Source organism: Maricaulis parjimensis (genome assembly GCF_016817355.1).
Classification (GTDB): Bacteria; Pseudomonadota; Alphaproteobacteria; order Caulobacterales; family Maricaulaceae; genus Maricaulis; species Maricaulis parjimensis.
In genome coordinates this window covers 222196-277585 of record NZ_JADOTT010000005.1, presented here as the reverse complement: position 1 = coordinate 277585, position 55390 = coordinate 222196, and the positions used below count along the sequence as shown (strand labels likewise).

Sequence of the window (55390 nt, the reverse complement as noted above, 5' to 3'; positions counted from 1 at the left end):
CTCCTGCCGCTTTGGATCGGATTTGCCGGTTGGGAATGGGCCTTCGCCCCGCTCGCCATCGGCCCCCTTCTCGGCGTTTGGGCCATGGCCCGGCTACGGGCCCAGCCCGAAGCGGTCAAACTGGCGGGCGGGCGCCGCTAGTCCTCATCCTCTTCGCCGGCCCACTCCACGATATGGTCTTCCCAGTCGACATCCTGGAATTCGGTTTCTGGGCGAACCATGCCGGCCACACTCATGCCCGCCTTGCGCGTGCTGTCCGGATCACCGGTGATCAAAGGGTGCCAGTCGTACAAATCCCGCCCTTCCGCGATCAGCCGATAGGCACATGTCCTCGGAATCCAAGGCAGCTTGTCCACAGTCTCAGGCGTCAGCACCACACAATCGGGAACATGCTTTTTCCGCTGGATGTAATCCCGGCATCCGCCCCTGTCGCAATCATATAATTTGCAAGCAATATCAGTATTTAACAGGGTGCCCGTGTCTTCATCTTCGAGCTTTATCAAACAGCACTTTCCGCAATGATCGCAGAGGGATTCCCATTCCCGCCGCGTCATTTCCGACAAAGATTTCACCTTCCAGAAAGCCGCTGACATGTATTTCTCGCCTGAATTCCGCCGTTATTGAGAGGCTTTACACTCGGGATAGGCCGGTGGAGCCATTGAGGGTGGCTATAGCATGTATCAGGAGCCGTTTCGCGCGGATCACATGATGGAACGTGACCGCCGTGAGCGACGGAACCGGATCATATTCGGATCCGGCGCTGGCGGCCTGCTTCTACTTGCCCTGATCGCAGTGGTGACAGGCTGGTATTGGGCCTTCCATGACATTCCCCCGGCACCTCAAAGCGCTGCGGAGCTTTGGTCTGTCCGGCGCGAACCGTCCGTGACCCTGCTGGACCGGGAAGGCCATGTCCTGGCCGTGCGCGGCCCCCTCTATGCCCGCGCCGTAGCCCTGGATGCCTTGCCGGACTATGTGCCCCAGGCCTTCCTCGCCATCGAGGACCAGCGCTTTTACGAGCACAGCGGCGTGGACATGCGCGGCCTTGTCCGCGCCAGCTGGCGCAATCTGGCGGCTGGCGAACTTGTCCAGGGCGGTTCCACCATCACCATGCAGCTGGTGAAGAACCTCATCCTCTCCCCCGACCGCCATCTGCGCCGCAAGCTCCAGGAAATGCGCCTCGCCCTGGCTCTGGAGAACAATCTCACCAAGACCGAGATCCTCGAACTCTATCTCAACCGCATCTATCTGGGCGCCCGTGCCTACGGGATCGAGGCGGCAGCCCGGCGCTATTTCGACAAGTCGGCCACCGAGCTGACCCTGGCTGAAGCGGCTCTCCTCGCCGCCCTGCCCAAAGCCCCCAGCCGGCTGGACCCGACCCAGAATCTCGAGGCGGCCCGTGCCCGCGCCGCCCAGGTGCTCGCGGCCATGGAAGCGGCGGGCTACATCTCCGCAGAAGCCGCCGCCGAGGCCCTCGCCAATCCGGCGGAGCCCGTGGCAGATACCAGCGACCCCAATGCCACCTCCAACTGGGGCCATGCCTTCGACTATGCCATGGTGGAGACCGAACGCCTTCTCGACGCGGACGTGCCGGATCTGGTCATCCAGACCACGCTGGACCCCCAACTCACCCGCGCAGCCCAGGAGACGGTGACCCGTGTACTGGACGAACAGGGGGCGGCGCTCAATGCCGGTGAGGCGGCGATCATGCTGCTGGCGCCGGACGGGGCGATCCGCGCCTTTGCCGGCGGGCGGGATTACGAGGCCAGCCAGTTCAACCGGGCCATCCAGGCACAGCGCCAGCCCGGCTCGGCCTTCAAACCCATCGTCTTCGCGGCAGCGCTTGAGGCCGGCTATGACCCCTCGTCTGCCGTGTGGGATGAACCGGTCGACCTGGAAGGCTGGACGCCGGAGAATTTCGGCGGGAATTACAGGGGTTTGGTGACTCTTCAGGATGCGCTGAAACGGTCGATCAATACGGTCGCCGCCCAGGTCGCCAATGAGGTCGGCATCAACCGGATCGTGGAAATGGGCCACCGGCTCGGCATCCGGTCCAACCTGCCCGAATTGCCGGCCATCGCCTTGGGCGCTGCCGAGGTCAATCTGCTGGAACTGACGGCCGCCTATTCCGTTTTCAACAATGACGGGGCCTATCGCGAACCCTATTTCATTACATCCATTACCAATTCACGCGGTGACAGCCTCTACGAGCATGATGAGATCGGGGCCCAGCGTGTGCTCAATGCGACCCAGGCCCAAGCCATGTCCACCATGCTCCAAGATGTGATCCTGACCGGGACGGGCCGCCGAGCAGCGCTGCCGGGCCGCGCAGCCGCGGGCAAGACCGGCACCAGCCAGTCCTTCCGCGACGCCTGGTTTGTGGGATACACGGCCGACTTCACCGCCGGAGTCTGGGTCGGAAATGATGATGACAGTCCGATGCAGGATGTCACCGGCGGCGGCCTGCCTGCCGAGATCTGGCGCAGCTTCATGCAATCCGCCCACCAGAATCTCCCCCCCCGCAACCTCTCCGCCCCCGCCCCGCGCACGCGGTCGGAACGGGAAGAGCGCCTGGCGGCCTTCTATTCGGACTTGTCGTCCGCCTTCGAGTCCGTGCTGGAAGTCTCTGACAGTGAACGCTGAACGAGCTCCTTGAGCTCGATGATTTGCAACTTCATGTCTGCGACTTCCGCATGCAGCAGATCGCGGTCCGCATCCGCTTCCGCGTCGCGCGCTTCCTCATCATCGAAATGCTTGGCCTGCAGACTGTCCACAATGATGGCGATGAACAGGTTCAGGACGGCAAAGCTGGTCAGCACGATGAAGACGACAAAGAATATCCACGCCCACGGATGATCTTCCATCACCGGCAGGGCCACGTCCGAAGCCCAGCCTTCCAGCGTCATGACCTGGAACAGGGCAAAGGCGCTGTCACCCAGCGTCCCGAAACGGTCGGGGGCTTCGGCCCCGAACAGCTTGGTCGCCATCACGGCAGACACGTAGAACATCAAGCCCAGAACCGCGATCACGGCCCCCATGCCCGGGATTGCCCGCAGCAGGGCTTCCACGACCTTGCGAAGGTCCGGCATGACCGAGAAGAGGCGGAAGGCCCGAATGATGCGCAGGGCCCGCAGGACCGAGAATCCACCGGCTGACGGCATCACGGAAATGATGATCACGGCGAGATCAAACCAGTTCCAGCCATTGAGAAAGAAGCGGTGCCGGTAAGCGATCAGCTTCATCACGATTTCGATCACGAATACGCTGACAATGATCCGGTCCAGCAAGGGCATCCAGTTGGTAAACCAGACCCCGTCATAGGGGTAGGTTTCCAGCCCCAATGTCACCGCATTGATCACGATCAGCGTCATGATGAAATTGCGGAACAGCGCGCTTTCGACAATTGCGGTCAACATTACCCCCTGCACAGTCGGCGCCCGGGCTGATCAGCCAAGCGTGACAGGCCTGCTCCTAACCTTGCCCGCCGAGGATTTCAATCGGCCCTTGCCACTGTTCCGGAAAGAAAATCGGACGATCGATCAAATTTTATAAGAACACTTATCCGCGATTTAACAAGGCCAGCCGCATAACGCCCTCATCAAGGGTGGCCCAACACATGCGTTTGATGCAGCAGAACAATCATCCGGAACCGGACGCGCGCGCGGCAGCAGACGCTGATACGCGCCAGGACGAGGTGATGATCGCCTACCTGCCGATTGTGCGCGGCGCCGCAATCGCGGTCCTGGGCTATTTCCTGTTTGACCTCGTCTCGCGCATTTTCTTCCCCGGTGATGCCTATCACGGCGTGATGCTGGCAGCCGTCGCCACCGGCGCCCTATGCTCAGTGGGCATGATCTACGCACTGCGCACGACGAAGGATGTCTGGCATCTGGAAGTGGTCGCCTCGGTGATCTGCCTCTCGCTGTTCATCAATTCCAACCTGCAGCAGAGCTTGTATTTCGAGGTCGAAAACCTGCTCTACTCGGTCCTGATGATGCCGATATTCGCCGCGATCCTTCCCACGCGCCGCACCATCCTGACCGGGATCGTACTGAGTTTCGCGAGCCTCGTCTGGCTCGTCCAGACCAATATGCCGGAACAGGTTGCCGACTATTTCTGGGTCGGTGTTTCCGGTGTCGCTGCTGGCGTTGCGATTTCCGAGATCATCCGTACCGCCGTGCTCAATTCGGTCAAGGCGCGGCTGGCCGCGGTGCGCGATCGGGAAAAGGCCGAAGATCTGGCTCGTGAAACGCGCCACCTGGCCGAATGTGATGCCCTGACCGGCCTTCCCAATCGGCGCAGCTTCTTCCTGGCCCTGAACCATCATGTCGAACACTTGCGCAAGACCGGTGATGCCTTCTTTCTGGGCCTGGTCGACCTGGACGGATTCAAGCCGGTGAATGATACCTATGGCCATGCCGCCGGCGACGAAATGTTGCGCGCCGTTGCCCGCAGGCTGGAGGATGCTGGCGGCGCGACCGCTTTCCCGGCCCGCCTGGGCGGAGATGAGTTCGCGATCCTGGCCCCCGCCAAACCCAAGTCCGCCGAGGCGATCCTGACTCTGGGGCACCGCATTGAAGCCCGCCTCTCCGAGCCCTACGACCTGGGCGACTATACCTGTGAGGGCTCCGGTTCGGTGGGCCTGCTGATCTGCGACAATCCGGAACTCTCCGCGCACGACCTGATGGAACGCGCGGACCACGCCCTTTATTTCGCCAAGCGCTCATTGCAGGGCCGCGCAGTCCTGTTCAACGCTGCGCTTGAACGCGAGATGATGACGTCGAGCCAGGTCGACAAGGCCCTGCGCAAGAGTGACCATGACAAGGAATTCTCCCTTGTTTTCCAGCCCCAGTTCGACCTGACCAAATCGCGTATCACAGGGTTTGAAGCGCTGGCCCGCTGGGAGTCTCCGGAGCTGGGTCCGGTCGCACCGGATGTCTTCATCTCGGCCGCGGAGCGCGCCGGCCTGATCCGGCCTCTGACGCGCGTTCTGCTGACCAAAGCACTGACAGCCATGGCGGAATGGCCGTCCGGCACGAAGCTTTCATTCAACCTGTCGACCCACGACCTGATGTCGCCAAACGCCATCGAAGCCATTCTGGCGACCGTTCGCGACAGTGGGATACCGGCCAGCCGGATAGAGTTCGAGATCACCGAAACCGCCATGATGAGCGATTTCAACCAGGCGCGCCGGGCCATCGACCAGATCAACAGGGCGGGCCATTCTGTGGCCCTCGACGATTTCGGGATCGGCTATTCCTCGTTGCAATACTTGCAGCAATTGCCCGTTTCCAAGCTGAAGATCGACCACTCCTTCGTGTCGAGCATTCTGGAGGACAGCTCGTCCTACAAGATCGTCCGCACCCTCTTGTCCCTGTCCCAGACACTGGATCTGGGCTGCGTGATCGAAGGCGTCGAGACCGAAGCCCAATTGCACATCCTGCGCACAATGGGGGCCCGCCACATCCAGGGCTATCTGATCGGCCAGCCCATGCCGGAAGACCAGATACGCGACGTGCTGCAGCGGCGTTTCGACTTCTCGCCGCGCGCGCTCAGCCGCCCGCAGGACAATTCCGCCCGGGCTGCCCGTTCGTGACCGCCATGCTGCGCATTCTCGGCCTCACGGCCCTCGCTTGCGCGACCAGCGCGCCTGCCCTTGCCGATGATGTTCTCGATGGCTGGGCGCGACGCGGTGCCATCTATCAGCGCATCGACATGGATGCCGGGACACCGCAGGCTTGCGCAGCCCTGTGTGCGGGTGAGCGGCAATGCGAAGCCTGGGTCTGGACGCGCGCCGAACTGACGGGAAGCTATGAAACCTGTTCCCTGCTGAGTGCAGCCCTGCCGCCCTACAGGGCGCCCGGCCAGGTCACAGGACTTTCGCCGATCCTGTCCGACCGCTTGGATGCGGCCATGGAGCGGGCACCCAGCGCGCGCGAGACCCGCGCGCTGCAGGATGCCGTCGATGGCCCGCACTAGCTGCGATTTGAACTAAAACTTCGATCCCTGCGCGTACGCTTTCTTTACGCGTTTGCGGCAGGATGATGAACCGAGCATGGTGCGGAGTCCGGCAATGGCCGTCATCAGTAAGCTGAACAACCTTGTGGATCTGGCGAAGGAAAAGTCCTCCGAACGCCGGCGTACGCTCTTGCGCGAAGTGACGGACCTCTTCTTCGAAGAACCCCCTGCCCGCGACACCGCCATGTCCCAGGAATTTGACAAAGTCCTTTCGTCGCTCGCTGCGCAAACAGCCCAGGAAGCCCGGGAAGAGTTGGCAGAACGCTTTGCCGACTCGCCGATGGCACCGTCGGGCCTTGTCCTTCAGCTCGCCCAGGATGCAATTGAGGTCGCAGCCCCGATCCTCAGCCGGTCCAGCGTGCTTTCGGATGACGACCTGGTCTCGATTGCCGAACAAGGTGGCCAACAACAACTCCGCGCCATCAGTCAGCGCGCCGAAGTCTCCGAGCGTGTCTCCGATACGATCGTGCAGCACGGCGATGACGACACGGTCGCCAGCCTGATCGAGAATGATGGCGCCCGCCTGTCGCGAGAAGCTTTCGAGGCCGTGACCGAGCGCGCTGAAACCTCCACCCGCCTCCAGGCCCCTCTCGTGGATCGCGCCGACACGCCGAATGACCTTCTCGCAGACCTGATGGTCACGGTCGGCAATCACCTGCGCGACCGGATCATGGAACGTTTCGACAATGTGGATCCGGCCGTCCTGGAACAGGCCATGGCCGCATCCCGCGCCCGGATCACGGCCCGAATGGCGGAAGACAAGGCGATTGCCGAAGCCGAGAAATTCGTGCGGGCCATGGCCGTCCGCAAGAAACTCGACGGCAGCCTGCTCGCCCGCCTTCTGCGCGAACGCGAGTTCACCAAGTTCAATGTCGCTTTTGCCGAACTGGCCGGGGTCGACTTCCCGACAGCCAAACGCGCCATCGAACAAGCCTGCATCGATCCGCTGGCGCTGATCTGCAAATCCGCCGGCTTCGACAAGGCGCTGTTCGTCACCCTGGCTGTCCTGCGCGGTTCTGCCGACAGTGAAGCCTTCCGCGACGCCAAGGAATTGGGCCAGCTCTATGACCGCATCACGCCGAATGATGCGGAACGGGCCATGCGGTTCTGGCGCATGCGCCGGGATATCGCGGCCTGATCATTCCCTGGCACGCCGGGCGCGGTTAGACTGCGGCCCTGATGACAGACCCCGCGCTCACAGAACTCGACGACTTCCTGATTAATCATGCCCTTGTACTGGCTGTCCGTCCGACCGACACCGGTCTGGCCAGGCAGGATGCTGTCGACATTCTGATCTCCGATGCGCGCGGCGATGTCCGCCTGACAGTCTTCGACGAGTATGACGACGCGGCCACCGGCGATCCGCGCCTGCTTTGCGTCCTGTGCGCCCAGGAATTGGGAGAGCTGGACGATGCAGACGATTACCGGGCCTGGCACCGTGCACACTGCTTGCCGGATACGCCGCAAGCCCAGGCGGCCTACATCCGCAACATGGCCACACGCACGCGGCTGATGGACGCGTTGGATGACTGGCCCGATGTCATTCCGGACCTGGAGTGGCAACTGAATTCCGGATTGGCCTACCAGCTCAGGCAGAGCGCCCGAAAACCGGCCTAGTCTGCTTGGCCGGCCGCGAGAACAGCGCTGGCCGATGCGTCGGCAGGAGGCTGGAAGACATCTGCGCCCGGCTCCAGATAGACGGAGCTCGACGGGAAGGCGAATTCCGCACCGGCACCCTCGACTGTTTCCTTGAGGAAAATCGCCAGCTCTTCCTTCAAGCTCAGCCATTCGCCCCAATTGGTCGTCTTGGTGAAGCAATAGAGCAGGAAGTCTATCGATGACGGCCCGAAGGCGTCGACCCGCATGAAGGTCGAAACTTCAGGCGGATTGGCGAAGGCTTCATGGCTGTCCAGATAGGCCAGAACCTTGTCCCGGATCTCGCGCAATTGGTCCGACGTCGTGTCATAGCGCACACCAATGGCCCATTTGATACGGCGGTGTGTCATCCGCGAGAAATTCGTCACGGCATTGTCGGACAGTTTCGAGTTCGGCACATAGACCGGCCCCTTGTCGAAACGGCGCACGACCGTCGAACGGAAATTGATTTCCTCCACGGTACCTTCGACAACACCATCCACCCGGATCCAGTCACCCGGCAGGAAGCGCTTCTCGGTCAGGATGAGAATGCCGGAGATCAAATTCTTGAACAGATCCTGCGCGCCGAGGCCGATCGCCACGCCGAACAGGCCCAGACCGGCCACGATCCCGGCAACGGGAATGTCCCAGACCTGCAGGACGGCCGCAGCCCCCACAATGATGAACACGATCCGCAGGGATTTGGTGAGCCAGTCGATCATGACCGGCGTCAACGCGCCGCGCAGCGCTTCCAGAGCATGAGCCAGTGGGCCAACCGCGTTGTGAAGCGCCCAGAAGAGCACGATCACCACGAGGGACTGGACCAGTTGATGGCCGCGTAGTTCGCCATCCCCGCCCAGATTGAGAATATTGATCGCAAAGAAGAGCGCGATGACCGTGGGCACCATTTTCATGGGCCCTTCCAGCGCCGCGATCACGGCATCGTCCAGCTTGGTCTCGGATCGACCGGCGATGCGGCGCAGCGTGCCCATCAGCCATTTGGCAATCAGGCCGCGGACCAGGACGCCCAGCACCAGGACAGCCAGGGCGGCGACGCCCTGTCCGACATTGATACCGAGAAAGGAGGTCTGCCAGACCTCCATCACGATGCCCCAGAGCTCCTGAACCTGTTCAGGCATGCTGTCGGTGACAGAACTGGCAGAACTCATGCCGATCTTTCCTTGGCGCGATGGAATTTCACGTCCGGGAATTTCTCCTCGGAATAGGAGACTTCCCAGGCACTCTTGGCGAGGAAGACGGGGTCGCCATTGATGTCTTCGGCCATGGCTGATTTATGCCGATCAGCGAAGGCTTCCAGCTTGTCCCGGTCGCCGGTGATCCAGCGCGCGGTTTCGTAGGGCGCGGCCTCAAAATCCACTTCCAGCCCGTATTCCGCGGCAACCCGTTCGCGCATCACATCGATCTGCAGGGCACCGACGGCCCCGACGATAAAGTCACCGCCCATGATCGGCCGGAAGAGCTGGGTTACGCCTTCCTCAGCCAGGCTTTCCAGGGCCTTTTTGAGATGCTTCGCCTTCAGCGGGTCCGCGAGGCGGGCACGGCGCAGGATTTCAGGGGCAAAGTTCGGGATGCCGGAGAAGCGCAGCTTGCCGCTTTCCGACAGGCTGTCTCCGACCCTCAGCGTGCCGTGATTGGGAACTCCCATCACATCACCAGCCCAGGCCTCGTCGGCGATCTCGCGATCCTGCGCGAAGAACAGAATGGGCGAAGACACAGTCAGCTGTTTGCCGGCCTCGGTCTTCAGCTTCATGCCACGGCGGAACTTGCCCGAGCACAGGCGCACAAAGGCCACCCGGTCGCGGTGATTGGGGTCCATGTTGGCCTGGACCTTGAAGACGAAGCCGGCGACTTCCTTGCCGCTGGGCTCGACTTCGATCGTCTGATTGTTGGCGATCGCCTCGATCGGAGCCGGTCCGGGGATCTTGTCGGCCAGGCCTTCCAGCAATTCGCGGACACCGAAATGCCGCAGGGCCGAGCCGAAGAAGACCGGTGTGAGATGGCCTTCCAGGAAGCTCTGCGCGTTGAAGGGTGGGCAAAGCTCCTGGGCCACTTCCGCGCCTTCCTGCAGTTCGGCGACTTCCTCTTCCGACAGGACCTGGGAGATCGAGTTTCCATCCAGAGCGATGCGCGGATTGGGTTCGGACGGATCCGTTTCGCCCGTCTTCTGATAGGGCAGGAAATCATTGGTCGCGATATCCAGTACACCCTTGAACCGGTTGCCGGACCCGCAGGGCCATTGCATGGGCGCCGTGTCCAGCGCCAGCTTTTCCTGGATGTCTTCCAGCAGATCGACCGGATCGAGCGCCTCACGGTCCATCTTGTTGATGAAGGTGACAATCGGGATATCGCGGAGACGGCAGACCTCGACCAGTTTCAGCGTCCGCGGCTCGACCCCCTTGGCGGCGTCCAGAACCATGATCGCGCTGTCGGCGGCCGTCAGCGTACGATATGTGTCTTCGGAGAAGTCCTCGTGGCCCGGCGTATCGAGCAGGTTGAAGAGCAGTCCGCGATGCTCAAACGTCATCACGGAGGCAGAAACCGAAATCCCGCGTTCCTGCTCGATCTTCATCCAGTCCGACTGCGTACGCCGGTTCTCGCCCCGCGCACGCACCTGGCCGGCCAAGCGAATGGCCCCGGCCGACAGGAGCAGTGTCTCGGTCAGCGTGGTCTTACCGGCGTCCGGGTGGGAGATGATGGCGAAGGAGCGGCGGCGCGCCCATTCCGGGGCAGCAGGGTCGATGGCGGTCATTTTGGCTCACGGTCAGTGCAAGCCGCGGGGTTACCCCGTTCCAGTAGCGGGTGGCAAGGGCCCACTGCTCCGCATCCAGACAGCGGAATTCACGTCCGCCGCCGTCAATGGGCGTGCGTCCTGCTGCCGCCACAGAAAGGCCAGTGTCTCAATCGGGATCTGGGCATGGCGCAAACCGACCTCGACCCAGGACTTCGCCTCATCAGGACGAACGGCCAGAATGCCATTGGTACCGGGGATGACGTAGGAGACCAGCGCCACCAGGCCCCGGATATTCTTGGGCCGGTTGTGCGCGACATTCGGGTCTGCAAACACGGCTTCGCGAACCAGCGTGGTCAACTGGCCGGGCGTGAGCGCTTCGATCTGGGCTGAACTCAGCGGAATATCCCCGCCCCGAAGAACACTCTTCAGGTCACCCAGGTCAAAAACGACATCGTTGAACAAAAACAACATCGGACTGATCGATACAGGCTGGAACCGTTGATGCCGCGCAGAATAGGCCGACGCCGTTAAAGCTTTTCTACCGGCTCGGTCAGGAAGTGCCGCCCTTCGCGGTCCTCGATCTCCACGATCCAGATATCGGGATCGTCATCGCTTCGGCGCGCGCAATAGGCATCGGCCTCCGATTCCGGCACGGCGTCCTTTCGGAACAGCTGCCAGACCCGTTCACCCTGTTCGTCCCGCGCCGGGACAAAAAGCCGTGCCAACCTGTCCGCCGCCACCACTTTGACGAGAACAGCGCCTGCATCTTCGTCTCCCCGGCGAATCACATAGGCAGAGGCGAACCCCGTTTCAGCCCGCCTGACAAGGGCATCCACCCATATTTTTGTCTTCAGCACACTCATTCCCGTTGATGGCCGCTCAATTGCTTAATAATCTGTAAACGGGTGAGGGAGCGTTCCATGTTCGTACGGGTGATGTCGTTTGTGATTGCCATTCTGTCTGGCGGAATGGCACTGGGGTCCACTGCGGTCGCACAATCCGCTGCAGCGCCGGAAAGCGGCGAAGCGGCTGTGGCCACTATTTCTACCAATACCGAGGAACGCGCACTCGCGGACCTGGAAGGCAGTGGCGACGCATTCGTCCTCTCCACCTCCCAGCCCCGAACCCGCATTCATTTCACACTTCCGCCCAATGTCCAGACGGCTGAGGCTTGGCTGCGCCTGGCGGCCCGCCCGGCCAGCGATACGACAGCCGGTGTGATCGAAGTCAGCGTCAATGGCGGAGAGGCCATTCTCATCCGTCCGCAGCCGCGCGCCATGGAAGCCCGCTTCTCGCTCTTCTCTGCAGATATCCGCCCTGGCGACAACACGCTCGAGATTGCCTACTCCACGCAGACCCCGGCCCCCGGCTGGATTGTCGACGCCCGCCGTTCCCAGCTTCGCCTGACGCTGGAGCCGGTTCGTCCCCTGGAGACACTGGGTGAGCTGGAACACGCTCTGGGTTCCGACTTTGCCGCACCGCGCCGTATCGCACTGATCACCGATCCGGGCCGTGAACGCATTACGCTGGAAGCCCTCACCGCCCAGGGCATTGCCCTTCGCGCCGGAGAAGTCCCGCTGTTCACGGGCGAAGCCGAGCAGGCCGACCTGGTGGTCCGCATCGCCGAGACCGCTCGTCTGAGCGAGGAAGACCGCGCCGCCCTGCGCCGTGGCGACAGTCAGGGTCCTGAAGTGGCCTTCCGTCATGCCGACGTCCCGCACCTGATTGTAACGGGACGCAATCTGGACGAAGCCACGGCTGCCGCCCGCCTGATGGGTGCCCGCTCCTTTGAAGGCTATGGCCGTAATTTCATTGCCGCCGACGCGATCAGCGCCCGCCGCCTTGGCAGCGAGCAAGTCCGCGATGCACGCCAGTTCTCGGCCAATGCCGACCTTCGCACCTTTGCCGCGTCCGGCCTGCCTTTCTCGGCCGACCAGGGCGCCCGTACGGCTGTCCAGTTCTCAACCCAATATGATGCAGACCGTTATGGCGCGCTGTCGGTCCTGGCCCGCGCCGCCCTGATCGGCGACCAAGCCTGGCTCTATGCCTGGTATGGCGACAGCAGCGAAACGGCACCGGCAGACCATAACCTTCTCATCATCGGTCCGAATTCGACCCAGATTGCCGATGTCGATCGTAGCGCGCCTGAAGAGCTGCGCGCCGCCCTGCGTGCGGCCGAACGCTCCCGCGGACAGCGCGGCCTCATGCGCCTCGCCGCTGCCGCCTATGCCGACGCCGGTGACCAGGCGGCCGCGGCACCGGGCAGCAATACCCGCGAAACCGGCGTGGGCGTGGCCTCGCTCTTCCGTGACCGTCAGAACAATCAGCGCTGGATTGGCACGCTGACCGCTCCGGATGTCGCCTCCTTCGCCGATGCCGGCCGCAGCCTGGCCCGCTCCGATCTGTGGCAGGCCCTGGAAGGCCGCGCCGCGGTCTGGAGCTCGCGCGGTGTTACGCCGCTGGACTTCTCCGTGGAAGCGCCGACGCTGACGGACCGTGCCCGCGAGTTCGCCATCGACCATACGCGCGATGCCGCCTTCATTCTGTTCGGGGCGGCCCTGCTGATGCTGCTGCGCGGTTTCGCACGGCGTCGCCGGGTTCAAGCCTGATTTTAATCAGTCTGTTAGCCCAGGATTAACCCTGCTTCTTCACGCGGCATAAAAGCGGAATGTGTAGGGTCCTGATCATCGGATCGGGATCACACATGCCAGTTCAAACGAAGCATTTCCTGTCGGCCGCACTGGCCGCGCTCGCCCTGACGGGCGCAGGCCAAGCCAGCACGGCCGGGGAAATCTATGGCGAGCGCGCTCTCGCCCTGGCCATTGATGATCGCTGCCAGCTTTTCACGGACCGCGAGCGCATGGCGCTGAATGCCGCCCGCCTTCAGGCCCGCGGCACACTACTGCGGGAAGGTGTCTCCACGGCCGCGCTGGACGACTACACCGAGGACCTGCACGCCCAGGCAGCCCGGACGGCCTGCGACCTGCCCGAAGTGGCTGATCTGCGCCAACGCGTGGGTGAAGCCTTCCTAGCCTGGCAGACCATTCGCGACATGGACTTCCCCGGCGGTCAGTATGACTGGCACGCAACGCGATCAATCATGCCGGGCGCGCCGCACTGGGCTGTTCGGCAAACAGCGGGGGCGATGACCCTCGGCTTGAGCCGTGACAATGGTGACTACCGCTTCTCTGCCGCCCTGCCCGCCATCCCCGGTGCCGCAAGTGCCGTTTTGGTCACGCGCGATACCGGTCAGGCTCCGGACCTCTATGACCCGACCATGGACGGGCATTTTCCCGCACCGGAAGGTGCGGAATGGGCCGACTGGACCCCGCCCGGCTTTGCCCGTTCGGTCGTCTGGACCTCTGGCCAAGGCGACCAAGCGGAACGTGAAGGTCTGGGTGGTGAGGAAAACAGTCTTGTCTTCCACTTCTCAAACCGGGCCAGCGACCAGTTGTCGACTCTGGATCCGCGCGAAGCCGCATTGATTGAGGTGCTTGGACGCGATGGCGCTGTGCTCGCCCGCTTCTTTTTCGAAGTTGGGGACTTTGCCGCGGCCCGCGCCTTCATTGATGGCGGTGTTCCGCTGATGCCTCGCAGCTAGACCTCAGGCCTAGGCAGCGCCGGACTTGGCCTGGCTGATATCTTCAGAGGCTGCCCGCGCCCGCTCGATCTGACCGCGCACATCCAGTTCCGACGACGCCGCTTCCGGAGCCATCGGCTCGACCTGGCCTTCATCCTTGGCAAGGATCGGCAGGGAGACGGTCACCGTGGTGCCGACACCCTTGCTGGACGCAATATTCATCTGACCGCCATGCAGCTCGGCCAGAGCCCGCACCAGGGACAGGCCCAGACCCGTACCGCGCTTGTCGATATCGCGGGCATTGGCGGCCTGGCTGTAGGGCTGGCCCAGCCGGCGGGCGTCTTCCGGATCAATACCGACACCGCTATCGCCAACAGCCAGCACCAATTGGCCGCCCGACGGACGGGCCATCACGACAATGGCGCCACCTTTCGGTGTGAATTTCACAGCATTGGAAAGCAGGTTCAGCAGAATTTGGCGCAGGGCCTTGCGGTCACCTTTCACCGGAACCGGCGTGTCATTGCGCTTCACCGACAGGGTGATGCCGGCCTCTTCGGCCTGCAGACGCATCATCTTCACGGCGAGACCAACAGCTTCGTCAATGTCGAAGCGCTCCAGCACGAGCTCGTAACGATCCGCCTCGATCTTCGACATGTCGAGCACATCGCCGATCAGCTCCATCAGGTGTTGGCCGCTCTCATGAATCAGGTCGGCATACTCGGCATAACGCGCCGGCAGCGGCCCGAACAGACGCGCCTTCATGACGTCGGAGAAACCGACGATCGCGTTCAGCGGTGTCCGCAGCTCATGGCTCACCGAGGCGAGGAATTGGGATTTTGCGCGGGATTCTTCTTCGGCCAGTTCGCGGGCAGCTTCAGCTTCGCGGACACGATGTTCCAGCGCCGGACCGGCATCATGCGACAGGATGGCCACAGAGCCACCATGCATCGGACGGGCAATCAGGCGCACATCCTCTTCCCGGCCCCGTTCACCGCGCAGGGTCAGCGTCTGGTCCAGCGGACGGATCGCAGCGCGTCGCGCGGCAGACGCCAGATCGGCGCGGTCATCATCATCAAAGCCCAGATCGGCAATCGGCAGACCGGTCAGATCACGCGGCAGTCCCGGCGAGATTTCACGCAGGCCCTGCGATACGGCCAGCATGTTTCCGTCTTGGTCACAGGCCAGCAGCGGGGCCGGCGCCGCATCAAAAGCCCGAACGCGAACGCGGCCGCGTTCAGCCTCTTCGCGGATGACATCGCTTTCCTTCACCGCGCGCAGAGCGCCCAGGCCAAAGCCGGCCGCCATCATGAGGGCGCAGCCGGTCACGAAGGGCAGATAGATTTCAACAGCCATCGGGGCCGGTGCGATGAAACCACCGGCCTGCAGGATGGCAATGGCCACTGCCGCGAAACCGGACAGGGCCGCCGCCTTGACGACACCGTCGCGCTCCCCGCTCGCCGCGGCCACAGCCGGCGCCAGCAGAAAAGCCAGAACACCGATACCGGTGATCCCGCCGCCCAGAATGGCGACAACCGAGGCGAAACCGGTCCAGACAATCGCGAGCGCGAAACGCTCAAACGGCCGGTCCATGCGCGGCATCAGCACGAAACCGATCAGAGCCGGGGCGGCAACAGCGAGAAGGCCGAGCACCCGCATCCAGTCCGGCCCATTAAGAAACGGCCAGATCTGGGGCGCAGCCGCACCCAGCGTGCCCAACCAGACGAGGTTGACCAGCGCGCCTCCGCGGCGGGCGATCATGCCAGTTATGTCACGCTTTTTCGGCTTCATCTTGGTGTCTTGCGACTCGCTCAGCTTGCTTACCGGAATCTTCGCTCACGGCGTTAACAAATGCTGAATCTTAAACTTTGTTCATTTACCGATGGTTCTCGGAAAGCCTGCGAATAATTCATCGCATCTGAGTACTTGGAGCTGTTCGCCCGACAAGGCAATATGACTCCTATCGGGGAAGGAGTTCACGATGTTCACCAGTTGGCTTGCTGCGCTTGTTGTTACAACGGCGCTGGTTCAGGATCCCGTCGCTCAGGACACTGTGGTGCCGGACGCCGCCCCTGAAACTGCACCCCAGCTTCAGCTGGATGCAGCCCCCGTGGAAGACGAGGATATCGTCCGCTCCTCCGCCCGGGATTATGCGGCGTTCCACCACACGGTTTCCGATCTCCACACCGCCCCGATCGGTTCGGCAGAAGATCTCGACTACGCCATGGACCAGTTGTCGCGCTTTTATGGCGAAGAGCGGCTTGTCCGGGCCTGGATTGCCTATGCGGCCATCGTCGCCGCCCGGCATCCGGAATACATCGATGAAGTGCGCGAGCTCGCCGATTATTACGGTCCGCAAGCAGCGATTTCCGGCCTGATGAATGACCCGGCCTTCGCAACCAGCTTCCGCTCGGCCGATGGCGCACAGGATTCCGTGGTCGACGCGATCGAACAGGACAATTCCGAAATCGTCCAGTTGTCCGAGCGCTATCGCACCGCAGCCTATGAGCTCCAGTCCGAGCGCTGGGCCAATCGGGTCTATCGCGACCGTGAGGAACGCCTGGCGCGCCTGAGCGCCATCGATGACAGCCCGATCGAGCTGCCGGACAATGTCCGCATGTCGCTGGACACAGGTTTCGCCGAAGGCATTCCAGCCTCGGCACTCTTCCATCAGTCCGATGCTGCGGGCATCAATGACGCAATGAGCCCGGATCTGACCCTGAATGTTGGCCATGCTGCCGTCGATGCCGACCGGGACCGGGTTGGACGCATTCTGTCGGTCGCCGCCCTGCAATCCCTGGACGGCATGACCGACACCGAAGCGGCAATCGACTACCTTCTGGCCGATCCTGCAGTGGAAAGATGCCTCGCCTGGGTGCGCTTGGACCTGTCGCAGTGCGTGGCAGCCGGGCACTTCAAATATGAAGACAGTTTCTGCATCGCGGAACATGCGCTTCTGGACGTATCCCGTTGCCTGGATACCCATAGCGGATCGGAATAGCCGCGGGCTTTCGGGGCCTGATTTCTTAACAAGACGTGTCCCGCTCTGGGACTCCATAAAATTGCGCGCAAATTTTACGAAAAAATCCTGCGTCAATTTTGGACGTTGTTGGCTGTAAACCCAGCTATAGCGTGCAATTCCATCATTTCTGACCTAGCCTCTATCCTGCAAAGAAGCTCCGTAACCGGTCCTTCTGCGCCAATAAGAAGTGGAGGCTAAAAATGATGTTTCTCATCCGTGCCGCGTTCTGGCTTGGAGTGGTGAGTGTATTTGTGCCGAGCAATTTTGCCGGTGATGCCTTCGACCTGCCGATCTCACTCGCAGACACGCATATCGACGCCGAAAAACCGGTGAGCCAGTTCTGCGAAGACAATTCCGCTCTCTGCGATGCCGGCCGCGAAGCCATGCGCTTTGGTGGCTTCCTCACTGAAATGGCTGCCGACCGCATCGAGACTGCGCTCGTCGAACACGAGCAAACCGCTTCCAAGTCCTGATCCAGTCAGGCGCTCCGATCCGGCAAGGGCAGTATCGGGGCTTGCCTCGCCGACGTGCGGGCACTAATTCGGCGCTGATATGACAGCGACCTCCATCCAATCGGAAATCGACGAAATCGTCGACGAGTTCGACTTCCTGGGCGACTGGGAAGAGCGCTACCGCTATCTCATCGACATGGGCAAGGCCCTGCCCGGCCTGCCGGACGACGACCGTACCGATATCCACAAGGTGAAAGGCTGTGTCAGCCAGGTTTGGCTGATCACGGAGACCGATGGCGACCGTCTGGTCTTCCGGGCCGACAGCGATGCGCACATCGTCCGGGGACTGGCCGCCCTCCTCTTGCGCATATATTCCGGGCGTACGCGCGATGAAATCCTGTCCGTTGATGCCCGTGAGGTTCTCAAGCGCATCGGTCTGGCCGAGCATTTGTCGCCGCAGCGTTCCAATGGCCTGGCGTCCATGATCACCCGGATCCGTAATTCTGCCAGCGCCTAGCGGTGAACCATCCCATAGACCTGGGCCAGCCGGTTAAGCGCCAGCACGACACCGGTCCGTCCGGAACGTCGCGCCCAGCCAAACCGGCGTTCAATCGCGGCCAGGCTTTCCTCGCGGATCAGCACCGCCTCAACAATACGCGCAAACTCGGGTCCCAGCTCGTCGAGCGCATTCATCACCCTGTCCTTGGCTGCCAATGCCGTCAGGGCCGCATCCTCCGGGCCCCTCACCGGCGTCTCCCCCCTGCGCGGCGCTGTTGGCGACCAGTTGCGGGTGACGGACTGGCGCAGCGTGGAGCGGACATAATCAGACAGGAAGCGCTCAGCGGCAGTCTGGGCTTCCACGGACAGAAATCCTCGCCATTTGGCCAAGGGGCCCTCATCCGGGTTCACCGAAACCCGGCGAAGCCCGCCGGCGCCATCAGCGATCAGACGTTCAACCCTTTCCTGTCCCGGAGGCGTGGTGTCCTGTCGCACGCTGTCCTGCCCGGCTGACGTCAGCCGATAGTCCGGCCCGATCATCTCCAGCCAGCCGGCCTTCAGGGCAGCTTCAACCTGCCCCATTGAAATCCGGGCCCGTGCGCGGCGACGGCGATCCCCTCCGGCATAAATCGCGAAGCGATCTTGGGGTGGCGCGAGAGGGACCAGGCTATGATCGGGCCGCGCCAGCAGGCGGATCCAGCGGGGCGGGGTCATGAGCGGCTGGCCGCGAGAAGGCCGGCGGCAATGCGCGGGGTTGCCCGCAAGCTTTCTTCCAGCGCATCCAATTGCTCATCAAACACAGCATCATCCCGGCGGTCCTCGATGCAATGGCAGGCATGGGCGGCCGTCGACCGGTCCCGGCCAAAGGCCTGCCCCACCCGAGAGAGCGACAGCTCGAACGCCACATGTGTGAGATACATGGCGACCTGCCGGGCGAGCGAGACCTCGCGGGACCGGCGAGTAGGCGCCTCGATTTCCCCGGGTGGGACCCCGAACGCATAAGCGGCAGCGCCTTGGGCCAAACGGGCGCGGGCAAGGTCTTCGTGAAGCCTGTTCATCTCTATGGGCGGCATGGTCGTCTCCCGGTTCGGCGCGGCCCCGATGACCGCGCGCCCACTCATGCTAGGAGGCGGCCCTTGGCCCGGGGATATTATTCCTACTATAGCCGCAAAGAAAAAGAGCACCACCTTTGCGGGTGGTGCTCTTTATTGCCACAAGGCCTTGTTGTTTAAGGGGCCAAATAGGCGATCAGCAGGACAATCGCCAACAGGGCACTGGTCCAGATCGCCAGGAGACCACTGGGGATATCCCGGCTCAAAGCCCCCATCGGGCTGAAGGTCTGGAACAAGCGTCCGCCCAGGCGCGTGCGCACTCCATCCAGCAGATTGCCGATCGAGGACCACAGCCGGCCGAACATGGCAAAGCCCCAACGCGCCAGCCCGTCAAAGGCCCGGCGATAGACCCAGTCAAAGTCCAGATTTACCGAGCGCTTCTCATCCGGATACCATTTCATCCGGACCAGGAAGGCGAAGGCGAAGAGCGCCGCCATGAGTAGCTGCATCTGCCCGACGACATGATCGAAGGTCCACATTGGATAAGCGTTCGCCACCTCAGGATAGGGCGTCAGATTGTAGAGCGCCCGGTATCCGCCCGGGATGCCAAACATGTCAGGCCAGCCCAGATAGAGGCAGAGCAGTGCCGCCACGCCCATCGCCATCAGCATATTGGCCGGAGCCTCGCGGACGCGGTGACCACGATCATGCGAGAAGAAAGCGAAATACGGGATTTTGATTCCCGAGTGCTCCAGCACACCGGCCGAGGCGAACAACAGGATCAGCCAGACCAGATAGTGGTGCTCATGCGCCACGGCCGCCAGCGTCATGGCTTTGGCGACAAAGCCGGAGAAGAGCGGGAAGGCCGAGATGGCCGCACCACCGATGATGCAGAACACCGCCGTCACCGGCATGGACTTGAACAACCCGCCCAGTTCCGAGGCCTTCACCGTACCCACACGATGCAGGACAGCGCCCATGCTCATGAAAAGCAGCGCCTTGTAGATGATGTGCACGAAGGCGTGGGCCGCGGCCCCATTGATGGCCAGCTCGGTACCGACACCGACACCCACCACCATGAAGCCCAGCTGGTTGTTCAGCGAGTAGGACAGAACCTTGCGCAGATCATTCTCCACCACAGCGAAGAAGACCGGGAAGGCCGTCATGATGGCACCGATCCAGATCAGGATATCCGTGCCGGCATAACCGCGGGCCAGCGCATACACGGCCAGCTTGGTCGTGAAGGCCGACAGCACCACTGCGCCGGTCACGGTCGCCTTGGGATAGGCGTCCTGCAGCCAGTTGTGCATGAAGGGGAAGGCGCACTTGATGCCAAAGGCCAGGAAGATCAGCAGGCCGCCCAGCGTGTCCACGGAAAGGCTGTTATCGAAGGCCCAGCTTCCCGTTTCAGAAGCATGGATGACCGCACCGGCCAGCAACATCACGCCCGACAGGACGTGAATGGCCAGATAGCGCAGACCGGCCTTGAAAGCCGCTTGCGTCTTGGAACCCCAGATCAGGAAGACCGATGAAATCGCGGTCAGTTCCCAGAAGAAGAAAAGCGAAAGCAGGTCACCGGAGAAGACGGCCCCCAGGCCGGCACCGGCATAGATCAGACCGGCTGCATCGGCGACCCGGTCCTTCTCATGGAAGCCGTACAGCCCGTTGATGAAGGCCGCGATGATGAAGATCAGGCCCCAGATGCGGGACAGGCCATCGAAACGGAAGGTTTCCAGCACGAAACCGCCCAGTTCGAACACACCGCCGACATGACCGCCGCTGGGCACATTGAACCAGAGCAGACCGGCCAGGATCGGTGCCAGCAGGGCAAGGCCCTTGCGAACCAGATGATGCGGGATGGCAGCCGCAATCAGGCCGCCGATGATGACCGGCCAAGCCGGAGAAACGTCGTAGAAGGCCTCGATCATTGGTCACCCTCCCCGTCCCAATAGTCTTCGGAACGGCCGAGCAGCCCCCGGATCACGAACCAGCCCACCATCACAGCCAGCACAAAGGAGCCGAACCCCCACAGGGCATAAAAGCCCGTGGTCTCGGCCAGGTGCACATATTCATGGCGATGGTGGAAGAAATCGACAGCGGCAAAACCCACGGCGAGAACCAGAAGGATCCACATCATGGAGGATTTCAGCCAAGGCGCATCCAGCCACAGGAAAGGCCGGGCGGCCGGGTGGATACGCTCATCATGTTTGCCGGATTGATCGCTCACGGGGCGGCCTCCGCAGCAAGGGATGACGACAGGAAGACCGGCGCGAGATAGTCGCGCAGCGGTCCGATCAGGAAGAAGAGCACGATCACACCGCACGCCGTGATGACCGGCGGAAGAATGACCAGCATGGGCGGCTTTTTCTTCAGGCCGGCCTCTTCAGGCGGCGCAAAGAAGGCGCGCGCCGAGATCGGCAGGAGATAGGCCACATTCAGGATGGACGAGGCGATCAGGGCCACGATCAGGAGACCATGGCCACTCTCCCAAGCCCCTTCCATGAGGAAGAGTTTGGGCCAGGTCCCGCCCAGCGGCGGCAGACCAATGATCGACAGGGCACCGACCGTGTAGGCAATGAAGAGCCAGGGCATGTAACGGCCCAGACCCGCCATTTGCGAGATCTCGGTTTTCTTGGTGGCGGTATAGATCGCACCGGCACTCATGAAGAGCGTGATCTTGCCCCAGGCGTGCATCACGATCTGCAAGGCCCCGCCCAGCATGGCCAGCGGCGAAGCCAGCATCACGCCCAGCGTCACATAGGACAGCTGGGAGACGGTCGAGAAAGCCAGTCGGGCTTTCAGATTGTCCTTGGTCATCGCCACGACGGAAGCAAGCACGATGGAGATGGCGGCAATCCAGGCCAGGGCATCCGATGCGGGAGTGGCCGCGATCAGGTCGGAGCCGAAAATGTAGACGCCGACTTTCAGCATGGCGAACACACCGGCCTTCACAACGGCCACAGCGTGCAGCAGGGCCGAAACCGGGGTCGGCGCGACCATGGCGTTGGGCAGCCAGGGGTGGACCGGCATCAGGGCCGCCTTGCCGATCCCGAAGGCAAACAGGACCAGGAGGACGCCGGCGATGGCCGGGGTGACGTCATTGACGGCCAACAGACCGCCCGCCACGAAATCCGTCGATCCGGCGAGGAAATGCGTCGTGATCACGGCCGGCAGGAGCAGACCGATCGACGTACCCAGCAGGATGGACAGGTAGATGGCGCCACCGCGTTTCGCATTGGCATCCCCCTTGTGCGTAACCAGCGGATAGGTCGACAGGGTCAGAACCTCGTAGAAGAGGAACATGGTCAAGAGATTGCCGGACAGGGCCACACCCATGGCACCGGCGATCGCGATACAGAAACAGACATAGAAGCGGGTCTGATTCTTTTCGCCATTGCCGCGCATATAGCCGATGGAATAGAGCGAATTCACGATCCACAGGCCTGAGGCCACGGCCGCGAAGACGGCTCCCAGCGGTTCCAGCCGGAAGACCAGGTGAAGGCCCGGAGCCAACGTCGCCAGTTCCAGGGTCGGATGGCTCTGGGCCACTTCCACCAGATAGGCGACATTGAAAGCCAGCAGGACGGCCGAGATCAGCGTCGCGGCTTCCCGCAGGTTCGGATAGCGCCCCAGCAAGGCGACGGCGACGCCGCCGAGTGCCGGGATCGCCAGCGCAAGGGCGAGGGAAAGTTCAGGCGTCCACATCGCTTAGCGTCCTCCCATCACGGCATCGGCGGCCGCTTGGGCCAGACCGACCAGCGGGTCGGCGTGGAAGAAGAAATACACATTGGCAGCAGCCAGGATGAGCATCGGGACGAGGACCATCCACGGCGCGAGGCGGCGTTGCGCGACCTCGCCATGATGGCTCGGCGGATTTTCCATCCAGATCGCGGCCAGAAGGCGCGCGACATAGGCCAGGGCCAGCAGCGAAGAAATCATCAAAGCCGCGACGGCCCACCACCATCCGCGCTCAAGCGCCGCGGTGACGAGATACCATTTGGAGGTGAAACCGACTGTCAGCGGGACGCCGACGAGCGACAGACCCGCCACGGTAAAGGCCATGGCCGAGGCCGGCATGGTCTTGCCCAACCCCGCCAGATCCTTGACCCGTCGCACGCCGAAATTCAGCGCGAAAGCACCCAGCGCCATGAAGAGCGCGCCTTTCATCAAGGCGTGGTTCATCAGGTGCAGAAGGCCGGCCGACAGGCCCGCCGCGGTGCCCATGCCGAGGCCCAGCATCATGTAACCGACCTGCGCCACCGAGGAATAAGCCAGCAGGCGCCGGGCATCGGTCTGGAAGACCGCCTGCACGGACGCCACCATCATCGCGATCACGCCCACCACGGCAAACAGCCAGGTGAAGGACATGGAGACGAAGGCCACATCCGGGTGGAAAATCGAGAAGACGAAACGCACCAGCGCATAGAAGGCCACCTTCGTGGCCGTCGAGGCCAGGAAAGCCGTCACGAAATTCGGCGCGAACGCATAGGCATTGGGCAGCCAGACATGCAGCGGGAACATCGCCGCTTTCAGGCCCAGCCCGACCACGATGAAGGCGAAGGCCGCCTGCGTGACACGATTATGGCCATTCTGCTCCAGCACGGCCGCCATGTCGGCCATGTTGAGCGTACCGGTCGCCATGTAGAGGAAGCCGACACCGATCACGAAGAAGGTCGCACCGATCGTGCCCAGGACGAGATAGTTGTAACTCGCCGTCAGCGCCCGCCGATCCTTGCCAACCCCCATCGCGATGATGGTGTAAGTGGCGATCGAGGAAATCTCGAGGAAGACGAAGACGTTGAACGCATCGCCGGCGATCGTCACGCCGATCAGGCCGGAAAAGCAGACCAGGAAGGCCGAATAGAACAGCGCCTGCTGCTTCTTGGCGATCTCGTCCGCCACGCTCGGCAGGGCGTAGATCAGGCTGAGCACACCCAACACGCCGAGAAGAAGCAGGATCGGCACGTTCAGCCGGTCGAGACGGATCTCGATCCCGTGCGGCGGCGCCCAGCCGCCCACATCATAGGAAACAACGCCATGGGCACCGACTTGCCCGAGCAGGCCGAAGGCCAGGATCGCGACGATCACAGACGTGGCCAGAGCGACACTCCAGGCCATGACGCCCCGGGGCATGAAGGCGGCGACAGCCGCTGCGATCAGCGGCACGACGACAATCAGGACCGGCGCGTGATGAGCAACACCCGCCGGAAGGAAAGAGGCCAGCATGTCCATTTAGGCGGAACCCCCGGTCTCGACAGAATAATCAGCTGCGTTCAGCTCATCGTCCTCAATCGTCCCATAGGCTTCGCGAATGCGAACCACCAGGGCGAGGCCGACGGCCAGAGTGGCGACACCGACGACAATCGCCGTCAGGATCAGGACGTGCGGAAGCGGATTGGAATACAGCACGTCTGCCGCATGCCCGGCCGCGTCCGCGACGCCATGGGCGGCATCTGCAGCGTGATCGGCGCCATGCTCGACCCCATAGTCGGCACCGTGATCACCTGCCGCTTCAGCCGCATGTGAGACAGCCGCATCCGCAGAGTGGGCCGCATTTTCAGCCGCGCCATAACCGGCATCGGCACCATGCCCACCTTCATCACCATGTCCGTCCGCCAGGATGGGCGGCTGTCCACCGAAGACCTTGCCAATCGTGATGTAGAGCAGGAAGACCGACGTCTGGAACAGGGAGAGCCCGACCAGCCGTTTCACCAGGTTTCCGGTCGCGATCACGACATAGAGTCCCGTCATCATCAGGATGATGATCGGGATGTAGTTGAAGCGCTCGAGAAGCATTTCCACCATGATCACCAATCCTCATCCTTGATGTCCGGCACGCGGCCGGCAAAGGCGTAGAAAATCGCCAGCATCACCGACGTCACCGTGGTCAGCACGCCCAGCTCGACGAGCAAAATGCCGTAGTGCTGGCCGCTATGGTGCGACTGGTCGGGATGCAGGGCGTCATAGTCGAGAAAATTCAGGGGCTCTCCGGCGCCATTCATGAACATGGTCAGGACGCCGGTGCCGACATAGATCAGCACACCCAGTGCCGCGCCATAGCGGACAGCCACGGGCGGAACCGCGCGGCGCGCCTCATCCATGCCGAAGATCAGGGCATAGAGGATCACGGCGACGGCGATGATCACGCCCGCCTGGAAACCACCGCCAGGACCGAAATCGCCGTGGAAGTGCACGTAGAAACCGAACACGACGATCAGCGGGATCAGAAGCTTGGAAACAATGCGAAGGATCAGGTGTGGGCTCACAGCTCGTCCTCCTCGTCTTCTTCACGCCGCCCCGTGCCGAAGCCCAGCAGCAGCATCACGCCGAGGGCCGCGGAGAAAACCACGACCGTCTCGCCCATCGTGTCATAGCCCCGGTAGGAGGCCAGCACAGCGGTCACGACGTTGGGCACGGCAATCTCATTCGGCGTGCGGTCCATATAGTCCATGCCGACATAGGAGTTCGCCGGCGAATCCGGATCGCCATAGACCGGCATGTCCGGGATGGCGAAGAACAGGGCCGCGCCGGCCGCCGCAACGACAGCAAAGGCAGCCCAGTGGCGCTTTTTCCCGGCCGGCTCGCTTTCGCGGGCGGTCAGGAGCATCGCGCCCAGCATCAGCACGGTGGAAATACCGGCACCCACAGCGGCTTCCGTGAAAGCCACATCGACGGCGTCCAGCGAGACGAACCAGGCCGCCGACAGCAGCGAATACACGCCGGTCAGCATGACAACAGCGAAAAGATTGCGCAGGCGCACGATGGCAAAGCCGACGGCCAGCAGCATCGCGATCAGGGCATAATCCAGATATTGGGTCAGATCAGACGGCATGGTGGATCACCCCTCCCCGGCCGGCTTGCCGGCATCCTTGGGATGCGCCGGCTTGAAGCGTGACAGCATCGGCTTGTGCCCGGCCCGGTGCGCAGCATTCGCAATGGCGTGCGTTGCCGTTGGGCTGGTCAGGAAGAGCAGCAGGCCGACCAGCGCCAGCTTGGCGAAGGTCTGCCAGTCGGACGATTGCAGCAGCAATCCCAGCACAATCAATTCCGCGCCCAGCGTGTCCGTGACACCGGCTGCATGCATGCGCGTATAGAAGTCCGGCAGGCGGTTCACACCAATGGCGCCGGCCAACACGAAAACGAGGCCAGCCGACATGGCGGCCACCGATGCCGCAAACAGCACGTAGTGAAAGATCTCGGCGGGGCTCATTCGTCATACTCCCCATCGAGCGCCTTGCGCAGCGACATCTGCGCCAGGGCGATTTCCAGCGAGCGATAGCGGAAGAATTTCAGGATCGCGATGGTCGCCACGAAGTTGATCAGGGCGTACAGCAGCGCGATATCGATTGCATCCTGGCGGTCCACGATGGCCGCGAAGACGAGCAGGAAAAGCACCGTCTTGGTCCCGAAGGAATTGGCGGCCAGCACGCGGTCATAAAGCGTCGGGCCCGCGAAAAGACGGGCCAGCATGATCGCCATGGACGCGGTAAGGCCCAGGGCAATGATGAAAGTCACAACATCCATTATTTCGCCTCCCGGCGGCCATCGGTCGCGACATCGGAGCGTTGTCCCATTTCCGCAAAACCGGCCGGATCAGTGAATTCGCCATCGAGGGCGTGCACCAGGAAACCGTCATCCTCGATATCCACGGTGACCGTACCCGGCGTCAGGGTGATCGAATTGGCAAACACGCACCGGCCCAGATCCGTGCGCTGTTCGGCCGGAACCCGGATCAGACGCGGCTCCATGTCGATCTCCGGCTTCATCACCATGCGCAGAACGGCCAGATTGGCTTTGAAGATTTCACCGCCCAACCAGGACCAGTAAGCGAACAGGGGAACCATGGGCCCCACAGGCACCGTCTCGCGGTCGACGATTCGCATTCGGAAGGTCAAAGCCACGGTCGCGGCAATGGAAATGACCCCGACCGTCATGACGATCGGATAATCGCCAGACAGGGTAAAAGGCCCTGACAGGGTAAGCCAGAGCGCCACCAGAAAGGCGGTGAGGCTGACGCCGTAGAACATGGAAACTCCCCGCGCGATAACGCTTGTCGCATGGTTATTAGCGGGAGAGGCGAGCCTTGACCAGATGAACCGGTGGGTCAGATGCACCCAGTTTGCATATGGGCTTTCGACCGCCGCCCCCAGGCGCGTTCGTGCAAGGAGTAGGCAAATGTCTGGATGAAGGGCTCCACCAATCCGATCGCCAGGGCGGCACGCCAATCACCGGTCAGGGCAAAGGCCACCAACATGGCCACACACAAATGCATGAGGGCATAGGTGACCGTCTTGAGGACGGAGCAATGACCATGGCCATGCGTCAGAACCTGAAGGCAGGATTGCGCCAGTCGCGCCATGTCTGAAACTCCAAAAAACTCATTCTTGAGAATAATTCTCACATTGGGATTGTTCAAAGTTTTTCAGGGCGTTCAGACATGAATTGTTTTGATTGCAGCCATAGCCGCGGGCAATACCGGCGCTAATTCTTGTCTTCCATGGACAAGTTCCAATAGCGCAGAACCGTCTGCGCCTTTTCCACGGACAGGCTGTCATAGACCTTGCGCGCCTGGATGTACGGGTCGCTGTCCTCACGCCGCCCCAGCCCCCGCCAGATATTCTGGAAGGAGGGCCATTTCAGACCCGTTGCCTTGCACAGGATCGCGAGGGGTTCGCCCGCCATGTCCTCGATCATCCGGATCACCAGACGGCGGTCGATGGACGCAAGCTTTGCGATTTCCGACACGATCTCCGGACGCGCGCCATCCAGTGCCATGGCCTCGCAAACGCCTTCCAGCGATCCATAGGCACTGACTTCGGAGGCTTCCCGATCCCGCTGACGCCGGTCGATATAGCGCAGAACCCGGGCCACCATCGGATCCGACCAGCTCTCCGCCGATGCCATCGGGAAAATGTCTTCCGACGCCTCAAGCAGGATCGTGCGGTCCACGGCGAAGCGTTCCAGGATCTGGAACCGGTTCATGTGATCGCAGCCCCAGAACAGGCGGAAGGCCTGGGTCGGCCGCAATTCCTCGCGGCGGATCAGGAGCAGCGAATAATTGGCTTCTTCCAGGGCTGCCCCGACGAGATGATCAAGTGTGGGCGTGGCCAGCTTGGCCGTCTTGTTTCTCAACAGGCGCTCGACAACCGGCGGCTCGCCATAGGCCGCCAGCGCGGCGGCGACCGTCTCAGACAGGTTTTCCCGCTTGGCAATGGTCAATCGGTGCTGCATCGAACCGGCACTGACGATTTCCAGCATGTCGAAATCGGTCAGGGCCTGGCATTGCTCGAGAATGGGTTCCGCCACCTCGAACTTGTCACAGGCCAGTGTCCGCAAAAGACGATGCGGCGCGTCACTCAGCCCGGCCAGACGCTGGGCGCAGCGTTGACGCAATTCAAGCTCACTCGCGCGGATCACATCATACAGGAGATCGCCGACAATCCAGCGTTCGCGCGGCGTGATACGACTGGACGGCAGGCCGACAATATCCGCCAGCCGCCGCGCCAGTATGGCGCGCGTCTTGGGCGTCGCGACGGGTTCTGTCAGGTCTAGGGGCTGGGCGTCGGCCATGCGTCTTCGATCCCGAAATTCAGGTCAATGCCCAGAATGCCCTGTGGGCGTTAACGAATTGTGGTGTTCCCGCGCGTCAGGCCGCCGGTTTCTGCGAGCCCGTTTTCCGCGTCAGCCAGATCACGGCGAGCGAGATCAGGAAGAAGACCACCGCCATGCCGAACAACATGGGCGAGTGCACATAATTGCCTTCAGCATCAAACGCGACCGGTGCGGATATCCCCAGCCAGGGCGACAGGTGGAACACGATGGCTCCGCCGATGATCGCCGCCGACAACATGCCGCCGCAGGAGCGTACGGCCGCGACGAACAGGCCCGCGACCAAAAGCACCGCGGCGAGAATTTCAGCTGCGCCAGTTGCCATGCGGATAACCGGTTCGAAAAGCCCGATCCCGGACTGTTCCGCGATATACTGGAAGACCGGATTGGCTCCGCCGAACTTCTGTGCACCCATGAAAACCATGAAAAGGGCCAGAAGCCCGGTCAATCCGATGTGCAGCCACCGCATGTTTTCCTCCCGAATAATGCGCATCTTGCCTAAGCGCTTCAGCTTGTTAGAGATAGCGCACCTTGTTGATCATCCGAACACAATCAGGTGATCTATCCACAGTCGGTTCCGAACGAGTTCAGACCTTGCCAGTTTTTCGCCCCCTCGCGGGCAATCGCAATCTCCGGCTTCCTCCTTTCGGGGCCTATCTGGTTCTGATCGCCGCCTGGTTCTTCAGCTTCGGGCTGCAGACCACGCTGTTCCCCGGCGTGATCACCTTCACGCTCGGCGAAAGCCCGGAACGGCTCGGCATCGCCCAGGCAGCCCTGACCGCCCCCATGATGTTGCTCCTGCCCTTCGCCGGTGTCCTGGCCGAACGCACGGACCGACGGGGGATCATCTTCTATTTCTACATCTTCGCCGGGGTCGCAGCGGCCGTGCTCGGCGGGCTGCTTTTGGCAGACCGGCTGTCCTACTGGATCATGGTCTCCTTTGCCCTGATGATCGGTGTGGCTGGCGGTTTCGTCATGCCGGCGCGCGATAGCGCCATCAATCCTATCGTCCGGATTTCCGCTCGCACCCGGCATGGCGGCATAGATTTGCAGCGGGCCGTCGTGATGGCGTCCGCCGTCCAGTTCGGCGCCCAGATCGCCGGCATGGCCCTGGGATATGTTGCGGCTTTTACCGGACCAGGCGCGCTTTTCCTGGTCCAGGGGATCGGTCTGCTTGTGGGTGGGTTCTCGGCCGTTTTCCTGCCCCGGCTTGGTTCCAAGCGGAACATGTCGACCGCGCATCCGCTTGACGATCTGCGCGACGGAATTTCCGCCGTCATCCATTCGCCCGTGCTGATGCCCATGACAGCGATCATGATCGTGTTGGGCCTGCTGATTGTGGGCGGTGCCTTCCTCGTGCTGATCCCCCTCGTCATTCGCGAAGCCTATGGCGGCGGCTTCCAGGAAATCGCCAGCCTCATGGTCTGTTTCTGGATTGGCGCTTTCATCGCCAATGTCGCCCTGGCTGTTTTTCCGCAGATCGAGAAGCCGGGACGCGCCCTGATCCTGGCCCAGGGTGTCACCGTTCTGGCAACGGCAGCCTTCGCCCTGCCCCTGCCCTTCTGGTCCCTCTACGTCCTCGTCTTCTGTTGGGGGCTGGGTGCCGGCGTGGCGATCTCCCTGTCCCGCTCCGTGGTCCAGGAACAGGCACCACCGGACAAGCTGGCGCGTGTCATGTCGGTCTACCAGCTGGGCCTGTTCGGCGGCATGCCGGCCGGCGCCATCCTGATGGGTTTCATGATCGGCGGGCTGGGCCCGCAATGGTCCGCCCTTCTCCCGGCGATCGGGCTGGGTGTCGTCCTAGTGGTCATCAGCCTGACAACGCCCATATTGTCAGTGAGACGCGGCCAGGCCCATCTGGCCGCGCCCGCGGACAAGGAGACGGGCCATGCCGAAACTGACAGATAGCGAAATCGAGACTCTCAAGGCGCAGCTCGACCCGCTGACCTATGCCATCGCCTTCGAGGAAGGCACGGAGCACGCTTTCACCCACCCGCTGAATCTCGAAAAGCGGTCGGGCCAGTATCACTGCAAGGTCTGTGGCGAGCACTTGTTTGAGGCCGACCACAAATACGAATCCGGATCCGGCTGGCCATCCTTCTTTGATGCCGCGGACAAGCAGGCTGTTGACACCAAGACGGACTACAAGCTGATCGCGCCAAGAACGGAAATCCACTGCGCCAATTGCGGCGCCCATCTGGGCCATGTTTTCCCGGATGGTCCGGAACCGACCGGGCTGCGCTATTGTACCAATGGAACTGTCCTGGACTTCCGTCCGGCAGAGGACGAGAGCTAGCAGAGGGGCCCGGTGCGGCCTAAAGGGGGAATGATGACTTCAACCAAGTTTGCCGGGCTTGCCGGTGCCGGGCTGATCGCCCTGGCACTGAACGCCTGCAGCCAGGAGAGCGAGATGACGACCGAAACACCGGTTTCCGCCCTGATCACCCGGGCCCAGGGCCTGGAAGCCCCCGTCGCCGAACAACGGCCGGTGGAGATTGAGCAGCTGGGCTTCACCCGCGTGGATGAATACCAGTGGATCAAGGACGAGAACTGGCAGCAGGTCATGCGCGAGCCGGAGACGCTGGACAGTGATATCCGGGAACTCCTGGACGCCGAAAACGCTTATCTGGATGCGGTTATGGCGCCGACCGAAGCGCTTCAGGAACAGCTCTTCCAGGAAATCCGCGGACGCATCAAGGAAGATGACAGCTCCGTGCCGGAACGCGATGGCGGCTATGAGTATTTCACCCGCTACCGCGAAGGCGGACAGTATCCGATCTATTCGCGGCGCCCGCTCGATCCGGAAACCGGTGAAGCCATTGGCGAAGAGGAAATCCTGGTCGACGGCGATGTCGAGGCCGCCGATTTCGACTATCTCGACTTTTCCATCATGGAACACTCGCCGGACCACCAATACGTCGCCTTTGGCGTCGATGTCCGAGGTTCGGAATACTATGAAATCCGCATCCGCGAGATCGCGACGGGTGCCATTGTCGCGACGCTGACGGATGAAAGCTCGGGCGATTTCACCTGGGCCAATGACAGCCAGACCCTCTATTGGGTGTGGCGTGACGATAATGGCCGCTCCAAACGGGTCTATCGCCAGTCCCGCAATGGCGGTGCCAGCGAGCTGATCTATGAAGAACCCGATGACGGTTTCTTCGTCTCCGTCGGCCTGTCGGACGGGAATAACTACGTCGTTATCAATGCGGGCGGCCATACCTCCAACGAGATCCGCCTGCTGGACGCCAATGATCCCGCAGCGGAGCCCGTGCTGATTTCGGCCCGTGAAGACGGGGTCGAATACTATCTCACCGAAGCCCGCGACCGCTTCTACTTCCGTACCAATGCGGACGGCGCTGTCGACTTCAAGATCGTTTCGGCACCGCTCGATGCACCGGGCCGCGAAAACTGGGAAGACTTCGTACCGCACCGCCCGGGCACGCTGGTCAACGCCCTGATCGGCTTCGCGGATTGGCAGGTCCGCATGGAGCGTCAAAACGCCCTGCCCCGCATTGTTGTGCTCAATTATGAGAGCGGTGAGAGCTATGACATCGCCTTTGACGAAGAAGCCTACTCGCTGGGCATTTCGTCGGGCTATGAATTCGAGACCGACACGCTGCGCTTCTCCTATGAGAGCCCGTCCACGCCGGAAGAAACCTATGATTTCGACATGGCGTCCCGCGAGCGTGTTCTGCGCAAGCGGCAGGAAGTCCCCTCCGGTCACAATCCGGAGGATTATGTCGTCCGTCGCATCATGGCGGACGGTCATGATGGGGTGCAGATCCCGGTGACCATCCTCTATCACCGCGACACGCCGATCGATGGTTCCGCACCGCTGCTTCTCTATGGATATGGTTCCTACGGCATCACCATCCCGGCCTCGTTCCGGGTGACGCCGCTGCCGCTGGTGGATCGCGGCATGGTCTATGCCATCGCCCATATCCGCGGCGGTATGGCCAATGGCTATCAATGGTATCTGGACGGCAAGTTGGAGCTGAAACCCAATACGTTCCGGGACTTTGTCTCTGCCGGTGAAGCCCTCGCCGCCGAGGGTTATACCTCGCGGGGCAATATCGTCGCCTATGGCGGTTCCGCCGGGGGTCTCCTCGTCGGGGCCGCGATCAACATCGCGCCGGACCTGTTCGCCGGCGCCATCGCGGCCGTGCCCTTTGTGGATGTTCTCAACACGATGTCGGATGCGGAATTGCCGCTGACGCCGCCGGAATGGCCGGAATGGGGTAACCCGCTGGAGAGCACGGAGGACTATCAGACCATCGAGGCCTACAGCCCCTATGATCAGATCCAGGCCATGGACTATCCCCATGTCCTGGCCACGGGCGGCCTCACGGATCCGCGTGTAACCTATTGGGAACCCACGAAATTCGTGGAGCGTCTCCGGACGATGCGGACCGATGACGGACTCACTCTCCTCAAGATGAATATGGGGGCCGGCCATGGTGGTGCGTCGGGCCGGTTCGACAGTCTGCGGGAAACTGCGTTGAACTGGGCTTTCACCCTGATGGTCGTCGGCCTGGCCGATGAGGAAGTGGAAGCGCTGGCGGCGGAATAGGCCCTGCGCAAAGCCACCGGAAGCAGAATGGGCGCCCCGTCGGGGCGCCCATTTTCATTTATTGATCAAGGTTATAGACCAGCTGGGTCACGGCATTCCGGTACAGGACGGGTTCGCCGTTTCTCACCTGCGGATCATAGCGCCAGCGGCTGACGGCATTCATCGTCGCCTGTTCGAAAGCGCGGCTGGTGCATGTGCCCGGACGGATATTGGTTGTCCGCCCCTCCGGCGTGATGTCGAAGGTCACCGAACACTCGCCCGAGCGGCCCCGCGAGGCCTCACTGGCCGGGAAGATCGGGTCGATGCGAACGCGCGGAACCGGCTGGGCGCGGTCGATATTGGCGAGGCCGGATCCGATTTCTATCCCCGCAACCTCGATGGGCGGCAGGGTCCAGCTATTCCCCTCCGGCATGCCCTCCACCGCGGAGTGTTCAATATCCAGGCGGGGTACGGGCGGCGGCGGATCAAGCTCCGTGATTTCAATGTTTTCCCAGCGATCCTCGATCCTGACCGGTTCCGGCTCGAAGCGGATCTGGACGGGTGGTCTTTCCACCACCGGGTCCGGCGTGACCGGACCGATATCGATGAGGTTATTCATCAGGACAAACAGGCCGACGGTGACGGCACCGGCAACCGGAAGAACGACCGGTGTGCGCACCGGATTCAAAGCGATCGTCATTGGAAGGACAGGCTCCCCTCTCTAGCGAGATCCTGCATGGCCCCAGACAGCTATCCCCGTTTCAACAAACCCGCCGAGGGACCGGAAACGCACAACGCGCGCTCCGGTCCGGCCGGGGGTGCAAACGCGACAACACCGCGTCAACATCGCTTATTTTAATGAAAACCGGGGCCAAACCGGGATGAAAGCGGGACGAAATGGGGCAGAGGGAGGGTCATTTCGGGTCCACGCCAGCATCAGACCGGGTTCAAAACGGCATCAAGGACCGCTCAAGACCTGACCGGAATGCCATCACGGCCGGCCCAGACATGGACCGGCCGTGATTTCTGCGGATTGAAACCGGATCAGGAGCGTTCGAATTCCGGGTGCAGCTCGCCGTAGAGATTGAAATAGGTCTGGCAGACATCATCCATGCGCGGGAAAATCCGGCGACCTTCACTGTCGACATCCTCGGGCCCGAGGGGAGGCGACCGGCGCATGCGTTCAATGTCGAGCTCACATCCCTCGATCGCCACCCTTTGGCGGAACTCCTCCCCCTGACGCTCAATGGCAATCTTCTGCTCCACGAAGCTGATCCAGCCCTGGGCACCCGCGCGTGAATATTCCCACGCAAGCGCGGCTTCAAAAGCGTCCACAGCGCCTTCCAGATCGTCAGTATCGACCCGCACCGTCCCGACCAGATTCCAGGTATCGCCCGGACGGGACAGACCACCGCGATTGAGGGCCTGGACAAACATGGCTTCGGCTTCGGCATAATCGCCGGACTGGTAGAGTGCCTCGCCGAGCTTTTCATAATCGGGCCCGGCCCCGGTGAGCGTGGCAACCCGGCGCAAGACCGGCAGGGCGCGATCCCATTCGCGGGCCTGTCGCCAGAGATTGGCCAGGGCCTGGTAATTCTCCGGTGTCGGATCGACCCGGCCGGCATTGAGCTCGCGCTCCAGCATGGTGGCCCCGCCATAGGGGTATTCATAATAGGAATAGTACTGGGCCAGACGGATCAGCTCGGCACTCGTGTCCAGCATGCCGTTGAGATAGAGGATGCGATTGATCTCGAAAGCATCCTGCTCGCGCCCGCTGCGCGCCAGGAGCGAGGCATAGCTGGTCCAGTAGGATTTCTGGTCCGGCCAGCGGGCAATCATCTGGGCCATCAGCTCGGTCTGCTGCGGGACGAGGTCCAGCTGCTGATAGAAGAAAAGCAAGATGGAGTAATGCTGCCGGTCCGGGGCTTCGCTCATCTCGAAGGCCTGGCGGGCGTAGCGCATGCCGGTGCGGTAATCCTGCAATTGGCCATATCCCTGGGCCAGGCGCAGGGCCAGGTCCGCATTCAGCGGGGTCCCGCGGGTCAGGGCGGCTTCGATCAGGTCCACGCCCGGGCGGTATTCACCCTCCCCCAGCAGAAGCTGGCCCGAATTGATGCGCAGGACATTGGCGTCCTCGTCCGGCAGGGCATCCAGGTCCACAGCCTGCTGCCAGGCGGTGATGGCGCCTGCCGTGTCGTCGAGTTCATAGCGGGCCCGGCCGAGCAGTTTCAGCACGGTGGCCTGCTCATAGGCACTCAGCCCGTCACTGGCGAGCAAGTCACGATACCCGTCACGGGCAATCGTCCAGAGGCCCTCGGCCTCGGCTTCCATGAGTTCGAGAATACGTTGGCCGACGCGCGATGAGAGCGAATGCTCCTGGCGTTCGCTGCGTTCGCGCCGGTCTTCAGTCTGGGCACTGATCGGCGTCGCCAGGGTGAAACCCAGGCAGAGTGCCGCCAATGCGCCGATGGCTCCGGTCAGGCCGGAGTGGCGTGTCTGTCCTCGCATGTGCACCTCCCCATCATGACGCTGAACTCCCCAGCCCCGGTGCATGCCGTCATGAAGAGGAAAGCTTCCGGTCACATTCGGGCGAGAATGAGGCGCGCGGAGGTTGCGAGGACGATTCCGGCTAAACTTTGAGGCGTGAACGCCGTTCACCGGCGCGGCCCTGGACGGACAAAGAAAAACGCCCCGGCCAAGGACCGGGGCGTTTCGCAGATCTTGTCAGGGATGGGAGGGACTAGCCCGCATCCTCATCCGCAGGCGCATCACCACCGGCAACTTGATCGAGAAGTTCGCCATACTGGTTGTAGAGGTCCGTACAATTGTCCGGCACACCGATCACGATGCGGCCGGTATCGTCGACATCACCAAGCAGGATCGCCGTTTCACGCAGGTCTTCCACCGCAAAGCGGCACTCTTCCTGACGCACACTCTCGCGAATGCGGACACGGTCGGCGGCAGCCGCCCGCTGGTTGGTGATGAAGGTGATCCAGCCATTCGCCGTCCGGCGCGAGTACGGATAGCGCGCACCCTCACGGAAGGCGGCGAGTGCCGAGTCGGTACGATCCAGTTCCACGCGGACATTGCCGAGCAGCGTCCAGGCCGTACCCGGACGGTCCAGACCGCCGCGGTTCAGGGCTTCCTGGAAGGCGTCTTCGGCTTCAGCCAGCTGACGCACCTGATAGAGGGCTTCGGCCAGTTTCAGATAGTCATCACCGGAACCGGTGAGCTGGGCCAGCTGACGCAGGACCGGAATGGCGCGTTCCCATTCACGGGACTGACGCCACATATTGGCCAGAAGCTGCAGATTGTTCTGCGTGCGCTCGACCATGCCGGCATTCAATTCCCGCTCGAGGATCACCGCACCGCGGTAGGGATACTCGTAGAAGGAATAGTATTGAGCCAGGGCCACGATCTCGCGGCTCTGATCAAACATGCCGTTGATGTACATGATCTTGTTGGCTTCGAACGCATCCTGCTCGCGACCGGTCTGGGCCAGGAGGGAGGCGTAGGAGCGCCAGTTATTCTTCTCGGTCGGCCAGCGCTGCACCATGCCTTCGATGATGCGGAACTGGTTCGGGACGTCTTCCAGCTGCTGGTAGTAGAACAGCATCAGGGAATAGTCGCCGCGCTGGCGCTCGGCTGCCGGGCGGAGTTCCCAGAAGCGTTCGGCCCAGCGAAGACCTTCACGGAAGCGCTCGGCCTGGCCATAGGCCTGGGCCAGCATGCGGGCGACGCCCACATTCACAGCCGCTTCACCGCCCAGCGAAACCGCCTGCTCCAGCGAACGAATACCTTCGTCATACTGGCCGTTGGCGATCAGAAGCTGACCGATATTGATGCGCAGGTTGACGGTTTCCTCGGTGAGGAGCGCGCCGGTTGCAATGGCGGCCTGCCAGTCCTGGATGGCCCGGCTGGTCTGTTCCAGTTCGTAATAGGCCCGGCCCCGCAGCTGCAGCGCAACAGAGCGCTCATACGGGTTGATGTCAGACATGCCGAGAGCCCGGTTCAGCGCGTCGATGGACGGCTGGAACTGGTCATTATTCTGAAATTCCTGTGCCTCGAGCACGATCTCGCCGATGCGGGCGGAGAAGGTGCGCTCGGTACCGTCATTCTCTTCTTCCTGATCGCGATTACGACGCTGGGCGTCGGCATCCACGACCATCACGCCAGCCAGTGAGGCGGCGAGGGCCAGCGTCGCGACGGAACGCAGCAGGCCCGAGGTATCGAATCCCTGGAAACGGATCATCGATGGCTCCTTCATACCGGCCCAACTCCCCGGACCGGCTTTGACAAGATCTGGCGGATCTCACCAGGCGATGCTTTGCCCGGCTGTCCCGCGGCGGTTGGAGCGGGCGGCGTTTGAGCGCCGCCCGCACCGATCGCGATTAATCGGCCAGCTGGAAGTCGAAGCGCGTTTCCACGCCCCGGCGTGCGACCGGCACACCGTTCTCGACTTTCGGATTGTAGCGCCAGCGCTCCACCGCCCGGATCGACGCACGCTCAAAGAGCGAGCTGTCACACCGGTAGACGGAAACATTCGTCGGCGTTCCATCCGGGGTCACGTCGAAACGGACCCAGCAGCTACCTTCAACCCCACGTTCCGCAGCGCGCATCGGATATTGCGGCTCGATACGGACCAGCGGCTGGGCGTCACGGTCGGAGACCGAGAAATTGACGCTGTCGCTGTTCAGCTGCGGGGCTTCGAAAGCCGGGATTTCACCCATCACCGTCGCCAGACCTTCAGAGGGCTGTTCGGCCCGCTGACGTTCGATCTGCGGCGGCGGGGGTGGCGGATCAACCTGCTGCACATCCTCGATCGTCGTGTCGCGGCGGCGGGCATCAACCTCAGCCACCTCGTCATTGATCGTGAAATTGCGATCCTCGACGTCTTCATTCACCGGCGCACCCTCAACGAGGATGAGGCGGGTCATGATGAAAAAGAGTGCGACCGTAATGATACCGGCAATCGGGACACCAATCAGAAGGCGGACAAGATTTCCCATTCTGTCTTCCTCCCTTAGGTCTGGAGCGTCGAAATTTGCACTTCGACATCCAGTTCCATGAGCAGTTCCTGAACGTCGAGGATAATGCCGATATTGGCACCCTCATCGCCCTGGATGGCGGCTCGTCCCTTCGGGTTCTCTTGCAGAAGCTGCTCGATAACCCCGCGCAATTCCGTCATCTCGTAGACGCGGCGATTGACCCAGATTTCATTGTCTGCGGTCACCGCGATGAGCATGGACGGGTTCAGATCCTCTTCCGTCATGGCGTCCGGGCGGAAGGTATCCACGCCGGGCTCCTTGATGAAGACGGAGGTCACGATGAAGAAGATGAGCAGGATGAAGACGACGTCCAGCATGGGCGTCATGTTCAGCTCGACTTCTTCCTCGTCGGTATTCACGCGACTAACGCGTCTCGCCATAACTTCCTCCCGCTCTAAGTGTCACTGTCCGAGCGCTGGATCGAAACCGGAACGCCATTGGCGCCCATCTCGTCCCAGATCTGGACAATGATGCCATGCTCGGCCTCGTCCTGGACTTCCAGGAGTACGGCGCTGTTCGGCGCTTCCGCACGGAAACGGTTCACAGCCGAGAGCACACGATCGACGTCGGTCCGGACCTGGTTGACAAAGATTTGGTTCTCATTGTCGACCTGCACCACGATGGGCGGCGGTGCGTTGGAATCCGGCGGCGTGTCGCTGTCGGGTGGCGGACGCATATCGATACCTTCTTCCGACAGGAAGGTAGCGGTGACGATGAAGAAGATGAGCAGGATGAACACGATGTCGAGCATCGGCGTCATGTTCACTTCTGCGGCTTCATCCTTGTGCTGTTGACGACGACGCATCAGAGCTCTCCTTCACCGATTTCGAGACTGTCAGCCAGTTTCGCGGTACGCGATTTGGCCAGACGTTCGAGCTGGTTGGTAAAGATGAGACCCGAGATCGAGGCCACCATGCCGGCCATGGTCGGGATCGTGGCTCGCGACACACCGGCCGACATGGCCTGAGCATCGGACGAACCTGAGATCGCCATGACGTCGAACACAGAGACCATACCGGTCACCGTCCCGAGCAGTCCGAAGAGCGGTGCGACAGCGACGAGGGTTTTCACCAGCTCGACATTCTGCTCGCAGCGCTGTTTGACCTCCGAGATGAGTTGGTCGCGGATGGCGTGGGCATACCAAGACTTCCGGTCTGCCCGCGCATTCCACTCCCGCTGCGCCGTCTTCGCAATGCCATCTTGGGCAAAGAAGAAGAAGGCGAAGCGCTCGAGGATGAAGGCCCACATCACAAATGTTGTTGCCATGATGACAACGAGGACGGGGCCTCCCCGCTCGAGGAACTCCTGAAGGCCGGTTGATACGGCCTGGAAATCCATAGCGGTTCCTCCGATTAGCCGTGACGCTCTTCAGCGTGACGGGCGACCATGCCAGCGGCCTGTTCTTCGAGCACTTGCTGAACGCCACGAGCAAAGGACTGGGCGAACGAGTGGATGAAGAGCAGCGGGATAGCAGCGATAAGACCCAGAACCGTGGTCATCAGGGCTTCGGAGATACCACCGGCCATGATGCGCGGGTCACCCGTACCGAACAGGGTGATCTGGGTGAAGGTCTTGATCATACCGGTCACGGTACCGAGCAGACCCAGCAGCGGAGCGATACCGGCAGCCAGCTTCAGGAAGTTCAGGCCGAATTCGAGCTTCGGCGATTCCTGCAGGATGGCTTCATCCAGCTTCAGTTCCATGGTCTCGACGTCTTTGTCCTTGGCCGCTTCATAAGCCAGCATCACGCGGCCCAGCGGGTTGGACTTGGAGCCCTTCGACTTGCGCTTCTGGCCACCGACGGCGGCTTGCGTGCCGAGCAGGACAACCAGGCGGAAGATACCGAAGACAGCGGAGATGATCAGCAGGCCGATGATGACCTTACCGACATTGCCGGACTGTTCGATACGCTCGGAGATGTCCGGAACGTCCTTGTAGATGTCCAGGAGCGGGCCACGGGACGGGTCAACAACACCCATCACGATTTCACCCGGATCCGCGTTGAACAGGGCCGAAGCACCGCCCACGAAATTGGCCGGCGGCTGAGCCGGCAGGTCGCGCAGACCCCAGGCACCCGTCGTTTCGTTTTCCGTCCAGGACGCGAAACGCTGGTTGTTGTTGTGGTTGGTGAAGACGATGAACGGACCGACGCGCGTGGTCGGAACGGAAGCGCCATCACCCAGACCGGTGACGACCGTGTTGAAGGTGACAACCTGCTGCTGCTGGATCATCTCTTCCGTGATACGGCGCCAGATGTAGTTCAGTTCGTCGCGGGTCGGCAGCGTGCGGCTTTCAGCCAGCGTTTCCAGAGCGTCGGCACGGCCCGGGAATTGGGCAGAGATGATCGACGCGTCGATGAGGGCTGCGAATTCGCCGGCGGCCTGACGGGCCTGACCGAAGAGTTCACCGAACGCACCCTGGCGCTCACGCAGGTCGGCGTCGAGTTCGTCGATGCGGACCTGGTTGGCTTCGAATTCGGCGGTCAGCTGGTCAGCGCGGTTGCGCAGGCCGGCGAGTTCCGAACGCGCCTGGTTCAGCAGGGCTTGCTGCTGGTTGGTGCTCGACTGGAATTCACGCAGGCGAGCCTGGTTTTCCGCCGAAGCTTCGCGGGCGTCGGAACGCACGCGAGTCAGAAGTTCACTGATGGAACCGGCCGGCTCGGACTGAGCGAACGCTGCGCCGGAAGTGAGTGCCACGCCAAACGTAACGGCAGCGGCGAGCATTTTGATGGTCGTTTTCATAATCCTACTCTCCGTTCCGAGCCGTTATTGGGCGACCTGCGGGCCAGGCAGCGGCACGAGGAAGACAGACGGGGTCGTCACTTCTTCGGCGATGCGGATGGCGCGGGTCACGTTGGCTTCGTAGCTGCCCGGGAGGCTTTCCCAGTCGCTGGAACCGTTATGGCGGATGGTCATGCGGCCATCATCGTACTGGCGGATCATGGCAACGCGGCCGATCTGCAGGACTTTGACGTTCACCGGCACGCCGTCTTCCAGGACGGTGTCGTCATAGGCGTTCAGGGAACGGCCGTAGGACGCTTCGATGTCGTAGGCGTTCAGGATGACGCGGTAACGCTCAGCCGGGGAGATGGCCGGATCGTCGATCAGCTCATAGAGACCTTCGATACGGGCCAGGCGGCCATTTTCGCCTTCCAGGCGGAAGGGCAGGTCGAGGCTCACGAACTCTTCGAGGTTCTGAACCATTTCGCGCATCATCGGTGCGAGATCGGTCTGAATGCCGTCAACGCGTTCGATCTGGCTTTCCAGGGATTCCATCTCGTTCTCTTGGGAACGGATGAAAACTTCCTGCTGCTCCACGAACAGGCGCTGGGATTCAATCTGCTCAAGCAGAGCGCGGTATTCCAGTTCAATATCGGTCCGCTGGTCATCCAGCTGATCGATCCGACGCTGCGTCTGAGCGCCATCGGTCGTGTTCTGTCGCGCAACGTTGAGGGTTTGGTCCAGCTGCGCAACGGCGGCCCCCCCAAAGGCGCCCGCCGCAACCGTCGCCATAAGCGACGCGCGAACCAAATTCTTCAAGTTCACCATTTCTCGCCTCACAATGGTCAATGCGGGTCGCTCGCAGCTTCCCGCTTCAAAAAAACTTCGATGCTGACCCGGCACAGGCCTGCCGGTTTGGCCCCCTAGCCTAAATCAAGCGGCCTAAGACAGCTGCCGCCGAAGCGGCTTAGCGATCAAGTCTAGCCGAGTGGTTACCGCAACTGCGGATCACCCGAGATACCCCGCGATGGTTGGCCCATCATCTTATAGGCGCTCGCACGCCTCTTAAAAATCGCTGGAACGCTAACACCAGCATTACACTACGATCAATACATCTTTGTGGCTGGAATGCGGCCCGAACTGCGCTGAATTGCGCCGGATTCGCGTCACACGTTTACCCCGCAATCGCAGCTCGCCCAAAAATGGTATCGCCAGCGACGCCTGGTTGCACTCCGAAACACCCAGTTGTGAAGACCTTTTAGTGCCCGAAGCGAGTGTAGGACGGAGCTCTGCCGCGGCGCAACATCCGCCGCGCATCACTTTATGTACGGGAGAGATAGGAGATTGGCTGGGGCGCCAGGATTCGAACCTGGGAATGTCGGTACCAAAAACCGATGCCTTACCACTTGGCGACGCCCCAACCGGGCCCGTCAGCGAGGACGGAGCGCGGTAAATACATAACCCCTCGCCCGGATGCAACGCCGCAAAACGGTCGAATGCAGCGCGAAGTGCAGAAAACCGCATGCATATAATACAACCGATTGCACACAGGCCGGGCGCGGCGGACCGGCACTGAAATCTGTCTGCGAAAGCCTGCGTTTCCCGCGTTGCGCCGCGACAGAGAGTTGGCTATAAGCCGCGCCTCGGTTCGGAGTATAGCTCAGCCTGGTAGAGCACCGTCTTCGGGAGGCGGGGGTCGCAAGTTCGAATCTTGCTACTCCGACCATTCACTTTCCCGCCCCATCCCACACATCTGATCACGCTTGCGTGAGCCCGCAGCCGCACTGCGTCCGGGCGGGATGACAGGGCCGGCTTTCCCTCGACCCATCACAGCCATCTGCCTACATTATCTTCGCAAACAGGACCGCATCTTGCACGACGGTCCGCTGAGTGTGCACGCCTGGGTCGGAAAGGGCTCCCATGAAACAGTTCTGGATTACGTTTTTCGGGTCGGTTGTCGGTGTCGTCGTGGGGGCGATTCTGGCCGGCTTTGCCTTTTTCTTCCTGATCGGCCTGATCATCACAAGCGCGCTGAGCTCGGCGGCGGACGAAACCGCCCTGCCCCGTGGCGGCATTGTCCTGGAATTGGACCTGCGTACGGCCCGCCTTGATACACCGACCCGCTCGCCCTTCGGATTCGCCGAACCGCTCTCCGTGGTCGACATTGTCCGCACGCTGGAACGCGCCGAAGCCGACAGCCGGGTGCAGGGCCTGTTCATCCGCGCCAATGAATTCGGCCTGTCACCGGGCATGGCCGAGGAAATGCGCACCGCCCTCGCCGATTTCCGCGATAGCGGGAAATTCGTGCTGACCCATGCGCAAGGCTTCGAAGGCACCAGCGTCACCGGCTATTTCGCAGTGTCCGGGTCGGACGAGATCTGGCTGCAGGACACGGCCAGCTTCACCCCGGCCGGCCTGGCCTCGGAAGTCATGTTCCTGGGCGGCCTGTTCGAGCATTTCAATGCACAGCCGCAATTCGAGCAATTCCACGAATACAAGAATGCGGCGAACACCTATACCGAGACCGATTTCACCGAGGCGCACCGCGAAGCCGCGGAAAGCTATATCGGGTCGATCTATGATACGGCCGTGAATGCCATTGCCGCTGATCGCGGTTTTGACAGCGACACGGTACGCGGCCTGTTCGAGACGGCACCGCATTCGGCCGAGGAAGCGCTGGACGCTGGCCTGGTCGACCGGCTCGGCCATGTCGTGGAAGCCCGCGAAGCGGCGCTGGCCCAGGCCGGCCCCGCCTCCGAATTCATCAGCCTGTCCGATTATCATGCCGAGGCCACCCCGGCCTGGAGCAATGCTCCGGTCATCGCCCTGATCGAGGGCCAGGGTGCCATCGTCACCGGTTCCGCCCAGAGCGGCCCGTTCGGCGGTGAGGAAATGATCGGCGGCGATTTCATGGCCGAAGCCATTCTGGATGCCGCCGCGGATCCGAATGTCCGCGCCATCGTGCTGCGGGTTGATTCCCCGGGCGGCTCGGCCATTGCCTCCGACCAGATCTGGTTCGCCGTGAACCGCGCCCGCGAAGCCGGCAAGCCGGTCGTCGTCTCGATGGCCTCGCTGGCCGCATCGGGCGGCTATTATATCGCGGCCCCGGCCGATTATGTCCTGGCCCACGCCACCACGCTGACCGGCTCGATCGGCGTGCTGGGCGGCAAGGTTGTTCTGGACGGCACGTTCGAGATGGTCGGGCTGAATGTCGAGACTGTCTCAGTCGGCGGCGAGTTCACGACCGCCATGTCCAGTGCGGAGGCCTGGACCGACAGCCAGCGCGCCGCCTATCGCGAGCAGATGTCCCATATCTATGAGGACTTCACCCAGCGCGTGGCCGATGGCCGCGATCTGCCGCTGGAGCGCGTGCTGGAGATCGCCCGCGGCCGTGTCTGGACCGGTGCACAGGCGCTGGATCTGGGCCTGGTCGACGAGATCGGCGGGTTCCGCGATGCCGTCGCCGTGGCCAAACAACTGGCCGGAATCGATCCGGAGAGCGATGTGCGCCTGCGCCGCTTCCCGCGCGAACGCACCCCGCTGGAAGCCTTCCAGGAAATGTTCGGCGTGTCGGCCGAGACGGCCGAAACGGCGGCCCGTCTCAATGCGCTGATGGAATTGCCGGAAGTGCAGGCCGCCCTGCAGGCCCGCCAGGCCGCCCAGCAGACCGGCGTCCAGATGCGCACCGATACCCGCGTCCCGCAATAGGCCGGGCTTCGCTTGATCCAGGAAAAGGGCTCGCCTCGGCGGGCCCTTTTTTCTGGGCTCAGGCGGCGGTGAGCACGCCGATAAAGAGCAGGATCAACAGGCCGAAGCTCAGCACGAACATGTAGACGAAATCCATGAAGAGCGTGCGCAAGACCGAGGATATCCGGCCATGCTCATAGACCGAGCGGTGGATGCGATAGAGGTAGTAGTTCGACCACAACATGAAGGCGAGAATCGCCCAGCCCGGCCCGATCGCCAGGCTGATCACGCCTAGCAGAATGAACTGGAAGAAGATGAAGGCGTGAAAATGCAGCGACACGACCAGATGGTCGTAGAAGAACAGACCCTTCTTGTAGAAATGCGTCACCGCCAGAAGCAGGGCATAAATCGGCAGTAGTGCAAACAGGAGGCGCGGTGCCCAGGTCTTCATCGCCGTCCACAATGCCTCACCCTGGGTATCAATGATCCGGTCCGCGCCATCGGCCAGACGGTGACGCATCCAGTAGGGGACGCCGGAGACATCACCGACACTCATCGTCCAACCATCCATGTCGACCAGATCCGGGTCCTCATCCGTCGCCGGCTCTTCCTCCGGATAGTCTTCCGGAAGCAGCGCCTGGCGGATGGAGAGCTTCATCTCATTGCGGGTTTGTTGCTGCTGCAACTCCCGGACTTCCTCGGGAACGAGATCACCCGTGTTCTCCAAGGCTTCCAGATTCGCTTCGGTATTATCGAGCTGTTCCATCACCCGGTCGCGTAATTCGGGCGGCAGATTCTGGAGATCCTCGCGTGCCCGCTCAATGCCGACCTGTTGCGCAGCGATTGTTGCCTCGTCCAGGCCGACCGCACCCTCCGAATCGCCGCCGCCGGAATTGACCAGGGAAAAGGCCAGGAAGAAGAGAACGCTGGCCGTCAGATAGAGCCGGAACGGCATCACATAACGGGCGCGCTGGCCGGTCAGATAGGATTTGGTGACAGCGCCGGGACGGAACATAAGCGCCGGCAAGGTGCGCCAGAGCCGGCCCTCCAGGCCCAGCAGCCCGTCGACCACATCCATGAAGAGATCCCAGATGGGACGGTGGAAGGTGTCCGAGGTCTGGCCGCAACTGTGACAGACCGGGCCCGACAAATGGGTGCCGCAATTGGAGCAATCGCCGGCCGCCGTCGGCGATTTGAACATGGAGAAATGCTGGGTCTTCTTGCGCTTTGAGGCGCTGATCGCATCGCCGACCGCGTCTTCCGCCGCGCCGCCGATCACGGCATCCGTGATTGTATCCCCACCAGACATGAAAAAGCCCCGCGACCTGAACCTGTTACGCACAAGCTAGGTCGACGGGGCTTGGTCTGGCAAGCGGCGGTGTCTATTCCGCCGCATCCTCCATCGCACTCGCCAGGCACATATAGCGGGTACGGTGGATGTCCACGATATTGTCTTCCCAGCCAACCACGTCCGGATTCACCAGGTTTTTCGACACATAGTAGACGATCGGGATGATCGGCATGTCATCGACCAGCATCTGCTCGGCCTGGGCCAGCATAGAGCCGCGAAGCGTCTCATCCAGCTCCTGATTAGCCGCCGTGACCATCGCGTCATACTCCGGATTGTTGTAGCGCGAATAATTCATCGGCACCGAGCGGTACTCGCCCAGGAAGAGGAAGTTGTAGGCGTCGTTATAGTCCGCAATCCAGCCACCATCGGCGACCTGATAGTCGTTGGCGCGCAGATTGTCGTAGTGGATCTGCGTGTCGTTGACGATGAGCTGCGGCTGGACCCAGTCGGCGATGGCCGACCAGTCATTCTGGACGACCGGGGCGATACGCGGGTTATCGCCCGTTGCGCGGTAGGTGTATTCGAACTGGAGCGGATTGTCCGGACCGAAGCCCGCCGCTTCCAGAAGGGCCCGCGCCTGTTCCCGGCGCTCCTCGATCGGCGTGTCCGCCCATTGCGCAGACACACCGCCCGGATAGCCATTCACGCCCGGCGGCACCAGGGAATAGGCCGGCTGGAAGCCCGCCCGCAGGATCTCGTCGGCAATGAAGTGACGGTCGATCGACATGCCCAGAGCATTCCGGACATTCGGGTCGGAGAAACCGTCCAGCGTGGTGTTCACGGAGAAGTAGATCGTGCCCATGTAAGGCGCGATGCGGACATAGTCCGGGATCTCGCGGTTCAGGAAGTCCAGCTGCTGGCCCGGGAAATTGTTGTTGATGTGCAGCTCGCCATTACGCACGCGGCGGCCGGCAGCGGAATTGTCCACGGTCGGATAGTAGTAGACGTCATCGATGCAGACATTGTCATTGTCGAAGAAGGTGTCATTGCGCACCAGGTGGACGAAGTTGTTCGTCCGCCAGTCTTCAAGACGGTAGGCGCCATTGACCTGGATATTGGCCGGACGCACCCATTCATCACCATATTGCTCGACCACGTGCTGCGGCAGCGGGAAGCTGGTGTAGTGGGTCAGAAGGCCCGGCAGGTAGGGCGCCGGGTTCTCGAGCGAGACTTCCAGCGTGGAATCATCGATCGCCCGAACACCGATATTTTCGACCGGAGCCAGCCCACGCGTGGCGGCTTCCATGCCGGCAATCGGGTACAGAAGGGAGACGTATTGCGCACCCGTCGCCGGCGAGGCGATGCGGCGCCAGGCAAAGACGAAGTCACTCGCGGTCACCGGCTCGCCATCCGACCAGCTGGCCTCGCGCAGATGGAAGGTCCAGGTCAGACCGTCCTCGGACACCTCATAGCTTTCCGCCATGCCGGGAACCGGAGCGCCGTTTGCATCCTCGGTGAACAGGCCGATGAACATGTCGCCGATAATGTGGTTCTCCCACGTGCCGCTCGCCTTGTGCGGATCGAGCGACAGCGGTTCCGCGGTATTGCCGCGGTGGAGGATGATATTGCCGGATTCAACCGGGCTGCCGCCGCCACAACTGGCCAGGGCCAGGGCCGACGCGGTGACAAGAACGGACTTCAAAAAGACTTTGCGGATCACGGTATCGGTCTCCCCTCCGATGCGGCGGAACTCAACTGAATTCACTCTTCTAGCCGAACATGCCCAAGCGGTCGACAGCTGCAAGCCGGTGTCGCATAGTCACAGCAATTCCGAGATGTATGGAAACCCCATGAAATCCAGATTACTGCTTGTTTTTGCACCACTATTCCTGACGCCGACTGTTCAGGCACAATCCGGCGGCCAGCCGCTGCAACCCCTGTTTGCCTGTCGCGCCATCGAAGATGATTCGGCGCGACTCGCCTGTCTGGATGCTGCTGTCGAGGCACTCTATGGCGATGCGGAGGCCGGCGAAGTGGTTGCCGTGGACCGCGGCCAGATCGAAGCGGCCGAGGAATCCACCTTCGGGTTGAGCATTCCGAACTTCTCCCTGCCCAGCCTGCGCGGCGAGCATGAAGATCTGGCAGAGGCGGAAGCCGCTGAAGTGCATTCGCCCGACCGTGTCGTCACGCGCGATGATGATGGCCGGATCGAACGCATCGAGGAATTGGCGGTCACCGAGATCACCACACGGCGCGACGGCAAGATCGTCATCACCCTGGCCAATGGCCAGGTCTGGCGCCAGACCGATACGACGCGGATCCAGGGGATCAGCCGCGGCGCCCGCCCGGGCCTGACGGCCAATATCCGCAGCGGCGCCCTGGGATCCTATTTCATGCAATTCAACAATGGCGGTCGCTGGTTCCGAGCGGAACGCGTCCAGTAAGCTCATTCAACAAGGTGTAACCCATGTCCCTGACTTCCCGCCTCCTGCTCTCCGCCGCCCTGACCAGCCTGGCCCTGCCGGCTGGCGTGCAGGCCCAGTCCGGTGATCCGGTCGACAATGTCCTGGCCTGCCGCGCAATTGCGGATATCGAGGCCCGCCTGGCCTGTTTCGACCAGACCTCGGCCGCGCTGGAAACCGCACGCTCGACCGGCGATATCCTGATTGTGGAACGCGAAGCGGTCGAGAATGTCGAACGCGACAGTTTCGGCTTCTCCCTGCCGAGCCTGCCCTCGCTGAGCCTGCCAAGCCTGGCCTCGCGCCGGCCCAGCTCGCACGATGCGCTGGCCAGTGCCGATCCTGCGCCTGCGCCGACCCCGGCACCGCAGCCGGCCCAGCCCGCCTCGCCCGCATCCCCCGCCACGTCAGCTCCCACTCCGGCTCCGACGCCCGCTCCGGCACCGGTCCAGGTCGCCGAAGCCACGCCGCAGCGCCCGGCCGTGCCGCCCGTCGATCCGGAAACCGGCGTGCAGCCGGAACCGGAAGACGCAACCGAGATGGCGGAAGAGGAAGTCCGCATCACGGCGCGTGACCGCGATGGCAATGTCGATACGGTCACCATGCGGATCGAGCGCACGCGCACGGTCGGCTATGACACGACGATTTTCTACATGACGAATGGCCAGGTCTGGCGCCAGACCGATGATGGCAGTGTCCGCATCTGGGGCGATGGCCCGCACTATGCGGAAATCCGCCGCGGCGCGATGGATTCCTACCTGCTGCGGATCAATGGCCGCGGCCGCGCCATCCGGGTGCGCCGCCAGAACTAGGCCGCGCCCGAAGCCAGACAGCAAAAAGGCCGCCCGGTGGGCGGCCTTTCTCTTGTCCGGTGTATGCCGGTATCAGCGGTCCTTCGGGTCGATCGCGTCGCGCAGACCATCACCGATGAAGTTCAGGCAGAAGAGCGTGATCATCATGGTCACGGCCGGACCGATCAGCGTCCAGGGCGCCGGTTCCATGTCCTGGGCGCCAGCCGAAATCAGGCGGCCCAGCGAGGTCAGCGGTTCCTGAACACCCAGTCCCAGGAAGGAAAGGAAGCTTTCCGCCAGGATGACGACCGGGATCATCAGCGTGACATAGACCACGACCGGGCCCAGCACGTTGGGAATGATGTGGCGCGAGATGATATTGGTCTTGGACACGCCGGCCGCTTCGGCCGCCTCGACAAATTCCATCCCCTTAAGGGCCAGGGTCTGGCCGCGCACGATCCGCGCCATGGTCAGCCATTCCACCGCCCCGATGGCGACGAAGATCAGCACGATATTGCGGCCGAACACGACCATCAGGATGATCACGAAGAAGATGAAGGGCAGCGAATAGAGGATGTCGACCACGCGCATCATGGCCTGGTCCACCTTGCCGCCGACAAAGCCGGCAATCGCGCCCCAGGTCACACCGATGACCAGGGAGACGATGGTGGCGACCACGCCCACCATGAGCGAGACCCGCAGACCGACCAGGATACGCGCGACCATGTCGCGGCCCTGGGCGTCGGTTCCCAGCAAATGCCAGTTTTCCAGCGTCGGACCGATCCAGACCCGATCCCGATAGATCGTGTCATAATCATGAACCCAGAGCAGCTGGCCGATCGTGGCCAGCACAACCAGAATGCCCAGCACGATCATCGAGGCCACGGCCGCACGGTTGCGCAGCAGACGGGCCAGCGCATCATCCCAGAGCGAGCGGCCCTTGACGGCCGCCGTCTCGAGAAGCTCGGCCTTTTCCTGAGGGGTCGAGATCAGGCTCATCAGTCGTACTTCACTTTCGGGTTGAGCACGCCGTAAAGCAGGTCGGCCAGCAGGTTGAGCAGGATGATGAGCGAGGCGTAGATGATCACGACACCCATCACGACCGTGTAGTCACGCTGCAGGGCGGCGTCGACGAAATGCTTGCCGATACCCGGCAGCTGGAAGACGCGCTCGATGACCAGCGAACCGGACAGGACGGCCGCGGAAGCCGGGCCGAGATAGCTGACCAGCGGCAGGATCGCGGAGCGCAGGGCGTGTTTGAAAATCACCGCCGTCGCCGACAGGCCCTTGGCCCGCGCCGTGCGGATGTAATTCGAGCGGATCACCTCGATCATGGAGGCACGCATGAGGCGCGCAATGATGGCGATCTGCGGCAGGGCCAGGGTGATGATCGGCAGGATGAGACGATCCGGCGTCATGCCGAAGCGTGGATCCAGACCACCGGTTGGCACCCAACCCAGGTAAAGACCGAAGACGAGGGCGAGGATCGGACCCATGACAAAGGGCGGGATGGATATGCCCACCATGGCGAAGGTCATAATCGAGAAATCGCCGGATGTGTTCTGCCTGAGCGCGGCAATGGATCCGAGCAGGGATCCCAGCGCGATGGCCAGCGCCATGGAGAGAATGCCGATCGTGGCGGAGACCGGGAAGCCTTCCGCAATGATTTCAGCGACCCGCTTGTCACGCAGTTTTAGCGAAGGGCCGAGATCTCCCTGGAAGAGATTGCCCATGTAATCAACATACTGGCGCCAGAGGGGCTGATCCATGCCGTAATTGGCGAGGATGGTCTGCCGGGTCTCTTCCGGCATGGGGCGTTCCAGGTCGAACGGGCCGCCCGGAGCTGCGCGCATCATGAAAAAGGCGACCGTAATGATCACCAGAATCGTCGGGATGGCGACGCCGATGCGCCGGATTACGAAACCAAACATGAATGAACCGGCTCTTCCCAGAATTGGGGCAGTTTCAATGCGAGACACTCATTGTCAATGAAGTGTGTGCCGTTCGTGTGCAGTCGCTGCGCTGTCCAGCGGCGGCAGGGGCGCCGTCCGGGACAGCCCTGTCTCGCTTGTCGCGGGACTGATAAAAAACTGTAAGGTTGCCACAGCCAGAACGAGCCAGCCCAGCCGCACGAGGCGCTTGCTTAGGAATTGTCCGCCGTTCACATTCGCCTCCCGCATTCCGGCCATGTCCCGGTCACGCAAAATCCGCGCCGTGTGTGATCCAGCGTGAATTGCATGTGTTCGACTCATGCCTAGGATGCGGACCGGTTGAGTCAGGAAGGGCCGATCCATGCACAGTGCGCTGTGGTGGCGAGATTTCGAATTCCAGGACGGTGTTGTCACCGTCAAGAAGACGGGAGCCCGCCTGCCCATCGAACCCGGTCTGATCGGCGAAGTCCTGGCCTGGTTCCCCTTCTATTTCGTCGCCGAAGGCTGGCGCCTGAAGGCGGCAGCGGGAACCGGACCGCGGATCTGGTTCACACCGGACCGGCCGCGGCCCTGGTATCTGATCTGGTCCGTGCTGCACGCAGCCGGCGCCCGCATCGCCCGCTCACCGGAAGAAGCCGATGCCGTCTTTGTCTTCGATGACAGCACGACCTGTTCCGCCATGCCGGTTCCGCCCGGTGTGCCGGTGGTGAACCGGGACTGCCAGTCCATCGCCAAGAGCCATGTCGCCCGCGTGTTCGAGCAATGCTTCGGCTATGCCCTCGCCGTCGATCCGGAGAGCTGGACCGGGCCGATGGTGGAGAAATCCGAGATCAATGGTGCCCATGATGGCCGCATCGTGCAGGGCCCCTGCCCGGCCAAGCCCGGCCATGTCTATCAGCGCGTGATCGATAATCGCACGGAGAACGGGCTGGTCGAGGACCTGCGCTGCCCGACGATCGGCGGGAAAATCCCGCTGGTCATGTACAAGCGCCGCCGCGTCGAGACGCGCTTCTGCAATTCCAATGACGAGGTCGAGATCGCCGCGACCGGCGATGTGCTCTCCCGGCAGGAAGTGGAACAGCTGGGCGAGTTCGCCCGCGCCATGAAGCTGGACTGGGGCGGGCTGGACGTGCTGCGCGACCGCAGTGATGGCCGCCTCTACGTCGTCGACGTCAACAAGACCGATATGGGCCCGCCGATCGCGATGGCCCTGAATGACAAGATCACCGTGACCCGCAGCCTGGCCGAGGCTTTCCTCGAACATCTGCAGGCGAACACCGCTACACAGAATGCCAAAGCCTCATGACCGCCATTCCCTTTGTCCGTGACTTCCAGTTTGAATATGGCCGCTGCGATACGCTGTCGCCGCTGATCCGCCGCGTCGTGGCCCCCAATCCGGGGCCCTTCACCTATACCGGGACCGGCGTCTACATCATCGGCCATGGCAAGGTCGCCGTGATCGATCCGGGTCCCGTGGATCCGGACCATATCGCCGCGCTGGATGCGGCCCTGGAGGGCGAGACCGTCACCCATGTCTTCGTGACCCACCATCATCTGGACCATTCACCCATGGCCCATCCGCTGGCGCAGAAGCATGGCGCGAAAGTCTACGGCTTCGGCCCGCAAATCACGCCACCGGCCGGCGGGGAAGTGCGTCTGGAAGCGGGCGATGATGTCGGTTTCCAACCGGACATCCAGGTCGCGGACGAGGAAGTCTTCAACGGCGCGGGCTGGACGATCGAGGCGCTTCACACGCCCGGGCACACCTCCAACCATGTCTGCTACGCGCTCAAGGAAGAGAACACGCTGTTCTGCGGCGATCATGTCATGGCCTGGTCGACCAGTGTGATCAGCCCGCCGGACGGGCATATGGGCAGCTATCTCAGACAGCTGGCCCGGATCCGCGACCGCGAGTTCGACGTTCTCTGGCCCACGCACGGACCGGCCGTCACGGAGCCGCGGACCTTCATCCAGGCCTATATCGATCACCGCGAAAAGCGCGAAGCGCAAATCCTGGAACAGATCGAGGCGGGCCGGACCGGTGTGCGCGACATGGTCGAGGCCATGTATGCCGATGTCGACAAGCGCCTCCATCCGGCGGCCGCGCACTCCGTGCTGGCGCATATCATCCATCTGGTGGAAACCGGCCGCGTCCTGTGCGACGCGGACGAGCCGGGCCTGGCCGATACCTACCGCCTGCCGGAAAACGCCTAGTTTTTGAAAACGCCTGGTCTTTGACGACCTAGTCCTCGCCCGCCATCGCGGCGAGGAAGTCGGCAGCCCGCGCGGGATTGCGGCCCAGATCGTGGACCGGACGCCGGGCCAGGGTGCGGATATCCACCAGGGACCCGCCCTGCCCGTCCTCGCGGATGCGTACGACAATGTCATCGCGCAGGCCGAACCAGAAACTCTCCGCACCGGCCTCGAACATGCCGGCACTGCGCGAGGCCGATCCGACCCGCCAGTTATTCTCATGGGCATAGGTCATGGCCGCGTCGAACACGACGTCCGGCGAGCGGTCCAGCTGCAGCGTGGTCAGGTCCGGATAGAGTTCCGCCTGCACTTCGGCCAGGGGACGCCCGGCCTCATCCTGCTTGGCGGCATAGTCCAGGCTCTCCGCATTCGCCCCCCGCCGGGCGACGAGACTGGTTGAGAAATTCGGCGGGTCGGCCGGATCCGTAGTGATGTCGAGCAAGGGCCGCGTGGCCGCACGGGCCTGGTCGATCGACCAGGTCCAGCCCAGCCCGGCCAGGCCGATGGCCAGCACCAGAATGGGTGAGGACACGACACCGAAGACTTCCTTGGCCAGGAGACGGTGCAGCAGCATGAAGATCGCGCCCAGCACGCCGGCGATGATACAGGCGAGCAGGAGTTTTTGCCCCATCTCGCGGGTCATCCAGCCCAGGCCGAACTCCAGCGAGAGGAATTCCCATTTCGTGCCGAAGGCGGCCACCAGGAACCAGACCGGTGTGACCAGCGCCAGCAAGGCGCAAATCCACCCCAGCGGGAGAATGATCGCCCGCAGAATGTCCAAAACCCGTGACATGAGTGTCGCCCCCGCGATGCCTACAGCCTAAGGATACAACCGGTCGACGCCCCATGGCGACCCCAAATCGGGCCGTGTGAAGGACATTCTGTCGTGCAGGCGGAAAGGACGGTCGCGCCAGAACTCCATGGAGAGCGGCCGAATGCGGAAGCCGGACCAGTGCGGCGGACGCGGGACCTCGCCCAAGCCAAAGCGCGCGGCTTCCCGGGCGACCGACTTTTCCAGCGCAAACCGGCTCTCCAGCGGACGCGATTGCTTGGACGCCCAGGCGCCGATCCGGCTGTCGCGATGGCGCGAGGCGAAATAGGCATTCGCCTCCTCCTCGCTGACAGCCTCCACCAGACCGCGTACCCGCACCTGGCGGCGCAGGCTCTTCCAGTGGAAACACAGGGCCGCCTGGCTGTTCTCGGCCAGCTGGCGTCCCTTGGCGCTTTCCAGATTGGTGTAGAAGACGAAGCCCTCCGCATCGACATCCTTCAGGAGCACCATGCGGACATCCGGCAGACCGGTCTCGTCCGCCGTGGCCAGAGCCATCGCATTGGGATCATTCGGCTCTTTGCGCTTGGCATCCTTGAGCCAGTCGGCAAACAGGGCGAACGGGTCCTCGCGGTCGAAAATCTCGGCGGCATTCGCCTCAACCGTTTTGGCATAGGCCTCTGCGTCCGGTGAGGGCGGGATGAGATCATCCTTCTTGGACATGGGATTGCGGGCCTCCTGCAGCGCTCCCCGCCTAGTTAAGCGCCTGATGCGCCGGGTCAAGTTTTCCCGCAGCCCGTCAACCTTTCGGGAATCTTCTCGCGCTAGATTTGGCGCATGACATCGCGTGTTACGAGTTTGAGGGACGCCTATTCGGCGCTGGGCCTTGAGCCTGGTGACGGCCCCCTTGCGGCCAAATCGGCCTTTCGCACGCTGGTGAAAACCCTGCATCCCGACGTCACGGAGCCCACGCCGCAAACCCTGACCCAGCTGGCGCGCATTGTTGCCGCGATGGAGCTGATCAAGGCGGTCGGCCCGACCGGTCTGGACCTGGAGATCAGTTCCAACCAGGCCGCCACGGGCCTGACACGGACAGTGCGGCATGGCGAGCGTCCCCTTCTGGTGCGCATACCCGCCGGTGTACTGGACGGAGAGATCATCCACGCTGTCGGCGAGCCGGACATCACGATCACGATCCGCATCACGGCCAGCGAACCGGTGCCGGAAAGCCCGGCTGCACCGCTGGTCGAAAGCGCGGATCTGGATGCCTTCATCCA

Annotated in this window: 57 protein-coding genes and 2 tRNA genes (2 of these 59 running past the window's edge); 21 read left to right on the top strand and 38 right to left on the bottom strand. The window is 62.3% G+C overall.

Translation table 11 applies throughout. From position 1 onward, the window contains the following. Positions 1-141, top strand: the 3' end of a protein-coding gene (locus tag I0K07_RS10900; RefSeq protein ID WP_203293291.1) for an MFS transporter. 1077 nt of this gene lie to the left of the window's left edge; the window shows 141 of its 1218 coding nt (coding positions 1078-1218); its start codon lies off the left edge, out of view; the stop codon is at positions 139-141. On the opposite strand, the gene I0K07_RS10895 is transcribed toward I0K07_RS10900, so the two are convergent. Continuing rightward, the gene (locus tag I0K07_RS10895) at positions 138-593 is read right to left on the bottom strand and encodes a YcgN family cysteine cluster protein (RefSeq protein ID WP_203293289.1); all 456 of its coding nucleotides are present in this window, start codon (positions 591-593) and stop codon (positions 138-140) included. The genes I0K07_RS10900 and I0K07_RS10895 overlap by 4 nt on opposite strands. A gap of 112 nt (positions 594-705) precedes the next feature. On the opposite strand from I0K07_RS10895, the gene I0K07_RS10890 reads away from it, so the two are divergent. Then, positions 706-2640 carry a transglycosylase domain-containing protein gene (locus I0K07_RS10890; RefSeq protein WP_238934766.1) on the top strand — a complete coding sequence of 645 codons (1935 nt, stop codon included), beginning with the start codon at positions 706-708 and terminating at the stop codon, positions 2638-2640. Here the strand turns inward: I0K07_RS10890 and I0K07_RS10885 are convergent. Beyond that, positions 2580-3413 carry an ion transporter gene (locus I0K07_RS10885; RefSeq protein ID WP_238934765.1) on the bottom strand — a complete coding sequence of 278 codons (834 nt, stop codon included), beginning with the start codon at positions 3411-3413 and terminating at the stop codon, positions 2580-2582. The two genes, I0K07_RS10890 and I0K07_RS10885, sit on opposite strands and share 61 nt — an antisense overlap. 200 nt (positions 3414-3613) lie before the next feature. Between I0K07_RS10885 and I0K07_RS10880 the strand changes: the two genes are divergently transcribed. The 4 genes from I0K07_RS10880 (at position 3614) to I0K07_RS10865 (ending at position 7632) form a co-directional block, all read left to right on the top strand. After that, the gene (locus I0K07_RS10880) at positions 3614-5593 is read left to right on the top strand and encodes a putative bifunctional diguanylate cyclase/phosphodiesterase (RefSeq protein ID WP_203293285.1); all 1980 of its coding nucleotides are present in this window, start codon (positions 3614-3616) and stop codon (positions 5591-5593) included. 5 nt (positions 5594-5598) lie between these two features. After that, on the top strand, positions 5599-5976 hold the full coding sequence (locus I0K07_RS10875; RefSeq protein WP_238934794.1) for a PAN domain-containing protein: 378 nt from the start codon (positions 5599-5601) through the stop codon (positions 5974-5976). A 94-nt stretch (positions 5977-6070) separates the two neighbouring features. After that, a complete protein-coding gene (locus tag I0K07_RS10870; RefSeq protein ID WP_203293281.1) occupies positions 6071-7153 on the top strand; it encodes a DUF2336 domain-containing protein in 1083 nt (360 codons plus the stop codon). A gap of 41 nt (positions 7154-7194) precedes the next feature. Further along, the gene (locus tag I0K07_RS10865) at positions 7195-7632 is read left to right on the top strand and encodes a hypothetical protein (protein ID WP_203293279.1); all 438 of its coding nucleotides are present in this window, start codon (positions 7195-7197) and stop codon (positions 7630-7632) included. Here I0K07_RS10865 and I0K07_RS10860 read toward each other — a convergent pair. From I0K07_RS10860 to I0K07_RS10845, 4 genes are read right to left on the bottom strand one after another with little or no spacing between them, the layout of a single operon-like run. Further along, entirely contained in the window at positions 7629-8819 is a 1191-nt protein-coding gene (locus I0K07_RS10860; protein WP_203293278.1) for a mechanosensitive ion channel family protein, read from the bottom strand. The two genes, I0K07_RS10865 and I0K07_RS10860, sit on opposite strands and share 4 nt — an antisense overlap. Continuing rightward, positions 8816-10420 (bottom strand): peptide chain release factor 3, encoded by a 1605-nt coding sequence (locus tag I0K07_RS10855; protein WP_203293276.1) that lies wholly within the window; start codon positions 10418-10420, stop codon positions 8816-8818. Before I0K07_RS10855 ends, I0K07_RS10860 begins: the two co-directional genes overlap by 4 nt. Positions 10421-10450: 30 nt before the next feature. Then, positions 10451-10873, bottom strand: coding sequence for a hypothetical protein (locus I0K07_RS10850; RefSeq protein WP_203293274.1), 423 nt, complete (start codon positions 10871-10873; stop codon positions 10451-10453). Between the two features lie 56 nt (positions 10874-10929). Continuing rightward, complete coding sequence (locus I0K07_RS10845; RefSeq protein ID WP_420828487.1) at positions 10930-11265, bottom strand: DUF1491 family protein; 336 nt, start codon at positions 11263-11265, stop codon at positions 10930-10932. A 57-nt stretch (positions 11266-11322) separates the two neighbouring features. On the opposite strand from I0K07_RS10845, the gene I0K07_RS10840 reads away from it, so the two are divergent. Beyond that, positions 11323-13011, top strand: coding sequence for a hypothetical protein (locus tag I0K07_RS10840; protein WP_203293270.1), 1689 nt, complete (start codon positions 11323-11325; stop codon positions 13009-13011). Between the two features lie 95 nt (positions 13012-13106). Then, complete coding sequence (locus tag I0K07_RS10835; protein ID WP_203293268.1) at positions 13107-14003, top strand: hypothetical protein; 897 nt, start codon at positions 13107-13109, stop codon at positions 14001-14003. Positions 14004-14012: 9 nt separating this feature from the next. Here the strand turns inward: I0K07_RS10835 and I0K07_RS10830 are convergent, their stop codons facing one another. Next, positions 14013-15770, bottom strand: coding sequence for a sensor histidine kinase (locus I0K07_RS10830; RefSeq protein ID WP_203293266.1), 1758 nt, complete (start codon positions 15768-15770; stop codon positions 14013-14015). Between the two features lie 190 nt (positions 15771-15960). Here I0K07_RS10830 and I0K07_RS10825 point away from each other — a divergent pair, with 190 nt between their 5' ends. From I0K07_RS10825 to I0K07_RS10815, 3 genes are all read left to right on the top strand, one after another. Continuing rightward, the gene (locus I0K07_RS10825; protein WP_203293264.1) at positions 15961-16980 is read left to right on the top strand and encodes a hypothetical protein; all 1020 of its coding nucleotides are present in this window, start codon (positions 15961-15963) and stop codon (positions 16978-16980) included. Between the two features lie 221 nt (positions 16981-17201). Further along, positions 17202-17474 (top strand): hypothetical protein, encoded by a 273-nt coding sequence (locus I0K07_RS10820; protein ID WP_203293262.1) that lies wholly within the window; start codon positions 17202-17204, stop codon positions 17472-17474. Between the two features lie 79 nt (positions 17475-17553). Beyond that, positions 17554-17970, top strand: a complete 417-nt coding sequence (locus I0K07_RS10815; protein WP_203293260.1) for a SufE family protein — start codon at positions 17554-17556, stop codon at positions 17968-17970. On the opposite strand, the gene I0K07_RS10810 is transcribed toward I0K07_RS10815, so the two are convergent. The 15 genes from I0K07_RS10810 to I0K07_RS10740 all read right to left on the bottom strand — a co-directional run bounded on the left by I0K07_RS10810 (position 17967) and on the right by I0K07_RS10740 (position 29081). Then, positions 17967-18533 carry a DUF6456 domain-containing protein gene (locus I0K07_RS10810; protein ID WP_238934764.1) on the bottom strand — a complete coding sequence of 189 codons (567 nt, stop codon included), beginning with the start codon at positions 18531-18533 and terminating at the stop codon, positions 17967-17969. The genes I0K07_RS10815 and I0K07_RS10810 overlap by 4 nt on opposite strands. Before the next feature lie 128 nt (positions 18534-18661). Continuing rightward, a complete protein-coding gene (locus I0K07_RS10805; RefSeq protein ID WP_203293256.1) occupies positions 18662-19024 on the bottom strand; it encodes a helix-turn-helix domain-containing protein in 363 nt (120 codons plus the stop codon). A 155-nt stretch (positions 19025-19179) separates the two neighbouring features. Then, positions 19180-20931 (bottom strand): Na(+)/H(+) antiporter subunit D, encoded by a 1752-nt coding sequence (locus tag I0K07_RS10800; RefSeq protein ID WP_203293254.1) that lies wholly within the window; start codon positions 20929-20931, stop codon positions 19180-19182. Further along, positions 20928-21230: a hypothetical protein gene (locus I0K07_RS10795; protein ID WP_203293252.1), complete on the bottom strand. Its 303-nt coding sequence runs from the start codon at positions 21228-21230 to the stop codon at positions 20928-20930. Before I0K07_RS10795 ends, I0K07_RS10800 begins: the two co-directional genes overlap by 4 nt. Further along, positions 21227-22708: a proton-conducting transporter transmembrane domain-containing protein gene (locus I0K07_RS10790; protein ID WP_203293250.1), complete on the bottom strand. Its 1482-nt coding sequence runs from the start codon at positions 22706-22708 to the stop codon at positions 21227-21229. The genes I0K07_RS10795 and I0K07_RS10790 overlap by 4 nt, the downstream gene beginning before the upstream one ends. A 3-nt stretch (positions 22709-22711) precedes the next feature. Beyond that, positions 22712-24235 (bottom strand): monovalent cation/H+ antiporter subunit D family protein, encoded by a 1524-nt coding sequence (locus I0K07_RS10785; RefSeq protein ID WP_203293240.1) that lies wholly within the window; start codon positions 24233-24235, stop codon positions 22712-22714. Continuing rightward, complete coding sequence (locus I0K07_RS10780) at positions 24236-24808, bottom strand: cation:proton antiporter subunit C (protein ID WP_203293238.1); 573 nt, start codon at positions 24806-24808, stop codon at positions 24236-24238. A gap of 2 nt (positions 24809-24810) precedes the next feature. Then, positions 24811-25269 carry a Na(+)/H(+) antiporter subunit B gene (locus I0K07_RS10775; RefSeq protein WP_203293236.1) on the bottom strand — a complete coding sequence of 153 codons (459 nt, stop codon included), beginning with the start codon at positions 25267-25269 and terminating at the stop codon, positions 24811-24813. Then, on the bottom strand, positions 25266-25835 hold the full coding sequence (locus tag I0K07_RS10770) for a DUF4040 domain-containing protein (protein WP_203293234.1): 570 nt from the start codon (positions 25833-25835) through the stop codon (positions 25266-25268). Before I0K07_RS10770 ends, I0K07_RS10775 begins: the two co-directional genes overlap by 4 nt. 6 nt (positions 25836-25841) lie before the next feature. After that, entirely contained in the window at positions 25842-26213 is a 372-nt protein-coding gene (gene mnhG, locus I0K07_RS10765) for a monovalent cation/H(+) antiporter subunit G (protein WP_203293232.1), read from the bottom strand. Then, positions 26210-26527 carry an MrpF/PhaF family protein gene (locus I0K07_RS10760; RefSeq protein ID WP_203293230.1) on the bottom strand — a complete coding sequence of 106 codons (318 nt, stop codon included), beginning with the start codon at positions 26525-26527 and terminating at the stop codon, positions 26210-26212. The genes mnhG and I0K07_RS10760 overlap by 4 nt, the downstream gene beginning before the upstream one ends. After that, positions 26527-27030, bottom strand: coding sequence for a Na+/H+ antiporter subunit E (locus tag I0K07_RS10755; RefSeq protein WP_203293228.1), 504 nt, complete (start codon positions 27028-27030; stop codon positions 26527-26529). Before I0K07_RS10755 ends, I0K07_RS10760 begins: the two co-directional genes overlap by 1 nt. A gap of 77 nt (positions 27031-27107) precedes the next feature. Beyond that, positions 27108-27362, bottom strand: coding sequence for a DUF2061 domain-containing protein (locus I0K07_RS10750; protein WP_203293226.1), 255 nt, complete (start codon positions 27360-27362; stop codon positions 27108-27110). Between the two features lie 122 nt (positions 27363-27484). Further along, positions 27485-28573, bottom strand: a complete 1089-nt coding sequence (locus tag I0K07_RS10745; RefSeq protein WP_203293224.1) for a DUF2336 domain-containing protein — start codon at positions 28571-28573, stop codon at positions 27485-27487. 76 nt (positions 28574-28649) lie between these two features. Further along, positions 28650-29081, bottom strand: coding sequence for a DoxX family protein (locus I0K07_RS10740; RefSeq protein ID WP_203293222.1), 432 nt, complete (start codon positions 29079-29081; stop codon positions 28650-28652). Between the two features lie 125 nt (positions 29082-29206). On the opposite strand from I0K07_RS10740, the gene I0K07_RS10735 reads away from it, so the two are divergent. The 3 genes from I0K07_RS10735 to I0K07_RS10725 are packed head-to-tail and all read left to right on the top strand — an operon-like array spanning position 29207 to position 33185. Further along, positions 29207-30520: an MFS transporter gene (locus I0K07_RS10735; RefSeq protein WP_203293220.1), complete on the top strand. Its 1314-nt coding sequence runs from the start codon at positions 29207-29209 to the stop codon at positions 30518-30520. Beyond that, the gene (gene msrB, locus I0K07_RS10730) at positions 30501-30908 is read left to right on the top strand and encodes a peptide-methionine (R)-S-oxide reductase MsrB (RefSeq protein WP_203293218.1); all 408 of its coding nucleotides are present in this window, start codon (positions 30501-30503) and stop codon (positions 30906-30908) included. Before I0K07_RS10735 ends, msrB begins: the two co-directional genes overlap by 20 nt. Positions 30909-30938: 30 nt before the next feature. Further along, positions 30939-33185 carry a S9 family peptidase gene (locus I0K07_RS10725; protein ID WP_420828486.1) on the top strand — a complete coding sequence of 749 codons (2247 nt, stop codon included), beginning with the start codon at positions 30939-30941 and terminating at the stop codon, positions 33183-33185. Between the two features lie 58 nt (positions 33186-33243). Here I0K07_RS10725 and I0K07_RS10720 read toward each other — a convergent pair whose 3' ends face one another. The 10 genes from I0K07_RS10720 to I0K07_RS10675 form a co-directional block, all read right to left on the bottom strand. After that, positions 33244-33864 (bottom strand): energy transducer TonB, encoded by a 621-nt coding sequence (locus tag I0K07_RS10720; RefSeq protein WP_203293214.1) that lies wholly within the window; start codon positions 33862-33864, stop codon positions 33244-33246. Between the two features lie 344 nt (positions 33865-34208). Next, entirely contained in the window at positions 34209-35672 is a 1464-nt protein-coding gene (locus I0K07_RS10715; protein ID WP_203293212.1) for a tetratricopeptide repeat protein, read from the bottom strand. Between the two features lie 232 nt (positions 35673-35904). Beyond that, positions 35905-37416 (bottom strand): tetratricopeptide repeat protein, encoded by a 1512-nt coding sequence (locus I0K07_RS10710; protein ID WP_203293210.1) that lies wholly within the window; start codon positions 37414-37416, stop codon positions 35905-35907. 139 nt (positions 37417-37555) lie between these two features. Continuing rightward, on the bottom strand, positions 37556-38173 hold the full coding sequence (locus I0K07_RS10705; protein ID WP_203293208.1) for an energy transducer TonB: 618 nt from the start codon (positions 38171-38173) through the stop codon (positions 37556-37558). A 14-nt stretch (positions 38174-38187) separates the two neighbouring features. Next, positions 38188-38592 (bottom strand): ExbD/TolR family protein, encoded by a 405-nt coding sequence (locus I0K07_RS10700; RefSeq protein ID WP_203293206.1) that lies wholly within the window; start codon positions 38590-38592, stop codon positions 38188-38190. A gap of 14 nt (positions 38593-38606) precedes the next feature. After that, positions 38607-39017 (bottom strand): ExbD/TolR family protein, encoded by a 411-nt coding sequence (locus I0K07_RS10695; RefSeq protein ID WP_203293204.1) that lies wholly within the window; start codon positions 39015-39017, stop codon positions 38607-38609. Further along, complete coding sequence (locus tag I0K07_RS10690; protein WP_203293202.1) at positions 39017-39550, bottom strand: MotA/TolQ/ExbB proton channel family protein; 534 nt, start codon at positions 39548-39550, stop codon at positions 39017-39019. The genes I0K07_RS10695 and I0K07_RS10690 overlap by 1 nt, the downstream gene beginning before the upstream one ends. Before the next feature lie 14 nt (positions 39551-39564). Then, positions 39565-40953 carry a MotA/TolQ/ExbB proton channel family protein gene (locus I0K07_RS10685; protein WP_203293200.1) on the bottom strand — a complete coding sequence of 463 codons (1389 nt, stop codon included), beginning with the start codon at positions 40951-40953 and terminating at the stop codon, positions 39565-39567. A 24-nt stretch (positions 40954-40977) separates the two neighbouring features. Beyond that, complete coding sequence (locus I0K07_RS10680) at positions 40978-41724, bottom strand: DUF3450 domain-containing protein (protein WP_238934762.1); 747 nt, start codon at positions 41722-41724, stop codon at positions 40978-40980. A gap of 553 nt (positions 41725-42277) precedes the next feature. Next, positions 42278-42352, bottom strand: a tRNA-Gln gene (locus I0K07_RS10675). Positions 42353-42581: 229 nt separating this feature from the next. On the opposite strand from I0K07_RS10675, the gene I0K07_RS10670 reads away from it, so the two are divergent. Then, a tRNA-Pro gene (locus tag I0K07_RS10670) sits at positions 42582-42658 on the top strand. A 194-nt stretch (positions 42659-42852) separates the two neighbouring features. Continuing rightward, a complete protein-coding gene (sppA, locus tag I0K07_RS10665) occupies positions 42853-44640 on the top strand; it encodes a signal peptide peptidase SppA (protein WP_203293196.1) in 1788 nt (595 codons plus the stop codon). 58 nt (positions 44641-44698) lie between these two features. On the opposite strand, the gene I0K07_RS10660 is transcribed toward sppA, so the two are convergent. Continuing rightward, positions 44699-45928 carry a DUF3667 domain-containing protein gene (locus I0K07_RS10660; RefSeq protein ID WP_203293194.1) on the bottom strand — a complete coding sequence of 410 codons (1230 nt, stop codon included), beginning with the start codon at positions 45926-45928 and terminating at the stop codon, positions 44699-44701. A gap of 73 nt (positions 45929-46001) precedes the next feature. After that, positions 46002-47630 carry an ABC transporter substrate-binding protein gene (locus I0K07_RS10655; protein ID WP_203293192.1) on the bottom strand — a complete coding sequence of 543 codons (1629 nt, stop codon included), beginning with the start codon at positions 47628-47630 and terminating at the stop codon, positions 46002-46004. 130 nt (positions 47631-47760) lie between these two features. Here I0K07_RS10655 and I0K07_RS10650 point away from each other — a divergent pair, with 130 nt between their 5' ends. Further along, positions 47761-48354, top strand: a complete 594-nt coding sequence (locus I0K07_RS10650) for a hypothetical protein (protein WP_203293190.1) — start codon at positions 47761-47763, stop codon at positions 48352-48354. Positions 48355-48377: 23 nt separating this feature from the next. Continuing rightward, positions 48378-49181 (top strand): hypothetical protein, encoded by an 804-nt coding sequence (locus tag I0K07_RS10645; RefSeq protein ID WP_203293188.1) that lies wholly within the window; start codon positions 48378-48380, stop codon positions 49179-49181. Between the two features lie 72 nt (positions 49182-49253). Here the strand turns inward: I0K07_RS10645 and I0K07_RS10640 are convergent, their stop codons facing one another. Together I0K07_RS10640 and I0K07_RS10635 are read right to left on the bottom strand one after the other, a co-directional pair. Then, entirely contained in the window at positions 49254-50159 is a 906-nt protein-coding gene (locus tag I0K07_RS10640) for an ABC transporter permease (protein ID WP_203293186.1), read from the bottom strand. Beyond that, entirely contained in the window at positions 50159-51091 is a 933-nt protein-coding gene (locus tag I0K07_RS10635) for an ABC transporter permease (protein ID WP_203293184.1), read from the bottom strand. Before I0K07_RS10635 ends, I0K07_RS10640 begins: the two co-directional genes overlap by 1 nt. 361 nt (positions 51092-51452) lie before the next feature. Between I0K07_RS10635 and I0K07_RS10630 the strand changes: the two genes are divergently transcribed. Together I0K07_RS10630 and I0K07_RS10625 are read left to right on the top strand one after the other, a co-directional pair. Continuing rightward, positions 51453-52397 (top strand): ATP-grasp domain-containing protein, encoded by a 945-nt coding sequence (locus I0K07_RS10630; RefSeq protein WP_203293182.1) that lies wholly within the window; start codon positions 51453-51455, stop codon positions 52395-52397. Further along, complete coding sequence (locus I0K07_RS10625; protein WP_203293180.1) at positions 52394-53305, top strand: MBL fold metallo-hydrolase; 912 nt, start codon at positions 52394-52396, stop codon at positions 53303-53305. Before I0K07_RS10630 ends, I0K07_RS10625 begins: the two co-directional genes overlap by 4 nt. Before the next feature lie 28 nt (positions 53306-53333). On the opposite strand, the gene I0K07_RS10620 is transcribed toward I0K07_RS10625, so the two are convergent. Both I0K07_RS10620 and pdxH read right to left on the bottom strand, forming a co-directional pair. After that, on the bottom strand, positions 53334-54137 hold the full coding sequence (locus I0K07_RS10620; protein WP_203293178.1) for a DUF1499 domain-containing protein: 804 nt from the start codon (positions 54135-54137) through the stop codon (positions 53334-53336). A gap of 27 nt (positions 54138-54164) precedes the next feature. Further along, positions 54165-54836 (bottom strand): pyridoxamine 5'-phosphate oxidase, encoded by a 672-nt coding sequence (pdxH, locus tag I0K07_RS10615; protein WP_203293176.1) that lies wholly within the window; start codon positions 54834-54836, stop codon positions 54165-54167. 114 nt (positions 54837-54950) lie between these two features. Here pdxH and I0K07_RS10610 point away from each other — a divergent pair, with 114 nt between their 5' ends. Further along, positions 54951-55390 carry the 5' portion of a hypothetical protein gene (locus tag I0K07_RS10610; protein ID WP_203293174.1) on the top strand. It continues 70 nt past the right edge of the window, so the window shows 440 of its 510 coding nt (coding positions 1-440); its start codon is at positions 54951-54953; its stop codon lies beyond the right edge, outside the window.

What these genes read in the sequence shown, in the direction of transcription:
- I0K07_RS10895 (WP_203293289.1), bottom strand. Translation starts at nt 593, where the DNA reads ATGTCAGCGGCTTTCTGGAAGGTGAAATCTTTGTCGGAAATGACGCGG.
- I0K07_RS10890 (WP_238934766.1), top strand. Translation starts at nt 706, where the DNA reads ATGATGGAACGTGACCGCCGTGAGCGACGGAACCGGATCATATTCGGA.
- I0K07_RS10885 (WP_238934765.1), bottom strand. Translation starts at nt 3,413, where the DNA reads ATGTTGACCGCAATTGTCGAAAGCGCGCTGTTCCGCAATTTCATCATG.
- I0K07_RS10880 (WP_203293285.1), top strand. Translation starts at nt 3,614, where the DNA reads ATGCGTTTGATGCAGCAGAACAATCATCCGGAACCGGACGCGCGCGCG.
- I0K07_RS10875 (WP_238934794.1), top strand. Translation starts at nt 5,599, where the DNA reads ATGCTGCGCATTCTCGGCCTCACGGCCCTCGCTTGCGCGACCAGCGCG.
- I0K07_RS10870 (WP_203293281.1), top strand. Translation starts at nt 6,071, where the DNA reads ATGGCCGTCATCAGTAAGCTGAACAACCTTGTGGATCTGGCGAAGGAA.
- I0K07_RS10865 (WP_203293279.1), top strand. Translation starts at nt 7,195, where the DNA reads ATGACAGACCCCGCGCTCACAGAACTCGACGACTTCCTGATTAATCAT.
- I0K07_RS10860 (WP_203293278.1), bottom strand. Translation starts at nt 8,819, where the DNA reads ATGAGTTCTGCCAGTTCTGTCACCGACAGCATGCCTGAACAGGTTCAG.
- I0K07_RS10855 (WP_203293276.1), bottom strand. Translation starts at nt 10,420, where the DNA reads ATGACCGCCATCGACCCTGCTGCCCCGGAATGGGCGCGCCGCCGCTCC.
- I0K07_RS10850 (WP_203293274.1), bottom strand. Translation starts at nt 10,873, where the DNA reads ATGTTGTTTTTGTTCAACGATGTCGTTTTTGACCTGGGTGACCTGAAG.
- I0K07_RS10845 (WP_420828487.1), bottom strand. Translation starts at nt 11,265, where the DNA reads ATGAGTGTGCTGAAGACAAAAATATGGGTGGATGCCCTTGTCAGGCGG.
- I0K07_RS10840 (WP_203293270.1), top strand. Translation starts at nt 11,323, where the DNA reads ATGTTCGTACGGGTGATGTCGTTTGTGATTGCCATTCTGTCTGGCGGA.
- I0K07_RS10835 (WP_203293268.1), top strand. Translation starts at nt 13,107, where the DNA reads ATGCCAGTTCAAACGAAGCATTTCCTGTCGGCCGCACTGGCCGCGCTC.
- I0K07_RS10830 (WP_203293266.1), bottom strand. Translation starts at nt 15,770, where the DNA reads ATGAAGCCGAAAAAGCGTGACATAACTGGCATGATCGCCCGCCGCGGA.
- I0K07_RS10825 (WP_203293264.1), top strand. Translation starts at nt 15,961, where the DNA reads ATGTTCACCAGTTGGCTTGCTGCGCTTGTTGTTACAACGGCGCTGGTT.
- I0K07_RS10820 (WP_203293262.1), top strand. Translation starts at nt 17,202, where the DNA reads ATGATGTTTCTCATCCGTGCCGCGTTCTGGCTTGGAGTGGTGAGTGTA.
- I0K07_RS10815 (WP_203293260.1), top strand. Translation starts at nt 17,554, where the DNA reads ATGACAGCGACCTCCATCCAATCGGAAATCGACGAAATCGTCGACGAG.
- I0K07_RS10810 (WP_238934764.1), bottom strand. Translation starts at nt 18,533, where the DNA reads ATGGGGCAGGTTGAAGCTGCCCTGAAGGCCGGCTGGCTGGAGATGATC.
- I0K07_RS10805 (WP_203293256.1), bottom strand. Translation starts at nt 19,024, where the DNA reads ATGCCGCCCATAGAGATGAACAGGCTTCACGAAGACCTTGCCCGCGCC.
- I0K07_RS10800 (WP_203293254.1), bottom strand. Translation starts at nt 20,931, where the DNA reads ATGATCGAGGCCTTCTACGACGTTTCTCCGGCTTGGCCGGTCATCATC.
- I0K07_RS10790 (WP_203293250.1), bottom strand. Translation starts at nt 22,708, where the DNA reads ATGTGGACGCCTGAACTTTCCCTCGCCCTTGCGCTGGCGATCCCGGCA.
- I0K07_RS10785 (WP_203293240.1), bottom strand. Translation starts at nt 24,235, where the DNA reads ATGGACATGCTGGCCTCTTTCCTTCCGGCGGGTGTTGCTCATCACGCG.
- I0K07_RS10780 (WP_203293238.1), bottom strand. Translation starts at nt 24,808, where the DNA reads ATGGTGGAAATGCTTCTCGAGCGCTTCAACTACATCCCGATCATCATC.
- I0K07_RS10770 (WP_203293234.1), bottom strand. Translation starts at nt 25,835, where the DNA reads ATGCCGTCTGATCTGACCCAATATCTGGATTATGCCCTGATCGCGATG.
- mnhG (WP_203293232.1), bottom strand. Translation starts at nt 26,213, where the DNA reads ATGAGCCCCGCCGAGATCTTTCACTACGTGCTGTTTGCGGCATCGGTG.
- I0K07_RS10760 (WP_203293230.1), bottom strand. Translation starts at nt 26,527, where the DNA reads ATGGATGTTGTGACTTTCATCATTGCCCTGGGCCTTACCGCGTCCATG.
- I0K07_RS10755 (WP_203293228.1), bottom strand. Translation starts at nt 27,030, where the DNA reads ATGTTCTACGGCGTCAGCCTCACCGCCTTTCTGGTGGCGCTCTGGCTT.
- I0K07_RS10750 (WP_203293226.1), bottom strand. Translation starts at nt 27,362, where the DNA reads ATGGCGCGACTGGCGCAATCCTGCCTTCAGGTTCTGACGCATGGCCAT.
- I0K07_RS10745 (WP_203293224.1), bottom strand. Translation starts at nt 28,573, where the DNA reads ATGGCCGACGCCCAGCCCCTAGACCTGACAGAACCCGTCGCGACGCCC.
- I0K07_RS10740 (WP_203293222.1), bottom strand. Translation starts at nt 29,081, where the DNA reads ATGCGGTGGCTGCACATCGGATTGACCGGGCTTCTGGCCCTTTTCATG.
- msrB (WP_203293218.1), top strand. Translation starts at nt 30,501, where the DNA reads ATGCCGAAACTGACAGATAGCGAAATCGAGACTCTCAAGGCGCAGCTC.
- I0K07_RS10725 (WP_420828486.1), top strand. Translation starts at nt 30,939, where the DNA reads ATGATGACTTCAACCAAGTTTGCCGGGCTTGCCGGTGCCGGGCTGATC.
- I0K07_RS10720 (WP_203293214.1), bottom strand. Translation starts at nt 33,864, where the DNA reads ATGACGATCGCTTTGAATCCGGTGCGCACACCGGTCGTTCTTCCGGTT.
- I0K07_RS10715 (WP_203293212.1), bottom strand. Translation starts at nt 35,672, where the DNA reads ATGCGAGGACAGACACGCCACTCCGGCCTGACCGGAGCCATCGGCGCA.
- I0K07_RS10710 (WP_203293210.1), bottom strand. Translation starts at nt 37,416, where the DNA reads ATGATCCGTTTCCAGGGATTCGATACCTCGGGCCTGCTGCGTTCCGTC.
- I0K07_RS10705 (WP_203293208.1), bottom strand. Translation starts at nt 38,173, where the DNA reads ATGGGAAATCTTGTCCGCCTTCTGATTGGTGTCCCGATTGCCGGTATC.
- I0K07_RS10700 (WP_203293206.1), bottom strand. Translation starts at nt 38,592, where the DNA reads ATGGCGAGACGCGTTAGTCGCGTGAATACCGACGAGGAAGAAGTCGAG.
- I0K07_RS10695 (WP_203293204.1), bottom strand. Translation starts at nt 39,017, where the DNA reads ATGCGTCGTCGTCAACAGCACAAGGATGAAGCCGCAGAAGTGAACATG.
- I0K07_RS10690 (WP_203293202.1), bottom strand. Translation starts at nt 39,550, where the DNA reads ATGGATTTCCAGGCCGTATCAACCGGCCTTCAGGAGTTCCTCGAGCGG.
- I0K07_RS10685 (WP_203293200.1), bottom strand. Translation starts at nt 40,953, where the DNA reads ATGAAAACGACCATCAAAATGCTCGCCGCTGCCGTTACGTTTGGCGTG.
- I0K07_RS10680 (WP_238934762.1), bottom strand. Translation starts at nt 41,724, where the DNA reads ATGGCGACGGTTGCGGCGGGCGCCTTTGGGGGGGCCGCCGTTGCGCAG.
- sppA (WP_203293196.1), top strand. Translation starts at nt 42,853, where the DNA reads ATGAAACAGTTCTGGATTACGTTTTTCGGGTCGGTTGTCGGTGTCGTC.
- I0K07_RS10660 (WP_203293194.1), bottom strand. Translation starts at nt 45,928, where the DNA reads ATGTCTGGTGGGGATACAATCACGGATGCCGTGATCGGCGGCGCGGCG.
- I0K07_RS10650 (WP_203293190.1), top strand. Translation starts at nt 47,761, where the DNA reads ATGAAATCCAGATTACTGCTTGTTTTTGCACCACTATTCCTGACGCCG.
- I0K07_RS10645 (WP_203293188.1), top strand. Translation starts at nt 48,378, where the DNA reads ATGTCCCTGACTTCCCGCCTCCTGCTCTCCGCCGCCCTGACCAGCCTG.
- I0K07_RS10640 (WP_203293186.1), bottom strand. Translation starts at nt 50,159, where the DNA reads ATGAGCCTGATCTCGACCCCTCAGGAAAAGGCCGAGCTTCTCGAGACG.
- I0K07_RS10635 (WP_203293184.1), bottom strand. Translation starts at nt 51,091, where the DNA reads ATGTTTGGTTTCGTAATCCGGCGCATCGGCGTCGCCATCCCGACGATT.
- I0K07_RS10630 (WP_203293182.1), top strand. Translation starts at nt 51,453, where the DNA reads ATGCACAGTGCGCTGTGGTGGCGAGATTTCGAATTCCAGGACGGTGTT.
- I0K07_RS10625 (WP_203293180.1), top strand. Translation starts at nt 52,394, where the DNA reads ATGACCGCCATTCCCTTTGTCCGTGACTTCCAGTTTGAATATGGCCGC.
- I0K07_RS10620 (WP_203293178.1), bottom strand. Translation starts at nt 54,137, where the DNA reads ATGTCACGGGTTTTGGACATTCTGCGGGCGATCATTCTCCCGCTGGGG.
- pdxH (WP_203293176.1), bottom strand. Translation starts at nt 54,836, where the DNA reads ATGTCCAAGAAGGATGATCTCATCCCGCCCTCACCGGACGCAGAGGCC.